At 64.8% G+C, this 55,986-nt stretch carries 56 protein-coding genes, 1 rRNA gene and 3 pseudogenes (1 of these 60 only partly in view); 35 read left to right on the plus strand and 25 right to left on the minus strand.

Translation table 11 applies throughout. The features are described from left to right. Positions 1-6 precede the first annotated feature (6 nt). A 5S ribosomal RNA gene (gene rrf, locus HMA55_RS07415) occupies positions 7-124 on the plus strand. A 922-nt stretch (positions 125-1,046) separates the two neighbouring features. On the opposite strand, the gene HMA55_RS07420 is transcribed toward rrf, so the two are convergent. Further along, positions 1,047-2,027 carry a pseudouridine synthase gene (locus HMA55_RS07420; RefSeq protein ID WP_235961857.1) on the minus strand — a complete coding sequence of 327 codons (981 nt, stop codon included), beginning with the start codon at positions 2,025-2,027 and terminating at the stop codon, positions 1,047-1,049. A 22-nt stretch (positions 2,028-2,049) separates the two neighbouring features. Between HMA55_RS07420 and HMA55_RS07425 the strand changes: the two genes are divergently transcribed. The 6 genes from HMA55_RS07425 to HMA55_RS07450 all read left to right on the plus strand — a co-directional run bounded on the left by HMA55_RS07425 (position 2,050) and on the right by HMA55_RS07450 (position 5,245). Then, positions 2,050-2,196, plus strand: coding sequence for a hypothetical protein (locus tag HMA55_RS07425; RefSeq protein WP_181192429.1), 147 nt, complete (start codon positions 2,050-2,052; stop codon positions 2,194-2,196). Between the two features lie 59 nt (positions 2,197-2,255). Continuing rightward, positions 2,256-3,152 (plus strand): universal stress protein, encoded by an 897-nt coding sequence (locus HMA55_RS07430; RefSeq protein ID WP_181192430.1) that lies wholly within the window; start codon positions 2,256-2,258, stop codon positions 3,150-3,152. Between the two features lie 102 nt (positions 3,153-3,254). Continuing rightward, complete coding sequence (locus HMA55_RS07435; protein ID WP_038613384.1) at positions 3,255-3,524, plus strand: GlsB/YeaQ/YmgE family stress response membrane protein; 270 nt, start codon at positions 3,255-3,257, stop codon at positions 3,522-3,524. Between the two features lie 108 nt (positions 3,525-3,632). After that, on the plus strand, positions 3,633-4,259 hold the full coding sequence (locus tag HMA55_RS07440) for a TetR/AcrR family transcriptional regulator (protein ID WP_181192431.1): 627 nt from the start codon (positions 3,633-3,635) through the stop codon (positions 4,257-4,259). A 23-nt stretch (positions 4,260-4,282) separates the two neighbouring features. Beyond that, positions 4,283-5,089 (plus strand): class E sortase, encoded by an 807-nt coding sequence (locus HMA55_RS07445; protein WP_181192432.1) that lies wholly within the window; start codon positions 4,283-4,285, stop codon positions 5,087-5,089. A 3-nt stretch (positions 5,090-5,092) separates the two neighbouring features. Then, positions 5,093-5,245 carry a hypothetical protein gene (locus tag HMA55_RS07450; RefSeq protein ID WP_181192433.1) on the plus strand — a complete coding sequence of 51 codons (153 nt, stop codon included), beginning with the start codon at positions 5,093-5,095 and terminating at the stop codon, positions 5,243-5,245. On the opposite strand, the gene HMA55_RS11505 is transcribed toward HMA55_RS07450, so the two are convergent. Both HMA55_RS11505 and HMA55_RS07460 read right to left on the minus strand, forming a co-directional pair. Next, the gene (locus tag HMA55_RS11505; protein ID WP_181192434.1) at positions 5,246-6,199 is read right to left on the minus strand and encodes a TIGR00730 family Rossman fold protein; all 954 of its coding nucleotides are present in this window, start codon (positions 6,197-6,199) and stop codon (positions 5,246-5,248) included. Then, positions 6,196-6,741: a DUF2020 domain-containing protein gene (locus HMA55_RS07460; RefSeq protein ID WP_235961858.1), complete on the minus strand. Its 546-nt coding sequence runs from the start codon at positions 6,739-6,741 to the stop codon at positions 6,196-6,198. The genes HMA55_RS11505 and HMA55_RS07460 overlap by 4 nt, the downstream gene beginning before the upstream one ends. Between HMA55_RS07460 and HMA55_RS07465 the strand changes: the two genes are divergently transcribed. Both HMA55_RS07465 and HMA55_RS07470 read left to right on the plus strand, forming a co-directional pair. Next, the gene (locus HMA55_RS07465) at positions 6,740-8,011 is read left to right on the plus strand and encodes a sensor histidine kinase (protein WP_181192435.1); all 1,272 of its coding nucleotides are present in this window, start codon (positions 6,740-6,742) and stop codon (positions 8,009-8,011) included. The two genes, HMA55_RS07460 and HMA55_RS07465, sit on opposite strands and share 2 nt — an antisense overlap. Beyond that, a complete protein-coding gene (locus HMA55_RS07470; RefSeq protein WP_181192436.1) occupies positions 7,989-8,627 on the plus strand; it encodes a LuxR C-terminal-related transcriptional regulator in 639 nt (212 codons plus the stop codon). The genes HMA55_RS07465 and HMA55_RS07470 overlap by 23 nt, the downstream gene beginning before the upstream one ends. Before the next feature lie 45 nt (positions 8,628-8,672). Here the strand turns inward: HMA55_RS07470 and HMA55_RS07475 are convergent, their stop codons facing one another. Then, entirely contained in the window at positions 8,673-9,308 is a 636-nt protein-coding gene (locus HMA55_RS07475; protein ID WP_181192437.1) for a DUF6474 family protein, read from the minus strand. A 102-nt stretch (positions 9,309-9,410) separates the two neighbouring features. Between HMA55_RS07475 and HMA55_RS07480 the strand changes: the two genes are divergently transcribed. After that, positions 9,411-10,871 (plus strand): TM0106 family RecB-like putative nuclease, encoded by a 1,461-nt coding sequence (locus HMA55_RS07480; RefSeq protein WP_181192438.1) that lies wholly within the window; start codon positions 9,411-9,413, stop codon positions 10,869-10,871. Between the two features lie 459 nt (positions 10,872-11,330). On the opposite strand, the gene HMA55_RS07485 is transcribed toward HMA55_RS07480, so the two are convergent. Then, positions 11,331-12,125 (minus strand): pentapeptide repeat-containing protein, encoded by a 795-nt coding sequence (locus tag HMA55_RS07485; RefSeq protein WP_181192439.1) that lies wholly within the window; start codon positions 12,123-12,125, stop codon positions 11,331-11,333. Positions 12,126-12,341: 216 nt separating this feature from the next. Between HMA55_RS07485 and HMA55_RS07490 the strand changes: the two genes are divergently transcribed. Beyond that, positions 12,342-12,896 carry a hypothetical protein gene (locus HMA55_RS07490; protein WP_181192440.1) on the plus strand — a complete coding sequence of 185 codons (555 nt, stop codon included), beginning with the start codon at positions 12,342-12,344 and terminating at the stop codon, positions 12,894-12,896. 21 nt (positions 12,897-12,917) lie between these two features. Continuing rightward, the gene (locus HMA55_RS07495) at positions 12,918-13,181 is read left to right on the plus strand and encodes a hypothetical protein (RefSeq protein WP_181192441.1); all 264 of its coding nucleotides are present in this window, start codon (positions 12,918-12,920) and stop codon (positions 13,179-13,181) included. Positions 13,182-13,683: 502 nt separating this feature from the next. Here the strand turns inward: HMA55_RS07495 and HMA55_RS07500 are convergent. Continuing rightward, positions 13,684-14,856, minus strand: coding sequence for an MFS transporter (locus HMA55_RS07500; protein WP_235961859.1), 1,173 nt, complete (start codon positions 14,854-14,856; stop codon positions 13,684-13,686). 77 nt (positions 14,857-14,933) lie between these two features. After that, positions 14,934-15,536 (minus strand): superoxide dismutase, encoded by a 603-nt coding sequence (locus HMA55_RS07505; RefSeq protein WP_181192442.1) that lies wholly within the window; start codon positions 15,534-15,536, stop codon positions 14,934-14,936. 90 nt (positions 15,537-15,626) lie between these two features. Here HMA55_RS07505 and msrA point away from each other — a divergent pair, with 90 nt between their 5' ends. Then, entirely contained in the window at positions 15,627-16,280 is a 654-nt protein-coding gene (gene msrA, locus HMA55_RS07510) for a peptide-methionine (S)-S-oxide reductase MsrA (protein ID WP_181192443.1), read from the plus strand. Here the strand turns inward: msrA and HMA55_RS07515 are convergent. Further along, a complete protein-coding gene (locus HMA55_RS07515; protein ID WP_257802510.1) occupies positions 16,277-18,193 on the minus strand; it encodes an alpha/beta-hydrolase family protein in 1,917 nt (638 codons plus the stop codon). The genes msrA and HMA55_RS07515 overlap by 4 nt on opposite strands. A gap of 64 nt (positions 18,194-18,257) precedes the next feature. Here HMA55_RS07515 and HMA55_RS07520 point away from each other — a divergent pair, with 64 nt between their 5' ends. From HMA55_RS07520 to HMA55_RS07550, 7 genes are all read left to right on the plus strand, one after another. Next, positions 18,258-19,031 carry a glycerophosphodiester phosphodiesterase gene (locus HMA55_RS07520; RefSeq protein WP_308239990.1) on the plus strand — a complete coding sequence of 258 codons (774 nt, stop codon included), beginning with the start codon at positions 18,258-18,260 and terminating at the stop codon, positions 19,029-19,031. 4 nt (positions 19,032-19,035) lie between these two features. Continuing rightward, positions 19,036-19,725: a glycerophosphodiester phosphodiesterase gene (locus tag HMA55_RS07525; RefSeq protein ID WP_181192445.1), complete on the plus strand. Its 690-nt coding sequence runs from the start codon at positions 19,036-19,038 to the stop codon at positions 19,723-19,725. A gap of 37 nt (positions 19,726-19,762) precedes the next feature. After that, entirely contained in the window at positions 19,763-20,686 is a 924-nt protein-coding gene (locus HMA55_RS07530; protein WP_181192446.1) for a DUF5926 family protein, read from the plus strand. A gap of 112 nt (positions 20,687-20,798) precedes the next feature. Continuing rightward, entirely contained in the window at positions 20,799-21,752 is a 954-nt protein-coding gene (locus HMA55_RS07535) for a carbohydrate ABC transporter permease (RefSeq protein WP_181192447.1), read from the plus strand. A 183-nt stretch (positions 21,753-21,935) separates the two neighbouring features. After that, the gene (locus tag HMA55_RS07540; RefSeq protein WP_235961868.1) at positions 21,936-22,745 is read left to right on the plus strand and encodes a carbohydrate ABC transporter permease; all 810 of its coding nucleotides are present in this window, start codon (positions 21,936-21,938) and stop codon (positions 22,743-22,745) included. Positions 22,746-22,788: 43 nt separating this feature from the next. Then, the gene (locus HMA55_RS07545; RefSeq protein ID WP_181192449.1) at positions 22,789-24,114 is read left to right on the plus strand and encodes an ABC transporter substrate-binding protein; all 1,326 of its coding nucleotides are present in this window, start codon (positions 22,789-22,791) and stop codon (positions 24,112-24,114) included. 33 nt (positions 24,115-24,147) lie between these two features. After that, the gene (locus tag HMA55_RS07550) at positions 24,148-25,278 is read left to right on the plus strand and encodes an ABC transporter ATP-binding protein (protein WP_181192450.1); all 1,131 of its coding nucleotides are present in this window, start codon (positions 24,148-24,150) and stop codon (positions 25,276-25,278) included. Between the two features lie 150 nt (positions 25,279-25,428). Here HMA55_RS07550 and hutI read toward each other — a convergent pair whose 3' ends face one another. From hutI to HMA55_RS07570, 4 genes are all read right to left on the minus strand, one after another. Next, positions 25,429-26,622 carry an imidazolonepropionase gene (gene hutI / locus HMA55_RS07555; protein WP_181192451.1) on the minus strand — a complete coding sequence of 398 codons (1,194 nt, stop codon included), beginning with the start codon at positions 26,620-26,622 and terminating at the stop codon, positions 25,429-25,431. 91 nt (positions 26,623-26,713) lie between these two features. Continuing rightward, on the minus strand, positions 26,714-28,405 hold the full coding sequence (hutU, locus tag HMA55_RS07560) for a urocanate hydratase (RefSeq protein ID WP_181192452.1): 1,692 nt from the start codon (positions 28,403-28,405) through the stop codon (positions 26,714-26,716). A 419-nt stretch (positions 28,406-28,824) separates the two neighbouring features. Then, complete coding sequence (locus HMA55_RS07565) at positions 28,825-29,487, minus strand: flavin reductase family protein (protein WP_181192453.1); 663 nt, start codon at positions 29,485-29,487, stop codon at positions 28,825-28,827. Between the two features lie 263 nt (positions 29,488-29,750). Next, a complete protein-coding gene (locus tag HMA55_RS07570; protein WP_181192454.1) occupies positions 29,751-30,485 on the minus strand; it encodes an IclR family transcriptional regulator in 735 nt (244 codons plus the stop codon). 37 nt (positions 30,486-30,522) lie between these two features. On the opposite strand from HMA55_RS07570, the gene hutG reads away from it, so the two are divergent. Then, a complete protein-coding gene (hutG, locus tag HMA55_RS07575; protein ID WP_181192455.1) occupies positions 30,523-31,473 on the plus strand; it encodes a formimidoylglutamase in 951 nt (316 codons plus the stop codon). Positions 31,474-31,484: 11 nt separating this feature from the next. On the opposite strand, the gene HMA55_RS07580 is transcribed toward hutG, so the two are convergent. Then, complete coding sequence (locus tag HMA55_RS07580; protein ID WP_181192456.1) at positions 31,485-32,912, minus strand: YjiH family protein; 1,428 nt, start codon at positions 32,910-32,912, stop codon at positions 31,485-31,487. Between the two features lie 158 nt (positions 32,913-33,070). Here HMA55_RS07580 and HMA55_RS07585 point away from each other — a divergent pair, with 158 nt between their 5' ends. Next, positions 33,071-34,624 (plus strand): alanine/glycine:cation symporter family protein, encoded by a 1,554-nt coding sequence (locus tag HMA55_RS07585; RefSeq protein ID WP_181192457.1) that lies wholly within the window; start codon positions 33,071-33,073, stop codon positions 34,622-34,624. 91 nt (positions 34,625-34,715) lie between these two features. Here the strand turns inward: HMA55_RS07585 and HMA55_RS07590 are convergent, their stop codons facing one another. The 4 genes from HMA55_RS07590 to HMA55_RS07605 form a co-directional block, all read right to left on the minus strand. Then, positions 34,716-34,853: a hypothetical protein gene (locus HMA55_RS07590; protein WP_181192588.1), complete on the minus strand. Its 138-nt coding sequence runs from the start codon at positions 34,851-34,853 to the stop codon at positions 34,716-34,718. Between the two features lie 66 nt (positions 34,854-34,919). Further along, the gene (locus HMA55_RS07595) at positions 34,920-35,246 is read right to left on the minus strand and encodes a heavy-metal-associated domain-containing protein (protein WP_181192458.1); all 327 of its coding nucleotides are present in this window, start codon (positions 35,244-35,246) and stop codon (positions 34,920-34,922) included. Between the two features lie 111 nt (positions 35,247-35,357). Continuing rightward, positions 35,358-36,485, minus strand: a complete 1,128-nt coding sequence (locus HMA55_RS07600) for a sensor histidine kinase (protein WP_181192459.1) — start codon at positions 36,483-36,485, stop codon at positions 35,358-35,360. Beyond that, a complete protein-coding gene (locus tag HMA55_RS07605; protein ID WP_181192460.1) occupies positions 36,482-37,204 on the minus strand; it encodes a response regulator transcription factor in 723 nt (240 codons plus the stop codon). Before HMA55_RS07605 ends, HMA55_RS07600 begins: the two co-directional genes overlap by 4 nt. A 402-nt stretch (positions 37,205-37,606) precedes the next feature. On the opposite strand from HMA55_RS07605, the gene HMA55_RS07610 reads away from it, so the two are divergent. The 5 genes and pseudogenes from HMA55_RS07610 to HMA55_RS11325 all read left to right on the plus strand — a co-directional run bounded on the left by HMA55_RS07610 (position 37,607) and on the right by HMA55_RS11325 (position 41,426). Next, entirely contained in the window at positions 37,607-38,182 is a 576-nt protein-coding gene (locus HMA55_RS07610) for a CueP family metal-binding protein (protein WP_181192461.1), read from the plus strand. A 71-nt stretch (positions 38,183-38,253) separates the two neighbouring features. Next, the gene (locus HMA55_RS07615; RefSeq protein ID WP_181192462.1) at positions 38,254-39,735 is read left to right on the plus strand and encodes a multicopper oxidase family protein; all 1,482 of its coding nucleotides are present in this window, start codon (positions 38,254-38,256) and stop codon (positions 39,733-39,735) included. A gap of 77 nt (positions 39,736-39,812) precedes the next feature. Beyond that, positions 39,813-40,049 (plus strand): annotated as a pseudogene (locus HMA55_RS07620) (TlpA family protein disulfide reductase); the annotation flags it as partial. 16 nt (positions 40,050-40,065) lie between these two features. Beyond that, a pseudogene (locus tag HMA55_RS11320) lies at positions 40,066-40,365 on the plus strand (apolipoprotein N-acyltransferase); the annotation flags it as partial. 311 nt (positions 40,366-40,676) lie between these two features. Further along, positions 40,677-41,426: an apolipoprotein N-acyltransferase gene (locus HMA55_RS11325; RefSeq protein WP_235961871.1), complete on the plus strand. Its 750-nt coding sequence runs from the start codon at positions 40,677-40,679 to the stop codon at positions 41,424-41,426. 230 nt (positions 41,427-41,656) lie between these two features. On the opposite strand, the pseudogene HMA55_RS07630 reads toward HMA55_RS11325, so the two are convergent. Continuing rightward, positions 41,657-42,256: pseudogene (locus HMA55_RS07630) on the minus strand (M23 family metallopeptidase); the annotation flags it as partial. Between the two features lie 241 nt (positions 42,257-42,497). Beyond that, entirely contained in the window at positions 42,498-42,749 is a 252-nt protein-coding gene (locus HMA55_RS07635) for a type II toxin-antitoxin system prevent-host-death family antitoxin (protein WP_181192464.1), read from the minus strand. A 185-nt stretch (positions 42,750-42,934) separates the two neighbouring features. On the opposite strand from HMA55_RS07635, the gene HMA55_RS07640 reads away from it, so the two are divergent. The 3 genes from HMA55_RS07640 (at position 42,935) to HMA55_RS07650 (ending at position 46,283) form a co-directional block, all read left to right on the plus strand. After that, complete coding sequence (locus HMA55_RS07640) at positions 42,935-43,144, plus strand: heavy-metal-associated domain-containing protein (protein WP_034997583.1); 210 nt, start codon at positions 42,935-42,937, stop codon at positions 43,142-43,144. A 170-nt stretch (positions 43,145-43,314) separates the two neighbouring features. Further along, positions 43,315-45,651 carry a heavy metal translocating P-type ATPase gene (locus HMA55_RS07645; RefSeq protein WP_070471924.1) on the plus strand — a complete coding sequence of 779 codons (2,337 nt, stop codon included), beginning with the start codon at positions 43,315-43,317 and terminating at the stop codon, positions 45,649-45,651. A 290-nt stretch (positions 45,652-45,941) separates the two neighbouring features. Continuing rightward, positions 45,942-46,283, plus strand: a complete 342-nt coding sequence (locus HMA55_RS07650) for a metal-sensitive transcriptional regulator (protein WP_269511641.1) — start codon at positions 45,942-45,944, stop codon at positions 46,281-46,283. Positions 46,284-46,597: 314 nt separating this feature from the next. Here the strand turns inward: HMA55_RS07650 and HMA55_RS07655 are convergent, their stop codons facing one another. Together HMA55_RS07655 and HMA55_RS07660 are read right to left on the minus strand one after the other, a co-directional pair. Continuing rightward, positions 46,598-47,884: an LCP family protein gene (locus HMA55_RS07655; protein ID WP_181192465.1), complete on the minus strand. Its 1,287-nt coding sequence runs from the start codon at positions 47,882-47,884 to the stop codon at positions 46,598-46,600. Between the two features lie 31 nt (positions 47,885-47,915). Next, positions 47,916-48,614: a CPBP family intramembrane glutamic endopeptidase gene (locus HMA55_RS07660; RefSeq protein WP_181192466.1), complete on the minus strand. Its 699-nt coding sequence runs from the start codon at positions 48,612-48,614 to the stop codon at positions 47,916-47,918. A gap of 17 nt (positions 48,615-48,631) precedes the next feature. On the opposite strand from HMA55_RS07660, the gene HMA55_RS07665 reads away from it, so the two are divergent. Both HMA55_RS07665 and pheA read left to right on the plus strand, forming a co-directional pair. Further along, positions 48,632-49,597 carry a DUF2891 family protein gene (locus HMA55_RS07665; RefSeq protein ID WP_181192467.1) on the plus strand — a complete coding sequence of 322 codons (966 nt, stop codon included), beginning with the start codon at positions 48,632-48,634 and terminating at the stop codon, positions 49,595-49,597. After that, positions 49,594-50,415: a prephenate dehydratase gene (gene pheA, locus HMA55_RS07670; RefSeq protein ID WP_181192468.1), complete on the plus strand. Its 822-nt coding sequence runs from the start codon at positions 49,594-49,596 to the stop codon at positions 50,413-50,415. The genes HMA55_RS07665 and pheA overlap by 4 nt, the downstream gene beginning before the upstream one ends. On the opposite strand, the gene HMA55_RS07675 is transcribed toward pheA, so the two are convergent. Genes HMA55_RS07675 through HMA55_RS07685 form a run of 3 tightly spaced genes read right to left on the minus strand, consistent with a single transcriptional unit; the run spans position 50,412 to position 52,556 of the window. Further along, a complete protein-coding gene (locus HMA55_RS07675) occupies positions 50,412-50,759 on the minus strand; it encodes a metallopeptidase family protein (protein WP_181192469.1) in 348 nt (115 codons plus the stop codon). The two genes, pheA and HMA55_RS07675, sit on opposite strands and share 4 nt — an antisense overlap. Before the next feature lie 3 nt (positions 50,760-50,762). Further along, on the minus strand, positions 50,763-51,818 hold the full coding sequence (locus HMA55_RS07680) for a septum formation family protein (RefSeq protein ID WP_181192470.1): 1,056 nt from the start codon (positions 51,816-51,818) through the stop codon (positions 50,763-50,765). Between the two features lie 9 nt (positions 51,819-51,827). Further along, positions 51,828-52,556 (minus strand): GntR family transcriptional regulator, encoded by a 729-nt coding sequence (locus HMA55_RS07685; protein ID WP_181192471.1) that lies wholly within the window; start codon positions 52,554-52,556, stop codon positions 51,828-51,830. A gap of 80 nt (positions 52,557-52,636) precedes the next feature. On the opposite strand from HMA55_RS07685, the gene serS reads away from it, so the two are divergent. From serS to HMA55_RS07700, 3 genes are read left to right on the plus strand one after another with little or no spacing between them, the layout of a single operon-like run. Then, complete coding sequence (serS, locus tag HMA55_RS07690; protein WP_181192472.1) at positions 52,637-53,890, plus strand: serine--tRNA ligase; 1,254 nt, start codon at positions 52,637-52,639, stop codon at positions 53,888-53,890. Further along, complete coding sequence (locus HMA55_RS07695; RefSeq protein ID WP_235961860.1) at positions 53,890-54,723, plus strand: lysophospholipid acyltransferase family protein; 834 nt, start codon at positions 53,890-53,892, stop codon at positions 54,721-54,723. Before serS ends, HMA55_RS07695 begins: the two co-directional genes overlap by 1 nt. Before the next feature lie 5 nt (positions 54,724-54,728). Then, complete coding sequence (locus HMA55_RS07700) at positions 54,729-55,553, plus strand: HAD family hydrolase (RefSeq protein WP_181192473.1); 825 nt, start codon at positions 54,729-54,731, stop codon at positions 55,551-55,553. On the opposite strand, the gene HMA55_RS07705 is transcribed toward HMA55_RS07700, so the two are convergent. Then, on the minus strand, positions 55,550-55,986 hold the final stretch of the coding sequence (locus HMA55_RS07705; protein WP_181192474.1) for a hypothetical protein. 445 nt of this gene lie beyond the right edge of the window; only the last 437 of its 882 coding nucleotides appear in the window; the start codon falls outside the window, past its right edge — the gene reads right to left on this strand; its stop codon occupies positions 55,550-55,552. The two genes, HMA55_RS07700 and HMA55_RS07705, sit on opposite strands and share 4 nt — an antisense overlap.

Below are 55,986 nucleotides of genomic sequence, written 5' to 3' on the forward strand. Positions count from 1 at the left end.
AGGTGTGTCGGTGGTTGATAGCGGCGGGGAAACGCCCGGTCCCATTCCGAACCCGGAAGCTAAGCCCGCCCGCGCCGATGGTACTGCCCCCGGGAGGGAGTGGGAGAGTAGGTTACCGCCGACCCAACAACTTCACACTTATGCACCCGCCCACACCACTTCTGGTGTGGGCGGGTGCTTTTACATTCCATTCAACCGGGTCACCCCGCAAGTAACCGGCGATGGGCTGCGTGTGCGGCGGCGCTGATTGTGTGGTGGTGGTCGAGTACCCCAGGTCGAGCACACGCGTGGTCCGGGCGGTACTCGACCACCACCGCCCGGCCACCGCCACGCGACGCGGCGGGGCCGCACCACCACCCTGCCTGCGCGCGATCTGACACTGGGCCCAGAATCAGGCCGTGTTCCCCCTAGTCGCCATTGGTGACATGTCACATCATGCGCACACCCCCCGGACAACCGCACTGGGCACACACCGGTTCGTGGTGGAGGTTGCGTACCCCACGTCGAACACACCCCCACCCCCGGGCCCTACTCGACAACCACAACCCGCACCACCACACCGCAATCAACAGCGGGGCTCTACCTATCGACAGGAGGCCACATACGCCGCGGTGGCAGTATCCGCACCCACGAAGGAGCCCACAGTGGCGAAAGTCGAGTACCCCAGGTCGAGCACACCCCCGTATAGCTACGGACTCGACCTCCACTACTCGACCAACTGCCAAACTACAACGACAACCACCCCGCCCGCGCACGATCTGACACTGGGCCCAGAATCAGGCCGTGTTCCCCCTGGTCGCCATTGGTGATATGTCAGATCATGCGCACACCACCCGGACAACCGCACGGCACACCCCCGGCATCAGCACCGCGCCGCCCGACCCAAACAGTCACATCTCCGACCCGTCATTGGTCGACGCGGACAAAGACGCAGACAAAGACGCAGACAAACAGGCCACGACAGGAACCCCGCGGTTGCATGGCAGCCCGACAGTCGGGGGATCTCACCCGGCGGGCCTACTAGGAATACGCTCCGAGATTGCGGGCTACAGAGAAGGCCAGTTTCCGCTAAGCCGAAACTCTCGCGGCGCGCCAGTGAGGGGATCGGTGAAGCCCAATAGGGTGCAGCGGAGCAGCATTGGCGTTGAGAAGTCTTCGCCGTGGGCGGGAAGAAGCTTCGGGTAGATACGGTCGCCGAGGATGGGGGCGGCCTCTTGCATCATTTGCACCCGGAGTTGGTGGGTGCGGCCGGTTTCCGGCTGCAGCGCGTAGCGGGCGAGTGGGCTGGATACGCCGTAACGGGCCTGTAACTCGGCCTCGGCGGTTCGGGGAAGGCGGGAGACGCCGGCGACGACGGTGCGGCTGTTGGGCTCGGCGTCTGGAACGACCCGGGCGGCGGGCTCGCCGGGCTGTTTGGTGAGGTGGTGGTGCCAGGGGGTGGCCGGAGGGACGTCGTGAAGCGGGGCGATCACCTCGTATTCTTTGCGCACCTCGCGCCGCGCGAAGAGCTCCTGGTAAGCGCCGCGAAGACCGCGGCGTTTGGTCAGGAGCAACAATCCCGAGGTGGCGCGGTCGAGGCGGTGCGCGGGAGTGAGTTCCTCGTTGCCGGTCGCACGGCGTAGGCGCACGGTGGCGGTTTCGGTGATGTGCGAGGCGCGCGGCATGGTGGCAAGGAACGGGGGCTTGTCCACGACGAGGATGTCATCGTCTTCGAAAACGGTGGTGATGGCGAACGGGACCGGCAGCTCGGGTGCGGGGCGCCGGTAGAAGTAGACGTCGGTGCCCGGTGCGAGCAGTGTTTCGGCGGTCAGCGCAGTGCCGTCGCGCTTAACGACGCCACCTTCGGCGAACCTCTGGAGCACCGCATCCACGGTGTCGTCGGGGTGGCGGTGGCGCTGAGTAGACACGAGGTGCCAGATGAAGTCGACGGCGGGGATACTCTCGCCGTCTGGGACGCGGGCGCGGGTGGCGCCGAGGCCGTTCCGGGGCGGGAGGGGGCCGGTCTTGTGGTTCTTTTTCCGTGCCATGCTGTGTAGTAGATTAGCCGCCATGGATCTCGGAGCGATGGTTGAGCCGCTGACGGCGTTTTTCTCTCAAGGTATCGGCAAAACGATCATGGATGTGCTGTCTTTCATTTACCAGGTGCTGTTCCCGGCGAACGCTCCGGCGGCGACGCCGCAGGAGCTGCCCCGCTAATTTCTGCGGCGGCACTAGACTGTGGGTATAACCAGCCGATCCTAGGAAAGGTGAGAGATATGACCCACGAAGACATTGTTGTTGTCGCCGTCGATGGCAGCCCCGCATCCGATAACGCAGTGCGCTGGGCCGCGAATACAGCCATGAAGCGCGACATCCCGTTGCGCCTTGCAGCGAGCTATTCCATGCCACAATTCTTGTACGCGGAGGGCATGGTGCCGCCGTCTGAGGTGTTCGACGAGATGCAGCGTGAGACGCTGCAGACGGTGGATCGAGCCCGAGAAATCGCGCTTGAAGTAGCGCCGGATCTGCGTATCGGACACGCGGTGGCGGAGGGCTCGCCGATTGACATGCTGTTGGAGATGTCGCGCGATTGCACCATGGTGGTCATGGGGTCACGTGGTCTCAGCGGCCTATCCGGGATGGTGCTGGGATCCGTCTCCGGCGCGGTGGTCTCCCACGCCTACTGTCCGGTGGTGGTTGTGCGGGAGGATAACGCCGTCACGGAGGCCACCAAATACGGCCCGGTGGTTGTCGGCGTGGACGGATCCGAGGTGTCGCGACGTGCTACCGAGGTCGCTTTCGAGGAGGCCGCTGCCCGCGGGGCAGAGCTAGTGGCCGTGCACACCTGGGTAGATACGCAGATCCAGGGCCCGGGCGCGGGCTATGCGGTCTCGGAGGACCACTGGAATGCGGTGCAGGCAGAGAAGGACGAGCTGCTGGGCACGTACCTCGGCGAGCTTTCGGACAAGTACCCGGACGTGGTTGTGAAGAAAACCATCACTCGCGACCGGCCGGTACGGGCGCTGGCAAGCACCGCCGAGGGTGCGCAGTTGCTGGTCACCGGCTCTCACGGCCGGGGTGGTTTCAAAGGCATGCTGCTGGGATCCACTTCCCGTGCTTTGCTGCAGCAGGCTCCGTGCCCCATGATGGTTGTGCGAACCCAAGATTCGTAGTGGAACTGTTACGCAACTGCATTGAATGCGTTGCACGCACAGTTCGTGATAGGGGGATAATGGCTCCCGTACTGATGAAATGATGAGAAGAGGTAAATAACTATGACTCCTACACTGGGTTTCCTTGGCTGGATTATTATCGGTGGCCTTGCTGGCTGGATCGGCTCCAAGATTCAGAACCGTGATGCGCAGATGGGCATCGGCCTGAACATTCTGGTCGGTATCATCGGCGGTCTGCTCGGCGGCTGGCTGCTGTCCGCTTTCGGCGTCGATGTCGCAGGCGGCGGCTTGTTCTTCAGCTTCCTCACCTGCCTGCTTGGCGCGGTGATTCTGCTGTGGATCATCAACATGGTCACCAGCAAGCGTCGCTAGACGCTGCGCACCTTCCCCCGGTAACCCCCGGGGGATTTTTGTTGCCCGGTGGAATATACGAACCGGTTTGTCTATATTGAGAAGCGATCACCGCACTAAGGAGTCCTTTTGGCAGCTACCAGCAAGAAGAAGCCAGCGACGCGTCGCCGCGACCGGCCGAGCCCTCGCCAGCGCCTGTTGGACGCCGCGACGAAACTCTTCACCGAGGAGGGTATCCGCGTCATCGGCATCGACCGGATCCTCCGCGAGGCGGACGTGGCGAAGGCCTCGCTGTACTCGCTGCTTGGTTCCAAGGACAACCTTGTCATCGCTTACCTTGAACAGCTCGATGAGCAGTACCGTGCCCGTTGGGGTGAGCGGGCTGCAAAAGCGCCGGACGCCGACGCGAAGATCCTCGCGTTCTTCGACATGGCTATCGACGAGGAACCGGAGAAGGATTTCCGCGGCTCGCCCTTCCTCAACGCCGCCGGTGAGTACCCGCGCCCCGAGGCGGAGTCGGAGGAACGCATCGTCGCCGCATGCGTGGCGCACCGTACCTGGATGCACGAGACCATCACCGCGCTGCTGACGGAAAAGAACGGCTACGAGTCCTCGGCGCTGACGGACGAGCTGCTCATATTCCTCGACGGTGGCCTGACCGGCGCCAGGATCCTCCACAGCGTTGAGCCGCTGCTCACCGCCCGCGCGTTGGCGAAGTCCAAGTTGGGCGCCCCGCCGCCGGATTACTCCATCTAGTTGGTCGGCGCTACGCTCGTCGCATGACCACAGCCCACATGCGTCCACCGGCGCCGCAGGCCCGTCGAGTCAGTGTCTCGCAGGTGATTGGCGAGCTGCTGCTCACGGCCGGTGTGCTGTTACTGCTCTTCGCTTTTTACGAGTCCTACTGGACCAACATCGCCTCCCACCGAATGCAGGACGAGGCACAAACGCGCCTGGAGGAACAGTGGGTCAACCCCCGCCAGGGCAAGACGACGCAGCTCGGCGACGCGTTTGCCAAGATGTACATTCCGGCCTTTGGGCAGGACTACCAGTTCGCCATCGTCGAGGGGGTGCAGGAGCAGCAACTGCTTACCGGCCCTGGCCACTACCCGGGTACGCAGCTGCCCGGCCAAGACGGAAACTTCGCGGTAGCGGGCCACCGGGTGGGCAAGGGCGCGCCGTTCAACGACCTGGGCGCACTGCAAACCTGCGACGCCGTGGTGGTGGAGACGCAAAACGAGTGGGTCACGTACCGCGTCATGCCGATGGCACAGGACCCGGCCGCGCGCCGCGGGGAGGGCGCAGGTTGCCTGCCAGCCCAGCTCAACGAGCGCGTCGCGGCTGGCGACTACGCGCGAGTGTTGGGCCGGCAGATCACGCTGCCCGGCGACATCGAGGTGGTCAACCCCATCCCCGGCAACCGGTCCACGAAGGTGGAGCCCGGCATGGAGGGGTTGATTACCCTGACCACGTGCCACCCGCAATTTTCTAACGCGGAGCGCATGATCATCCACGCGGTGCGCACGGAGGTTGTGCCGAAGGACCCGTCGGGCACCGTCCCGTCCGCAATGAAAGAGGTGCGTTAATTCATGTACGCCGCGTTATGGCGCAAGCTTCCCGGCCCCGCCCCGGTGAAGTGGCTGCTCACCCTGATTGTCCTCACAGGTGTGTTTTTCCTGCTCATGGAGGTTGTCTTCCCGTGGGTGTCGTCGCTAATGCCGTATAACGACGTCGCGGTCTAGCTACAGCCAGCGTGGCACCGGCGGCGCCCAGGCACGCAGCTTGGCCAGCAGTTCGTGCGGATCGTCGGCCACAACCATGTGGGCGCGGTCGGTCGGGCGCATAAACCCCTCGGCCACCATATGGTCCACCATCGCCACCAAGGGCGCCCAGAACGCGCTGCCTAGCAGGCCGATCGGCTTGTGGTGGAGGCCGAGTTGCTGGCTGGTCCATTCCTCAAACAGCTCGTCGAGGGTTCCGGCGCCGCCGGGGAGCGCCACAATCGCGTCGGCAAGCTCGCTCATGCGCGCCTTACGCTCGGCCATGGTCGCCACCACCTCGAGGCGCTCCAGCCCCTCGTACTGCAACTCGTAGTTGGCCAGGTGCTCGGTGAGTACGCCAATGCTTCTCGACGCCCCTTCGGCCACCTCACCCATCAGACCCAATTTCGACCCGCCGTAGACCAGCGTGATGCCGTTGTCAGCCAGCGCTTGGCCGAGGGAGCGGGCCAGTGCCGCGTTGGCGGGGTTGGTGCCCGGCCGCGCGCCGGCGTAGACGGCCACGGCGGTGATCTCGCGCGAGCGCAGGGCGGGGAAGATCTCGTCGCGAAGCAACGGCGCGAGTTGGCAATCAGGCGCGGCGGGGTCGACCCAGCGCGCCTCAGCGATCTCGGCGGCAGGTGCCGGTGCGATGCTCGTGCCGGGGTGCAAAAATACCGTGGACGTCACCGTGTGGCCGGGCTCGTTGGACGCCGGCGCGCTGAACCGCCCGAGGAAGCTCACGTGCTCCGGGTCAACCGTCACGCCCACTTCTTCGCGGGTTTCGCGCACCGCGGTTTCCACCAACGTCTCGGTGCCCTCCGGCTTGCCGCCGGGCAGCTGAAACCGGGGGCTGGTGTGCTTACGCACGCACAGCACGCGCCCGTTGTCGTCGGTGAACACGATTGCGGCTACAGAGATGATCGCGGGGTCAGTCACAGGGCCAGGTTAGCGATAACTTCCTTGGCCACCGTCTCGGCTTTCACGGACTCGTCCTGGTTGGTAAATACCGCCACCGCTGTCGTGCCTTTGGCCACCGCGAACGCGGCACCGATGCGGCCGGGCACGTCCCCGCCGCCGTGGCGCCCGCCCTCCCACCCGCCGGGAAGCGTGGCCGGTTGGGTCTGCGCCACCGGGGCGACGTAGTCCACCACCGCGCGGGCGTCTTCCACTGAGTCCATGTGGCGCACCAGCACGGTCAGCTGCGGCTCTTCCGGGTAGGACCAGAACTGGCAGGCAGGTGGGTCGAAGCGGGTGTCGGTGCCCACGCCCGTGACGCGCTGGCCGTTGGTCTGGGCCACCCACTCGGTGTTCAGGTAGGGGCACTCGGTCCAGCCGTCGCGCGGGGTCGCCGGCAAGGCCTCCACGGGCAGGGTTGCTTCGGGGGCGGGGGCGGCCGAAGGAGCGTCGATAGGCGAAGGCTGCTGCGAGCAGCCGGCGAGGGCGAGCAGGAGCATGGCGGTGGGTACTCTCAGACGCATGAGCTCCAGATTAGTGCTGTTGGAGCAGCATCCCGGCAAGACTGCGGACTACCGCGCGCTCGACGCCGGCATCACGGTGCTGGCGGTGTGCCTCATGCTCGTTTCCTTCGGCGCGCTGGCGCGGATGCCGCTGAACTCCGCGCTGCTGCACATCGTGATGACGGCTGCGTTCGCCTTCCTGCTGTTCTACGGGATGGTGGAGATGTATCGCTGGGGCGCGTGGGGGCGCGTGGCGTGGATGCTGGGGGCCACGGCGGTGTGGGTGGCGGACATGACCGTCTCGCCGGTGGCCGTGTACTGGGTGTTTGTGCTCTTCTTCGTGGCGTTGCGCGCCTTTGACAACTGGGTCGGCTATGCGTGGGTGGTGGCGTGCCTGGCCATCAGCATCGGGATGCAGATACCGGTGGGGCTCACGCTCGGCGGGGTGATGGGCCCCGCGCTGTCCGCGGTGGTTGTGGTGGCCATCAACTACGCGTTTGCCACCATCACCCGGGTGAGCCGCGAGCGGCAGCAGCTTATCGACGAACTGCTGGCCACCCGTGACCGCCTCGCCGAAACGGAGCGTGCCGCCGGCGTAGCGCAGGAGCGCGAGCGGCTGGCCCATGAGCTGCACGACACGGTGGCGCAGAACCTCTCATCGATCCAGATGCTGCTGCACTCGGCGGAGAAAGACGTCCGCGACAGCGGCATGCCGGAGGATGCTGCGCAACAACCGCTGCGCAAGATGGAAACGGCGCGCCGGGCCGCGTCCAACAACCTCGCGGAGACCCGCGCCATGATCGCGGCGCTGGCCCCGGCACCGTTGACGGAGTCGTCCCTGCGGGACGCGCTCGGGCGCGTGGCGGGGGACTTCGGCGCCGCAGGCGGGCTGGACATCGGGGTGGAGGTGGACGGCGATCCCGTGCCGCTTCCCATGCGGGTGGAGGCCGGTCTGCTGCGCATCGCGCAGGGCGCAGTGTCCAACGTGGTCAACCACGCTGAGGCGTCGGCCGCCAGGATCACCCTGACGTACGCGCCGGACGAGGTGCGCCTGGACGTGGTGGACAATGGGCGCGGCTTCGACGTGGACGCGCAGGCGCTCAAACCCAGCGGGCTGGGCCACCTGGGGCTGGATGCGATGCGCTCGCGGGCAGCCGAGCTCGGCGGACGTCTCGACATCGAGTCCGCGCCCGGCGGGCCGACAGCGCTCACGGTGGCGGTGCCGGTTACTATCAGCCACAAAAGCGACCCACACGAGGAGGCCGACGTTGATCCGGGTACTGCTGGCTGACGACCATGAGATTGTCCGCCTCGGCCTGCGCTCCGTACTGGAGGAGGCCGAGGACATCAAGGTGGTGGCCGAGGTCGCCACGGCCGAGGGAGCGATCGCTGCTGCGCAGGCCGGCGGCATCGACGTCATCCTCATGGACCTGCGCTTCGGCGCTGGGGCCGAGGGCCAGCGTGTGACCACCGGCGCCCAAGCCACCGCCGCGATCCGCGCGAACATGTCCAACCCGCCGAAGGTGCTGGTGGTGACGAATTACGACACCGACGCCGACATCCTCGGCGCCATCGAAGCCGGCGCCGTGGGCTACCTGCTCAAAGACGCCCCGCCGGAAGAACTCGTCGCCGCGGTGCGCTCCACCGCACGCGGGGACGCCACCATGTCCCCGGTCGTGCGCGACCGCCTGGAGTCGCGCGAGCGCACCCCGCGCTCGTCGCTGACCCCGCGCGAGCTGGAGGTACTCCAGCTCGTTGCCGCCGGCTCCTCCAACCGAGAGATCGGCCGCCAGCTCATGCTCTCAGAGGCTACGGTGAAATCGCACCTGGTGCACATCTACGACAAGCTGGGTGTGCGTTCGCGAACCTCCGCCGTGGCGTCGGCGCGCGAGCAGGGCGTGCTGTAAAGCCTCGTTCCTCGGCCTTACAGCAGGAAATCCTTACAGTAAGGGCTACTTCGACAGCTTCGCCTGCACGTCGGCGGCGAGCTTGTTCAGATCTTCCTCGACGGAGTTGTGAGCCAGGCGGCGCTGCTCCGGGTTAGCGTGCTCAGCGTTGCGCACGGCCTGCTCCAGCTCGTCCAAACGCACGCGCGCGTCGCCCCTGAACCCCTCGCCGAGGTTGTCGGACTGCTCGATGTTTTGCCGGACGGCGTCGATACGCGCTTTGAGCTCAGCGCCGCGGCCGGAGTGGCGGGCGAGATCCTGCGACGTCAGCCCTAGGCCCGCGGCGCGGTTGTTCACCTGGCTCTGCTGGAACGAGGTCAGCGCTTTGTACGCCAGCGGCAGCAGCACCGGCACCAGGACGCGCCCGGCGGACACCCACTGCTTGGCCTTTTTCTGGGTGATGCCGGACTCCTCGATGCGCTTCAGGTGGGCCTTGGCCAGGTCCTTTTCGTGCTTCTGCTTGCGCTTGAGCCCCTTCTTCTCTTCCTTGAGCAGGCGCTTTTCCGCTTTATCCAGCAGCTTCGCGGTACGCTGATCCGCCTTGGCCTCCTGCTTGGCCAGCTTGCGCGCGTGCACCTGCGCCGCTTTGACCTCGGCCTTCGTCTTCGCGCGGGACTTGCGGATGGCCTCGAAAACACCCATGGTCTGTTCTCCTCTAATCGTTCGCTCTAACGCCCATTCACTGTACCCGCCAGGGACCTGCCCCTGCCCGGGTATCGTTTGAGCATTGTGAGTTGTGAACCCGTGCGCGCCTCAGACCTCGTGGGCTGCCGCTTCCGCCTGCGGCAGCGCCGCGCGCACCCGGACGTGCCCGAGCTGCCGGAGGCGTTGCTGCGCCAGCCGCAGATCGACGCCGCCCGCGCCGCCGTGTTCGACCTGCTGCCGGTCAAGCGTGCGCTTGGCGACGGCGCCGGCAAAGCCTTCGTCCGCGTCGACATCGACCCCGGTTCAGATCGTGTCGCAGCCACGCAGGATGCTCTACGGCGTCGCGCCCACCTGATCACCAACGCCACCCTGGTTGGCGCGGTGGAAGGCGTGGAAGCCGAGGCCGACGTGGACATCCTCGTGCGCACCGACGCCGGGTACCTGCCCGTGGTGATTTCCAACCATCGCGTCGCCCGCTCGCATCCGAGTGCCGAGCTGGAGATGATCCCCACCGGGCGCCTGGGCCTGGGCCAGCCGCTGACGGTGCACGCGAAGGCGCGCCACCACACCGTGGACGGCTACCGCGTGGCGCTGGCGCACCTGCTGCTCGGCGAGCGCGCGGACGGCCGCGGGGCTGTGATCGGACAGGACCGCACGCGCGCCTACCTGTGCGAGCCAGAGCGCTACGTCGAGCCGCTGCTGCGCGCTCTGCTGGCGCCGCTTCCAGAAGAACCCAAACGGTTGAAACAGTGCGCCACCTGCAGGTTTTGGTCGTTGTGCGAGCCGCGCCTGGTCGAGCTCGATGACATCTCCCTGCTCCTGCCCGGCGGCCGCGGCGACATCTGGCGTGAGCGCGGCATCCACACCGTGCAGCAGCTTATCGACGAAGCTCCGCCCGAACCCGCCGCCCTCGCCCGTGCCTGGCGCGCCGGCATCCCCGTCCTGCGGCGACCCGGTTTTGCGCCCGTGCCCCGCGCCGACGTGGAGGTGGACGTGGACATGGAGGCCTACCTGGACCAAGGGGCGTATTTGTGGGGCACCTTCGACGGCACCGGCTACCGCGCGTTTGTCACCTGGGACGAGGTTGGCGGCGCCGCCGAGGAGGAAAATTTCGCCGCGTTCTGGTCCTGGCTGATGGCGCGCCGGGCCGAAGCGCATGCGGAGGGCAAGACGTTCCGCGCGTACTGCTACGCCGCGGGAGGGGAGAACCACTGGCTGCGCTCGTCGGCAAAGCGGTTCGCCTCCGTGGACGCCGGGGAAGTGGCCGCCTTCATCGCCTCCGACGAGTGGGTGGACGTATTCGCCCACGTGCGCCGCTGCCTGGTGGGCACCGAGGGGCTGGGGCTGAAGGTGCTCGGCCCGGTGGTCGGCTTCGAATGGGAGGACGACGACGTCGACGGCGAGCGCTCCGTGGCGCTGCGCCGTGCGGGCCGCCTCGGCGACCAGGCCGCCCGCGAGATGCTTTTGCGCTACAACGAGGACGACTGCCGCGCCACCCGCGCCGTACGCGACTTCCTGGACAACGGCGCGCCGGGCGTGCCGGAGCTCGGCGAGGTGTAAGCCCGCGAGTGGGGCTCCGTGCCTGCCGGATGGTATAGCGATCATGCTCGCGCTGCTATACCATCCGCCGGTAGCCTCTTCGTTTCCCCAGCTCGTACTGGAAGTGATGTTCAATAGCGTGCGGATGGTATAGCAGGACCTCCCGCGCTGCTATACCATCCGGCGGGGTGGCCGGGCAGGCCGCACGGGGCGTGCTGGAGCTCGGCGATGTGTAGGCGAATCGCTGGCCGGGCGCGGCCGGTTGTTCCCGCGACGTCACGCTGCGAGGGGGTTATTCCTGGGTTCGCGGCCGAGCTCGACCGCCCACGCAAGTAGTCGCCAAGTTTATCGAAGACAACCGGGGGAATTCGGGCTCGAGTCGATTATTCGCGCCCTTGCGGCAACCAACGCGGAAATCGAGCTGAGTATCTACTACATCGATCGTGCCGTGACGAGGTCGGTCCAAGGGCCGGAGCGTCGTTAAAAGACAGCCTCCTTAATTATGATGCCGGGCCACCTTTCGCAGATTTCCGCTTTGCCCACTTCCTGCAGACTGGACCCATCGGGAAACACTGTTCGCTCGTCAATCGTTGCTCCATCAAAGGTGTTCGCGTCGTAACTACACCCGTTTAAATTCGCTGCGACAAGAATCGCGCCTCGAAAATCGCACTCCTCTAATTTTGAATCCTCGAACAGGGACATGCTCAAATCGCACATCGTGAAGTCCGAACCGCGCATATCGGCTTGTTGAACGATCAATGCGTTGACGTGTGCATGGGAAAAAGTGCACCATTTCAGACTCCCACTGAACGTCGTCGAATCGAGGTACGCACCTTTGAAATTCCCCTCGTCCAACACGCAGTTGTTGAATTCGGCGTAATCCAGGCACGCACCCTGCCACATCAACCCCGATAGTCGGGCGCCGCGTACCCTCACGCCCCTCAGGTTGATATCCGAGAAATTCACCCGAACTTCCGCATTTCGCCTCCCCGGCCCGGGAGCCAGCGATGCCCAGCTGTAGTTGGGGGAAAACTCATCCCAACTCGCAGGTGTGGGTATGCCAGCCTGTTCGCCCTGCAACGGGGCTCTCAACCTCGCGGATAGACCCTCAAAAGCGGCGGTGCGGGCGCGCAAAGTCGGATCCTGGCGCTGTTGTTGAGGATCGCCTGAGTGAATGAAAGTGATCAAAACATCAACGATCTCCTGTAACCGACCCGCAACAGAGCCGGGGTCCAGCGCTGCCCATTCATCAGCGATATGAAGCAAATCAAACACTGACGCTAGACGTACGAGTGATGACCTTTCTTAAGAAGAGGTTAAGAGTAAGAAAGCTTTTATGAACATCGGTCGGGAAAGGTCTCAACCGTGATAGATTGCGGGTGTCCGATAAGGTTACGTAACAGATAAGAACTGAGGCGAACCATGAGGCAACCGCGCACTTTCTCGAGAATCATAACTTCCGTCGCTGCTAGTTTCCTGTTGGTGGGATCTATGCAATCTACGTCAGCCTTTGCTGACGAAATTGATCAGGTAGCCCTGGACAGAGCCGGTGCACCGCAAAGTACTGAAGAAACTGACAAGGAAATCGACCGCTATATCATTACTGACGACGATGGGGTGATGCGGTTCGATATGCAAACTGCCCAGCAAGAGGGTGCTTCAGAGACCGCACTGAGGGCGGGAACGTATATCAACGAGTTCACCTCCACAACTAGTACTAGAGGCATCATCGATAGCTTCATGAACAAGTGGCGTTATTGTGGACCAAATAACTCCCAGCCTGGCCCTCCGTACGCAGGGAAACCTGCTGACTCCGCTTGTCGAGACCATGACATTTGCCTCGCCCAGAACACGGACTTGAACGCCAAAAAAGCCTGCGATCAGGCGTTGATCAATGCAACGCAGCACGAGCTTGATGAGAACTCTGGTGCGTATTCGCTAGACGAGAGAGCATATTTACACGCGATGAAACGTGCCATAAGCTGGGCCCGCGATAACTGTCGCGTAGATTCCCCACCTGCAATTTGCAAAGGTAAGCTCCGTTAAGAATTATAAAGAGGAGCCTAGATGAAATTTTCTGACTCAATCTTCAGCTCAGTAACGCTTGTAGTTGCAATCATCGTTGCGGCTTATGTATGCGCGCAGCGAGATGGCGTTAATGACACTTTCCGAATAGTATCGGCTGCTGCTTTGGCCGTTGCAGCGATTCTGATTTTCGTTCGACAGCGCAAAGTGGCAGTACCGATTATGGCGCTGATCGCTCCGTGGACAGACATAATCATAATGAGCGTGGTCTTTCTGATTTGGGGCGGCTCCTTCGCTAACAGTTAAGAAGCCGCACGAGGAATGCTATCTGGAGTCGAGAGACCAGGATGTGCCGGCAATGAATCCCGCCCTATTTGGTTTGGAGATCAAAAGGTTAGACAGATTTCCAGTTGAAGTAAAGCTTGAAGTGAAGTCAGTATCCAAGTCACGTTAGTCCGAAATTCCTCCATACTACCTTCGTGACAATTCCCATCACAATGGCCTTCTTTATACTGAGGCGACATCCAAGAATCGCGTAAAGAGCCCTGCTTCTTCCGAAGCTTGCGCACGGACTGTTCTTGTTGTTCAAGCTGCTTTTCACACCACCTGATAAGCCTGGAAAGCATATCGACCCCTTGACAAGAACGGAAGAACCGCTCATCTAGCTGTCGACTTGTATCTAATTGCATAATCTAGTTATTCATTGCGGTTAGGCGGAAAATCGTCGTTAGATAAATGGGATTTTCGGCGTCGCGGCATCCCTGCTTCTTTTCAAATGTGTAGCTACGGCTGTCCCCACGTTACTCTGCTACCGCGCGCCCCTCCACAGCGCCGCGGAGACCACAACGAGCACACCGAGCAGCGCGGCGAGCACCGCGACGAACCCGGCCCACGGCAAACCCTCGTACGCCCAGCCGGTGGCGGCCCCCAGGATGGATGAGCCCATGTAGTAGCAGAACACGTACATGCTGGACGCTTCGGCGCGGTCGCGCTCGGCAATGAGCCCGACCCAGCCGGAGGCCGTCGAGTGGAGCGCGAAGAAGCTGGCGGTGAACACCAACAGGCCAGCCAGCGCGATCCACAGGCTCGGCCCTGCGACGGCCAATGCGCCCAACAACATCATCGTCGCGGAGGCGAGCACGACCACACCGCGCCCGTAGCGTCGTGAAAGTGCCCCGGCCCGCGCGCTGGACCAGGTGCCGGACAGGTACACCACGTACACCAGGCACGACAGTGCCGCGGGCAGCCCGTAGTCCAGCACTGCGCGGAAGCCGAAGAAGTTGTACATGGACACGAACACGCCCATGGCGATAAACGCGGTGGCATACAGCCCCACCAAACGCAGGTTTCTCAGGTGGCCCAGCATTGCGCGCAGCTCCACGCTGGGGCGTATCGACGCCTTCGGTACGAAGTTGCGCTGCTGCGGCAACGCCCACGCCGCCAGCGCCGCTAACGTGAACGCCACCAGTGCGCTGCCGAACATCGCCCAGCGCCAGGAGGTAACTTCTAAAAGTCCGGCGGGGATCAGGCGCCCGCTGAGGCCACCGATGGAGTTGCCAGCGATGTACAGGCCCATCGCGCCGGGCAGGTCGCCGGGGTCAAGTTCTTCTGACAGCCAGGTCATGGCCACCGCCGGGGTGCCGGCGATGAGCGCGCCTTGCGCCGCGCGAAGGGCGATGAGCTGCCCCGCCGTCTGCGCCAGCGGGAGCGCGAGGCCGAGCGCGGTCGCGCCCAGTGCGGAGACCACGAGCACCCGGCCGCGCCCGTACTTCTCGGACAGGATGGATGCCGGGACTACGCAAAGCGCGAGCGCGCCGGTCGCCGCGGAGACAGTCAGCGCGGCGGTCGACGGACTCACGGCTAGCTCCGAGGTGAGCGTGGGCAGCAGTGCTTGCGTGGCGTACAGGGCGTTGAAGATGGCCAGCCCGAACGCGAGCATGGCCCATGTTGCGCGTCTGTACTCCGGGCTGCCTTTCTGCATGCCCACCATGCTAGGAAAGAAAAACCCCGGCCGGGCACAAATGTGCGGGGCCGGGGAGGGGCGGCAGCTTGACGTCGTTAAGCGGATGCCTTTGCGTAGCGCTCGTTGACATCGTCCCAGTTGACAACGTTCCACCAAGCCTCGACGTAGTCAGCCTTGACGTTCTTGTACTGCAGGTAGAAGGCGTGCTCCCACATGTCCAGCATGAGCACCGGGGTGAAGTCCACGGAGACGTTGCCCTGCTGGTCGGTCAGCTGCTGGATGATCAGGCGGCCAGCGATGTGGTCGTAGCCCAGCACTGCCCAGCCGGAGCCCTGCAGGCCGGTGGCGACACCGGAGAACTGCTTCTTAAAGGCGTCGAAGGAGCCGAAGTCGCGGTCAATGGCCTCAGCGATCTCGCCGGTCGGGGTGCCGCCAGCGTTCGGTGCCATGTTCTTCCAGAAGATGGAGTGGTTGGTGTGGCCACCCAGATTGAACGCGAGGTTCTTGGACAGGGCGCGCAGGCGATCCGGGTTGGCCTCGCCGTTGCGCTCGGCCTCGAGGGCCTCGAGCGCGGCGTTCGCGCCAGCAACGTAGGTTGCGTGGTGCTTGTCGTGGTGCAGGGTCATAATCTCTTCGGAGATGTGCGGCTCCAGCGCGTCGTACGCGTAGGGAAGTTCCGGAAGCTCGTACACAGCCATGGTCGATTCCTTTCGTTTGCGAATCAGTTGCGGGCCCCATGGTAGAGAAAATTTGGGAACAGTGTTGTGGCCAAAGTCGTTGTGTAGGGTATGGGATTTCTTTTCGCACCTGAGCCAAAGCTTGTGGACGCAAGCTCCGCCCTCCCCGGACGCCCCGAGCCAATTCTTGCTAACCCGCGCGAGCACGCCGTGCTGGCCACGCCTATTACGGGGCCGTGGCGCGAGGGGCAGAAGCGCATCCTCGTCGGCATCGGCTGCTTTTGGGGTGTGGAGAAGATGTTCTGGCAGCGTGACGGTGTGGAGTCCACGTCCGTGGGCTACGCCGGCGGGGTCACCCCGAACCCCACCTACCGCGAGGTGTGCAGCGGTCAGACCAACCACGTCGAGGTGGTGGAGGTGGTCTACGACCCGCAGGTGATCAGCCTGAAAGAAATTGTGAAAACCGCGCTGGAGGCGCACGACCCCACCCAGGGCTACCGCCAGGGCAACGACGTGGGCACGCAATACCGCTCCGCCTTCTACACCGACACCGAAGAGGAGGCCGAGCAGATCCGCGGGTGGATCCGCCAGTACGAGGAGGATCTGCAAAGCGCGGGCTACGGCGACATCACCACTGAGGTGGCCTCCGTGGAAGCAGACGGCGTGCGCTACTACCTGGCAGAGGAAGAGCACCAGCAGTACCTGCACAAGGTGCCAAACGGCTACTGCCCGCACCACTCCACCGGCGTGGCCTGCGGGATCTAGTACCCGTGCTTTGAGGGGAACCCGCCCTTCGGCATGCGGGTCTTCGTGGCGTCGTTGTGGATCCAACGCGCCACACGCACAAGCTCGGGGCGGGTGAGCAAGCCCTCGCCGGCGCTATCGCCCTGTCCGTGGACCACCACGTTCCAGTAGGCAACCGTCTCGTCGTGGTAGTTGTGCCCGTGGGGGGAGGGGTACTCCTTGGACGGCAGCTGGTCGATGCCGATCTGCCAAAACGTCACCAGGGGCATCCACCGCATGGTGTCCAGAGCATCGAGGTGTTGCGCCCTCGGCGCGGGTACGCCGCGCGCGCCGGGCTCTTTCAGCCAGTCCGGAGCCCGCCACGCCAGGTTGGGCTCCCACCACACCACGGGGTCGGAGGCGTGCTGGGCGAAGACGAACCGGGGCGCTTCCCAGGCGTTGGCGTAATCATCGCCGCGGAAGTCGTGGCGGACGTGGGCGGGGTGGGCGGTGAAGCGGACGTGGCGGCCGCCGTCGATAAGCGGGAGGCGCTGCGGGGAGCCCTTGGCGCGGTGCTTCGTCAGCTCGCCGTGGTTGCGTGCGAAGCCGGGCGTGCCGGTGAACACGCCGCCTGAGGTGTGCTCGAGGAACTCGTCCACGTTCTCGAACGCGTCGGATACCCCGTACGCGCCCAAGGATTCGCCGCCCACGTACAGCTTGGGACGCTGGTCAGGACCGATCTTTTGCAGCTCGCGCCGGATCGCCTCAATGAGCACCCGGGAGGAGCGCACCGGGTTTGTACGGTCCGCCAGGTAGGAGTACGCCGACGGCAGGTAGGAGTACTGCATGGCCACGATGGCGCAGTCGCCGCGGGTGACAAACTCGAAGCCGGACGTGTGGAAATCGTTGATCCAGCCCGTGCCGGCGGCCGACATCACGGCGATGTGGCTGCGCTCGAAGGCGCCGGTGCGGTGCATCTCCCGCACCGCCACCGCGGCCATGTCTTCGAAATCCGGGTCTTCGTTCCGTTCTGTGTCCAAGCCCACGAAGACGCGGATCGGCTCCATCGCATCGCCGCCGACCAGACGCGCGATGTCTTCCTTGCGCGGCCCGCCGGCTACCACCGCGCGACCCTGCCGGCCCATCGTCTTCCAATCCACCTCAGACTCCGGCGACCCGGAGCGCCCCCGGCGCTGCGGCTGGTCGGCACCGCGCATGAACTCGCGGTCTAGCTCGAGCGCCTGGCGGCTGACCCGCTCAGCGAATCGACGCACCACCATTCGGTCGCCCACCACAATGAGCACGGCGCCGCCGCCCACGATGGCGAGCGGCCAAGACGCCACCGGCGGCAGCTTCTTGCCCAGCAGTTCGTTGATGGCATCGATGAACGTCTGGATGGCGTCGCCGACGATCAGCACCGCGCCGTAGCCGAGGGTGCCCAGCGTGATGCCCAGCGCCTGGGCGCTGATTTTGAACGTGTCGTCGCTTTCCACCAGCTTCTCCTGGCGCACGCGGCGGCGCATGGAGGTAGCGAACACGCTGAGCGTCACGCCCGTCATCGCAACGCGCACAGGGACAGGCAGAGAGGCGTTCGGCGAGTGGGAGGTGGCGGGGCGGAGGGCTTGCGAAGCTACCGTCGCAAAGCCATGTCCGATGCCCTGCAACACGCCGACATTCGCGGCGGTGGCCCACCAGCTGTGCGGCAGCAGCGAGGGTGACACCGCGCCCCACGTGGCCACCTCCGCGCCGACAAGGCCCGCGCCGAAATTCTGCGGCAAGCGGCGCAAACCCCGCATACGCACGCCGGGAGCGATATCGCCCAGCACCTCCAACGCCGCGATCGGTACCGCGAGCAGCCCGTCACTTTTCACCGAGTACCGGTTGCGGGCGCGCTCAAGCGCATCGGGGAGTTTGTTCAAAGCCGCGCGCGCGTCGCGGAAAAGCTGCAATGCCACGGCTGCGATTGTCCCAAATTTGCTCCGGTCGCGGGGAAAGTGGCGCGGGGGTAGCCTCGCAGCCGTGAGCGAGCAGATGTTGCGGCAAAGCGGGCCGAAGATTGTTGCCCACCGCGGTTTCTCCGGGAACCACCCGGAGCTGACGCGCCGGGCCTTCGAAGAGGCCCTGAAACTGCCCATCCACGGCATTGAATGCGATGTGCGTCTTAGCCGCGACGGCCGCGTGGTGGTGTTCCACGACGCATTGGTGTCCCGCACCACCGACGGCAACGGGCGCGTGGACTGCCTGGACTTCGCCGACCTGCGCGAGCTCAACTGCGGCACCGAAGACGAGCCGCAGCAGATCATGTGCTTGGAAGAACTGCTCGAGCTGATGCAGGACTACCCGGACAAGCACATCTACATCGAGACGAAGCACCCCACCATCTACGGCCCTGAGGTGGACGAGCAGACCTTGCGCACCCTGCGCTACGCCGGGCTGCACGAGTCGGAGAACGTGCACGTGATCTCCTTCTCCCACCGCGCGGTGCGCTACTTCACCGAGATGGCGCCCGAGCTGGAAACCTTCTACCTGTTCCGGTTGAAAGAAATGCGGTGGAACCGCAAGAGCCGCATGTTCTCCCGCCCCTACGGCGTAGGCCCTGCGCTGCAGCACCTGCAGCTGCGGCGCGAGCTTTTGGGCTACCGCGGCCTGAAAACTTACACGTGGACCGTGAATACCCCGCGCCAGATGCGCTGGTGCGCCGACAACAACGTCGACGTCATCGCCACCGACGTACCGGACGTGGCGTTGGCGACGCTGGGGCAGGTTCCGGACGTGGCGGTTGCGGGGAGGTAGGCCCATGACCGGCATCATCGCGCACCGCGGCTTCAACGGCCTGTATCCGGAGAACACGCGCCGCGCCTTCGAGGAGGCGCTCAAGCTGGACATCGTCGGCATCGAATGCGACGTGAATCTGACCAAGGACGGCCAGGTGGTGGTCATCCACGACCTCACAGTGGACCGCACGTCCGACGGCAGCGGCGAGGTGGCGCAGATGCTTCTCGACGAGCTCAAGCAGCTCAACGTCGGCACCGAGGACGACCCGCAGGAGATCATGCTGCTGGACGAGCTGTTGGACCTGCTGGATGCGTACCCCGGCAAGCACATCCTCATTGAAACGAAGCACCCGTCGCCGTTCGGTGCCGCGCTGGAGGAGGCGGTGGCCGGGGTGTTACGCTCCCGCGGCATGGAGGCGGATGGGCGCGTCCACCTGATTTCCTTCAACCCGGAGGCGATCGAACGCTTCCAACGGCTGCTACCCGCGATTGAGACGTTCCTGCTGGTGGACGGGCCGTTTACCCCTGTAGGGGCGTGCGGCGCCGGCCCGAGCGTGCGGGAGGCGAAAGCGCGTCCGGAGCTTCTCGACGGGCGATTCCGTACCTACGTGTGGACCGTGAACTTGCCCAGAGATATGGTGTGGCTGCAACGCCACGGGGCGTCCTTGATCGGCACCGACCTGCCCCACATCGCCTTAGAGACGCTGACCTAGGCGTTTTCACGCGCCGGCGTGCTGTAGATTTGCCCGCATGGTGCAACGCAAGCCGAAAAAGAAGAAGAACCGCGAGGAGCTGCCCGAGGGCATGTCCCGCCGCGAGGCCAAGCTGGCCGCCCGCGCCGCGGAGCGCGAGCAGCTGCAGAAGGATCCCCGCCCCTTCGGCGGCCTGGCCGCCGAGGCGGATCTGGTCGCATTGCAGGAGTTCGTGCCGTCTGCCAAGGCCACGTACGACGTTAAGGGCACTCCCGTCAACATCGTGACCGTGCTGCCGGGTGCGGGCGCGGCGCTGGTGCGCGAGGAATCCGAAGGCGGCGAGCGCTTCGTCGCGCTGCAGGTCACCTCCCACTCGCAGAACCCGGGCCGCGACCTGGCGTACGCGCTGAACTGGGTCGTTGACGCCAAGCCAGGTGAGACGCTGCAGTCCACCGTCGCGGACGGTTCGCAGCCGGAGCTCACGTCGCTTCTCGACGGCTCCGCCACCCCCACCATCACCACTTACCAGGACTTCTCCTGGTGGTTCCCCGAAGGCACACCCGTTCCGCCGCAGATCCAGCAGGCGCTGCGGCAGGCCAACGATGCGGTGCTTCCCTCCGAGAAGGTCGGCGAGGGGCTGCCGGGCGCGATCTGGTGGGTCAACCCGGGCGGCGGCAAGGCCCACATCCGCTGGGTGCGCACCGAGGACAACGAGGCGCAGATGCTCTCCGCACTGGCGCGCATCGCCGCACGTGGCGAGCTGAACCTCGGCGAGGGCACCAAGTTCGCCGGCGCGTTCCGCACCCACGGCCTGGTGGTGCCGGTGTTCGACCTCGAACCGTCCGCGAACGCGGGCTCCTATGAGGACGCGCTGGCGGCGCTGAACACGCAGATCGAGGCGGAGTACACCAACGACACTGCGCTGAACGCCGACGAGCGCAAGCAACTGGACAACATCAAGTCCCGCCAGGTGACCATCTAGCGCCGCCGCGGGGGCCCGGTGTCGCAGCGGGCACGATTCGTTCCGCGAACGTTTTCTTTAACACCACTCTAAGTTCACTGTAAGTTCATGGGACGGTTTTACTCTGCCGCCTATGACTGCGATGATCCCGGCCGTCTCCGTGGAGCCAGAAGTCTCCTCGGAGTACGCCGCCTCTCAGGGCAAGCGGCGCCAGAAAGTTGACTGGCGCCAGGTAGGACTTGCTGCGCTGCTGATCGGCCCGAATCTCCTGCTGCTGATCCTGTTCACCTACCGCCCACTGGTGGATAACATCCGGATCTCGTTCTACAACTGGAACATCTCCTCGCCGTCGATGACGTGGGTGGGCCTGCAAAACTACATCGACTGGTTCCAGGCCCCTGAGACCAAAACCGTCGTGTGGAACACGCTGGTCTTCACCTTCTGTGCGGTGGCGGGTTCCATGATCATCGGGCTTGCGCTCGCGGTGTTGCTGGACCAGAAACTCTTTGGACGCGCCGCGGTGCGCTCAATTGTCTTCGCCCCGTACGTCATCGCCGGTGCGGCGATCGGCGTGGCGTTCCAATTCGTGTTCGACCCCCGGTACGGCCTGATCCAGTTCTTCCTGAACGTGCTGCACATTCCGGTGCCGAACTTCTACCAGAACTCCGGCTGGGCACTGTTCATGATCACGGTGACCTACATCTGGAAGAACGTGGGCTACGTCTTTGTCATCTACCTCGCCGCACTACAAGGCCGGCGCCACGACCTAGACGAGGCGGCCGAGATCGACGGCACCCCGGCAGCACGCCACTTCTTCCGTGTAGTGCTGCCCCAGCTGCGGGGGACCACCTTCTTCTTGCTCATCACCGTGCTGCTCAATTCGTTCCAGGTCTTCGACGTCATCAACGCGATGACCAGGGGCGGACCGTTCACCTACGGCACCACCACCATGGTGTTCCAGGTCTACACCGAGACATTCGTCAATGGGCGTGCGGGTTATGGCGCCGCCGTTGCCACAGTGATGTTCCTTGTTGTCCTGGTCATCACAGTGTTCCAGATCAAGTTGCAGGAAAGGCTGGACAAGTAAATGTCGACGAAATTCTCAGCTGATCCCGGCAAAGCGAAGCCGACGTCGCAAAGCCCAGCTGCCATCGTGCGCGACGAGGATGCATTGCCGCCAGTACCGGGCAGCCAGGCGGCGGGGGAGCCGGTGATCACCGAGTCGCAGCGCAAGCGAAAGGGCGCGCCCGCGGAAACAAGCTCCAAGGGGATGAAAGCGCTCGGCTACATCGCGCTCGTGCTCACCGTCCTTTTGATCATGGTGCCGCTGTACTTCATCGTGATCACATCCTTTAAGACGTACCAGGACGTGTACTCGGACCCGATCACGTTCTGGCCGGACCCGCTCGTGCCGGAGAACTACGCGCGCGTGTGGGAGACGTCCGGGTTCCCGCAGTACCTGCGCAACTCCATCGGCATCACACTCATCCTCACCGTGGTGAAGGTGGTACTCGGCGTGCTGTCCGCGTACGCGTTCGCCTTCCTCCGGTTCCCGGGGCGCAACCTGTTGTTCCTCCTGGTAATCGCGGCGTTGATGGTGCCCAACCAGATCACCATCATCTCCAACTACGCCCTGGCCGCCTCCCTCGGCTGGCGCGACACGTGGACGGGCGTGATCGTGCCGTTGGCGGGCGTGGCGTTCGGCTGCTTCCTCATGCGCAACCACTTCCAGTCGCTGCCCACAGAAATCATGGAGGCAGCCGAGATGGACGGCGCCGGCTTCTTTACCAAGCTATTCAAGGTCGTGCTGCCCATGTCCTGGCCCACGCTTTCCGCCTTCCTGCTCATCACCGTGGTCAACGAGTGGAACGAGTACCTCTGGCCGTTCCTGATCACAGACACCCCGGCAGCGGCGACCCTGCCCGTCGGCCTGACCCGCCTGCAAGATGCAGAGGGCGTTACCAACTGGGCACCGGTGATGGCAGGCACCGTGCTCACCACCTTGCCCATGATCATCGTGTTCATCCTGCTGCAGAAACAGATGATCAAGGGCCTCACCGCGGGTGCCGTCAAGGGCTAACCCGCCTCAGATTTCCCACATCAACTCAAGAATGGAGAACCCCATGTCCACCAACTCTGTGACCAAGCGCCTTGGCGCCGCAGCCCTGGCTGCACTCACCGCCGTGTCCCTGACCGCCTGCGCCGGCGGCTCCACCAGCGACAGCGGCGACAAGGGCGGCAACTCGGCCGCCGGCGACGAGAACAAGATCGTGTTCTGGTCCAACCACCCGGGCAACTCCCGCGACCTGGAGCAGGAGCTCATCGATGCGTTTGAGAAGGAAAACCCGGATCTGACCGTCGAGCTGGTTGACGGCGGCGCGAACTACGAGGAGCTCGCGCAGAAGTTCAACGCCGCACTCGCCGGCTCCGACCTGCCGGATGTCATCGTCGCTTCCGACGTGACCTGGTTCAACTTCGCGCTGAACGACGCCACCACCCCGTTGGACGATTTGTGGGAGTCCGAGAACATCAACTCCGACTCCTACGTGGACACCCTGCGCGACGACTACCTCTACGACGGCAAGCACTACGGTGTGCCGTACTCCCGCTCCACCAACCTGATGTACTGGAACACCGACGACCTCGCAGCAGCTGGCCTGCCGACGGACCGCGGCCCGGAGACCTGGCAAGAGTTCGACGAGTGGGCGGGCAAGCTTAAGAATAAGACCGGCCACCCGGCGCTGGTGATCCCGGACGGCTCGAGCTACCTGGACTGGTACTTCCAGGGCATGGCGTGGGCGTTCGGCGGCGGCTACTCCAATCAGTGGGAGCCAACGTTCAGCGACCCGAAGACCATCGAAGCGGCGAAGTTCCTGCAGGACCAGGTGAAGAAGGGCCACATCGAGATCAGTACCGACCCGACCGTCGCATTCGGCAACGGCAACTCCTCCGCGCTGCTGGAATCCACCGGCTCCCTGGGTGGGCTCAAGGAGTCCGCAACCGTGCCGTTCATCACCACCTACCTGCCTGGCCCCGGCCCGTCGGCAGCCACCGGCGGTGCTGGTCTGGCTGTGCCGAACGGCATCTCGGACACCCGTAAGAAGAACGCGGTGAAGTTCATCGACTTCATCACCAACACCGAGAACACCATCAAATTCTCGCAGCAGACGGGCTACATGCCGGTGCGCAAGGACGCGCTGGACAACGCTGAGGAGCGTAAGTTCCTCGACGAGAACCCGAACGCGGAGACCGCGATCAAGCAGCTCAACGAGAACACGAAGCCGCAGGACTACGCACGCGTTTTCGTGCCCGGCGGCGGCAAGCGCATCGGCGGTGCCCTCGACCGCATCACCGTCGGCGGCGAGGACGTGGAGAAGGTCTTCGCTGATCTGGACAAAGAAACCCAGCAGGTCATCGACCGCGACATCACCCCGAAACTGAACAAGTAGCCCACCAGGCTCGAGCACACGAAGGAGCCGCACATGGCAACCGTTGAGTTCCGCCAAGCGTCCCGCATCTACGACCCGTCCCGCCCGCCGGCGGTCAGCCGCATCAACCTGGACATCGCCGACGGCGAATTCCTCGTCCTCGTCGGCCCGTCCGGCTGCGGCAAGTCCACGACGCTGCGCATGCTCGCTGGGTTGGAGCCCGTCGATGAAGGCCAGATCTTCATCGACGGAAAGGACGTAACGGAAACGCGCCCTCGTGACCGCGACGTTGCAATGGTGTTCCAGTCTTACGCGCTGTACCCGAACATGACGGCGCGCCAGAACATGGCGTTCGCGCTGGAGAACGCCAAGGTGGACAAGGCGACCATCAAGCAGCGCGTGGACTTCGCGGCGAAGATGCTCGAGCTCGAGGATCTCATTGACAAAAAACCTTCGGCCATGTCGGGCGGGCAACGCCAGCGCGTAGCCATGGGCCGCGCCATCGTGCGCGAACCCAAGGTGTTTCTCATGGACGAACCGCTGTCCAACCTCGACGCGAAGCTGCGCGTATCAACCCGCGCGCAGATCCTCCAGCTGCAGCGCCGACTGCGCACCACCACGGTCTACGTCACCCACGACCAGACCGAGGCCATGATCATGGGCGACCGTGTCTGCGTGCTGAAGAAGGGTATTCTCCAGCAGGTGGATGCCCCGGCAAACCTCTACAACAACCCGGGCAACACGTTCGTGGCCACGTTCATCGGCTCGCCAGCCATGACGCTGATTGAAAACGTGCCGTTCATCGACGGCCACGTCGTCGGCGGCAAGGGCCACGCGCTGGACTACTACATCCCGCGCGAACTGGCGGCGAAGGTGGAATCCGAACGCGTGATCGTGGGTGTACGCCCCGAAAACTGGGAGATCGTGGGTGTGAACCAGCCCGGCGAGCACTACGGTTTGCCCGTGCAGGTGGACATCGTGGAGCACCTCGGCTCCGAGCTGTACGTCTACGGCCACCGGCAGGAGCGGGCGGACGATGTCATCGCCGTGCGCGGCGACCGGATCACCGTAAAGGTGCCGCGCGGCATCGAGGTCGACCACGGAGACACCGTTTACCTGCGGCCGATGGAAGGCGGGGTCGTCTTCTTCGACCCGAAGACCGAGATCAACTACGACTACCTCTAGCGCCACCGCGGCAGCCGAGGCGAGATCCAGCTACCAGGAGCCCGCTATCCGTTGGTTTTTCAACGGATAGCGGGCTCTTACTAGCTGGTTTTGCGGGTAATCGGGGCGGTAGAGTGCCCCGGCGCAAAAGCAGGGCGCGCAGCGCAGCCCCTAGCCGTATACCTTTTGGCCTGCGACCCAGGTCTGCCAGGTGATCGGCATGCCCGGGCGGTACGCGAGGTTGATGGCGTTTTCCGCGTCGAGGATGTGCAGGTCAGCGGCCGCGCCGGGGACCAGGGTGCCCTTCGCCGGGCGGCCCTGCGGGTCCTTACCGTCGCCGACATTGTGGCGCCGCAAGGCTTTGGCTCCTCCGGTGGTTGCGGCCTCGATGGCCTCGTCGAGGGTGAGGCGCTGCTGCAACACCGCAGTGGTGACGCAGAAGTTCATCGAGGACGTAAAGCTCGTGCCCGGGTTGAGGTTGGAGGCGATGGCGACGGTGGCGCCAGCGTCGATGAGCTTGCGGCCGGGGGCCAGCTCCTCGCGGGTGGACAGGTCGCAGGCGGGCAGCAGCGTGGCCACTGTCTCCGAGTCCGCCAGCAGCGTGATGTCCTCGTCCGACAAGTAGTTCACGTGGTCGACGCTGGCGGCGCCCATTTCCACGGCGAGTTTGACACCCGGGCCCTCGCCGAGCTGGTTGCCGTGCACGCGCACGCCAAGGCCCGCCTTCTTGCCCGCTTCGAGGACGCGGCGGGACTGCTCCTCGTTGAACGCGCCGCGCTCGCAGAACACGTCGATCCACTGAACGTGGTCCTTCACCGCGTCGAGCATCGGGCCGACGACCTGCTCGACGTACTCCTCCGCGTCCGCTCCCGGCGGCACGAGGTGGGCGCCGAGGAAGGTGACCTCGTCTACGTGGCGGGAGGCCACGCGCGCGGCTTCCGCCTCGGATTCGACGTTGAGACCGTAGCCGGTCTTGGTTTCGAAGGTGGTAGTGCCTAGCGCGTGGCCTGCGGCGACGCGTTCGGCGACAAGCTTGTCCAGGCGCTCCTCGCCTGCGGAGCGGGTGGCCTCCATAGTCACGGCGATGCCGCCGGCGGCGTAGGATTCGCCAGCCATGCGCGCCTCGAACTCCTCGGCGCGGTTGCCGTCGAAAACCATATGGGTGTGTGAGTCCACCCAGCCAGGCAGCACGGCTCGCTTCTCGACGTCTACAGTTTCCGCCGCATGCTTCGCCTCCTCGGGCGCCTGGTCGGCGGGGCCGACCCAGGCGATCACGCCGTCTTGGATAAGCATCGCGGCGTCTTTGATGGTGCCGAGCTCGGAGACGGTGCGCAGCTCGGAGATGCCGGTGATGAAGGTGCTCATAAGTGCCTTTCTTCGGGGGATTTGCAGGGCCCAGGGTAATGAAAAGCGCTGACGCGCCCACGAGGGGAAACGTCAGCGCATGAGTAGGGGGCTAGTCGCGCGCCTTGAACTCCATTGGGATGCGCACGCCGCGCTCCTTGGCCACCTCGTTGGCGCGGGTGTAGCCGGCGTCGACGTGGCGGATGACACCCATGCCCGGGTCGTTGGTGAGTACGGCCTTGAGCTTCGCCTCGGCGAGCTCCGTTCCGTCAGCCACGGTGACCTGGCCGGTATGGATGGAGCGGCCCATGCCCACGCCACCTCCGTGGTGGATGGACACCCAGGTAGCGCCGCCGGAAACGGCGGTCATGGCGTTGAGCAGCGGCCAGTCCGCCACAGCGTCGGTGCCGTCGATCATGGACTCGGTCTCGCGGTACGGGGATGCCACAGAGCCGGAGTCCAGGTGGTCGCGGCCGATGACGATCGGGGCCTTAACCTTGCCTTCCTTGACCAGGTTGTTGAAGATTACGCCGGCCTTGGCGCGCTCGCCGTAGCCGAGCCAGCAGATACGCGCCGGCAGGCCCTCGAACTCCACGTACTCCTCAGCCGCGTCGAGCCAACGGTGCAGGTGCTCGTTGTCCGGGAAGGCCTCCTTGATGGCTTGGTCGGTCACCTTGATGTCCTCCGGGTCGCCGGAGAGCGCAACCCAGCGGAACGGGCCGAGACCCTCGCAGAACAGCGGGCGAATGTAGGCCGGGACGAAGCCCGGGAACTCGAAGGCGCGGTTGTAGCCGGCCTTGCGGGCCTCGTCGCGGATGGAGTTGCCGTAGTCGAACACCTCCGCGCCCTCGTCCTGGAACTCGACCATGGCCTGCACCTGGGTAGCCATGGACTCGCGGGCCTTCTTGGTAAAGGTGGTCGGGTCCGAATCCGCCTCATTGTCCCAGTCCTCGAACGGGATCTCGGTGGGCAGGTAGGACAGCGGGTCGTGCGCGGAGGTCTGGTCGGTGACAATGTCCACAGTGAACTCGCCGGCGCGGTGGCGGCGCAGCATCTCCGGGAAGACCTCCGCGGCGTTGCCCACCAGGCCCACGGACAACGCGCGCTTCTCGTCCTTGGCCTCGGTGACCAGCTTGATTGCTTCCTCGAGGTCGGTGGTGACCTCGTCGAGGTAGCGCTTGCCCTGGCGACGCTTCAGGCGGCCCTCGTCAACGTCCACGATCAGGCAGGCGCCGCCGTTGAGAGTGACGGACAGCGGCTGTGCGCCGCCCATGCCGCCGCAGCCACCGGTCAGGGTCAGGGTGCCGGCCAGGGTGCCGTCGAAACGCTTCTTCGCCACAGCTGCGAAGGTCTCGTAGGTGCCCTGCAGGATGCCCTGGGTAGCGATGTAGATCCAGGAGCCGGCCGTCATCTGGCCGTACATCATCAGGCCCTCGTCCTCGAGTTTGCGGAAGTGCTCCCAGTTCGCCCAGTCGCCCACGAGGTTGGAGTTGGCAATGAGCACGCGCGGCGCCCACTCGTTGGTCTTCCACACACCGACCGGCTTACCGGACTGGACCAGCAAGGTCTCGTCGGACTCCAGGTCTTTGAGGGTTTCCACGATCGCGTCGAACGCCTCCCAGCTGCGGGCCGCGCGGCCGGTGCCGCCGTAGACGACGAGGTCGTCCGGGCGCTCTGCAACCTCCGGGTCGAGGTTGTTCTGCAGCATGCGCAGCGGCGCCTCGGTCTGCCAAGACTTCGCGGAAATCTCCGTGCCGCGCGGGGCGCGGACCTCGCGTGCGCCTTCGAACCAGTTCTTCGCCATGTGGGTGTCCTTTCTTGTTGCCCAAACGTGCTAACGGCTAGAGAGTAACGCCAGTCACACGTTCAGCAAAGAGTGTTTTACGGTGGTGTGTCTTGTATGCGAGACAAGGTGGGGTGATGGCCCCACTAATTTCGGATATTTAGGTCTCTTGTTTCCCGCATAAGAAGTCCGGTCGCGATCAGTACGACGGCCATCCCGACGAGGTAGTACTGGAAGACTTGTGGGTGGCCGTGCTCGGCCAACCACGCGTTTAGGTAGGGTGCCGTACCGCCGAAAATCACGGCGGCCAAGGACAAGGTTGTCGCCACACCCTTAGCTCTGAATCGGGTAGGTAGTGCTTCTGTCCAGATCGCGTCGTTTACTCCGAAAAGGAAAGCCAACGATGCGCGTATCTAGCGGGTCGGTGCCGCGAGGTGTTGTCATGCGGACCCCTCCAACCCTGCCTGAGCATCCGCGTCGGATCCGGGGACGCGCATCTCAAACTTCTCAGTGACCACCGTGTAGTCGAAGTACCCCATGCGGGCGATCGGCTTTATCTTTAACACGTCTAGCTTGCCGTCCGCGTCGAGGAAGTCTTCGTTGATGTGAATCGTCATCACGTCCGCCACGACGAGGTCGATGGTGCCAACCGGCGAATCGCCCGGGATGCGCAAGGTGGTCTTGTACTTGCATTCAAACTTGACCGGGCTTTCGGCCACCATGGGGATGGGGTGGTTGTCGGCGTAGATCTTGGTTACCCCCTGGTTTTCCAGGTGAGTCCACTCGCTTTCGTTGTGGTCGAGCGCCATCGCCGAGATGTTGACCGCCTCGCGGAGGTCGTAGGTGGCCATGTTCCACACGAACCAACCCGTTTGTTCGGCATTCAAGACGGTGTCTTTCCGGCGCCCGTCCGGGTATTGGTTTGCGGAGAACATGACCATCGGAGGGTCAAACGTGAGGTTTTGCCACTGGCTGTAGGGGGCGATGTTCTCTCGGCCATCGGGATCCACGCTGGAGAGCCAACCGATAGGGCGCGGGATGGTGCTGGACTTGAACGGGGAGTACGGCAGCGGATTTTTCTCATCCTGGGGATGCCACTTCATGGGTGCGAACCTTTCTTGGGTTGTGACGTAAAACCACTACGCTAACGAATTGTGTGCCTTGTACGGGTCGGCTTCAGGGAAACTTGTCTGGGATACGAGGTTGGCGGGGAATTGCCGCCGCCGGTCGGTCGAGGGCAACAGTAAACCCCGAGAAGCAAACCCCGAGATCTCGCCCGCCCGTCCTCAACTGCCAGGGCGCCAATGCCTACCTAAGTAGTCGTGCTTGTTATGGGCGCGATAGTAGACCAGCAACATGTTTGCGATCACACCATGCCGAAGAATTGGCCCCGAACGCTTTGGGCCGCCTCCGTTAAAGCCGCAACCAGTCGCTGCGTGTCTGCGGTGCCAACCGCGAACGTCACCGCCAGCGCGGCCGCGGGGCGGGCGAGGTGGTCCAACACCGCCACCGCCACGGACTCCTGTCCGCGGGTGACGGCTTCGCGCTCGGTGGCAAACCCTTGGCGTCGATAGGCGGCGAGCTCATCCTTGACCTCGCGGTAGCGGCGGCGCTCCCCGGATGCGTTATACGCCGCACGCAGCTCCGCCTCCGGCAGCTGCGCCAGCATGATGCGCCCAGAAGCAGTCACAAGCGATGGCAGGCGCACGCCTACCTCCGTGACCAGCGACACCGCCCCAGGTGCGCGCACCTCGTGGAGGTACACAATCTCCGAGCCGGCTAGGCGGGTGAGATGCGCCGAGCCGCCGGCGAGTTCAGCTATGTGCGCGAGCGGTTTGGTGGCGAGGCGCACCAGCGGCTGCTGTGTGGTGTACGCCTGGGCCATGCGGTAAGACGCGAGCCCCAGGCCATAGGTGCCGGACGAGCTCAGGTGCACTACGAACCCCGAATCCTCCAGCTCGCGCAGCAAGTGGTAGGTGGTAGAGCGAGGCAGGCCCAGCTCTCTTTGAATGCGGGTGGCGGAAATCGGTGCGTCCGTGGTGGACAGTAGCGCCAGAATGCGCAGAACGTTATGTGCGGCGGGGACCTGGGGCTTGTTCATCGCTCTCAGTATGCCCACGGGGCTACGCTCGGAAGACATGAACACCGTCACTGCACCACTTTTCACCCCCGCATCCGCCTGGTCCGGCCGCAACGACGGCCCCGGCCCCGAGCACGCCCGCTGGCACAGCGTCGTGGACACCTCCGCCGAGCCGACCGAAGGTGCGGTCCACCTCATTGGCTTCGCCTCCGACGAGGGCGTGGAGCGCAACGGCGGCCGTCCGGGCGCGGCGAAGGGCCCTGAGGCGTTGCGCGCCGCACTCGGCTCGCTCGCGGTGCACGAGAGCACTTCGCTTATCGACGCCGGTACCGTCACCACCCAAAACGACGACCTCGAGGGCTCTCAGCGCGAGCTGTCCGACCGGGTGCGCGACCTCGTCGGTGCCCAGGGCGCTGAAGGCATGACCGTCGTGCTCGGCGGCGGGCACGAAACCTCCTTCGCCACCCACCGCGGCGCCTACGAAGCCATCGGCCCGATGCAGGTGATCAACTTCGACGCCCACTTCGACCTGCGCACCGAAACGCGCCCCACCTCCGGCACCCCGTTCAAGCAGATCGCCGGCCTGGTGGGCGAGGACTTCGACTACTCCGTGTTCGGCATTTCCAAGCCCAACAACACCAAGGTGCTCTTCGACACCGCCGACGAGCTCCGCGTGACCACTGTGCTCGACACCGAGCTGGCGGAGATGACCGTGCGCGAGGCCGCCGAGCGCGCCCTCGCCGCCGTACAGGGTGACCTGCCCATCCACCTCTCCATCGACTTGGACGTTCTGCCCGCGGCTGTCGCGCCGGGCGTGTCCGCCCCGGCCGGCTTCGGCGTGGAGTACGCCGCGTTGCGGGCCATGGTGGCCGCGGTGGCGGCCACCGGGCGTGTGGCGCTGCTGGACGTGGTGGAGCTCAATCCCGACTTCGATGTAGATAACCGCACCGCCAAGGCCGCCGCGCGGCTGATTGACGATGCGGTTGTGGGGGCGAAGCTGCGTCGATAAGCAAACGCGCCCTAGAACAGCAGGTGGGCGACCGGCACCGTGATCAACACCGTGAGCACGACGCGAATGAACCAGATCTGCACCATCTTCCAAATGCTCAACGGAATGTCGGTGGCCAGCACCGCGGGCACCATCGCAGAGAAGAAGAAGATCTGGCTCACGCACACCACGGCGATGGTGAACTTCAACACCATGTCGCCCGAACCGGCCACAAGGGTGGCGGGCAGGAACATCTCCGCCAAACCGGTGGCCAGCGCGCCCGAGGTCGCCCACGGATCCGGCAGCTGCAGCGCCCACACCAGTGGGTAAAACACGATGCCCGCCACCTTGAACACGGGGGTGTAGGTAGCCAACACCAGGCCGATCGTGCCCACCGCCATGATGCCCGGGGTGACCTGGACTGCCATGACCAACCCGTCGCGGAAGTTCGTCCACAGCACCCTGCCAAGCGAGTCCGCGCGGTTGAGCTCCAGCTTCGCCTCGCGCCAAGCCGCCTTAAACCGGTTGCCGGTGATCTCCTTCTCGGGGTGCGGGGTGGCGCCCGGGTAGTAGTCCTCCGGGATGCGCGACGTCGGAGGGATGCGCACCGTGATCGCGGTGACGATGAACGTGATGATAAAGGCGATGAAGAAGTACGCCGTCCAGTGCTCCATCATGTCCAGCGTCTTGGCCACGATCACCATGAACGTCGCGGACACCGTGGAAAAGCCCGACGCGACAATCGCCGCCTCACGGCCGTTGTAGCTGCCGTTTTTGTACATGCGGTCCGTGATGAGCAAGCCGAGCGAGTACGAACCGAGGAAGGACGCCACCGCGTCGACAGCGGACTTGCCTGGGGTGTGGAACACGGGGCGCATGATCGGCTGCACCATCACACCGATGAACTCCATCAGGCCGAAGCCCACGAGCAGTCCGAGGAAGATTGCGCCGACCGGGATGAGCAGGCCGACGGAGATGACTAGCTTGTCCAGGATGAACGGGCCGATGTCCGGGTTGAACAGCCATGCCGGCCCGAAGCCGAAGGTGAGCATCGCGCACAAGACGATGGCCAACACTGACAGCGCGGCGAACGCCATGCGCGCGTAATCCTCCTTCCAGCGCCCCGAAACGAATTGGTAGATCGTACCGGCGATAATCGCGAAAAGGGCCAGGAAGCGGGTGTTTTCGCCGAGGGTGGAGGTGATCCAGGTGACGATGTGGTCTAGCAGAATCGTGGACTTGGAGCCGTTGATGGAAAACGGAACGAAGAACGCGAAGATACCGATGGCGCTGTAGACGAAGAACCGCCACACAGCCTTTGGCTGGGGGTCTGCCTCCGGCGTGGTGGGGGTGGCGGTCGGTCCCTCCACCAGCACACTTGAACCCGCTGGCAAGTCCTTCACCGGCCATGCGGGAGTGAACCTGCGCCGGGTATCGGGGCGCTGAGCGGAATTTTCCATATGAGTCCCTCCTCGGTTATCTCAGTCGAGCGCTTCAGGTGTCGACGAATAAGTTTTACACGAAAAGTGACCCGTCGCACATGCCGATGGCCTAGATTTTCTAACTACTGCGAGGTATCCCTGCAAAAACCCAGCGCATCTCACATAAGGAGGGCACCGTGGAAGGTTTTATCGACACCCTCAACGGCGTCATTTGGTCCAATTGGCTCGTGTACCTGTGCCTCGGTGCGGGTGCCTACTTCACCCTCGTCACCCTGTTCCTGCAGATCCGGTGCATCCCGGACATGATTACCCAGCTCAAGTCCGGCGAAAGCTCCGAGCAGGGCATCTCGTCGTTCCAATCGCTCATGATCTCCCTGGCCGGCCGCGTCGGCGTGGGCAACATCGCCGGCGTCGCCACCGCCATCGCGTTCGGCGGCCCCGGTGCGGTGTTCTGGATGTGGCTCGTGGCACTGCTCGGTTCCGCGACGTCGTTTGTGGAGTGCTGCCTCGCGCAGATCTACAAGGAGCCGGACCGTGATACAGGCGAGTACCGCGGCGGGCCCGCCTACTACATTGAAAAAACGTACAAGCACACCGCGGCCCGGCCGTTCATGCTGGTTTACGCCATCATCTTCGCAGTGTGCATGCTGCTGGCCACGTCCTACTTCCTCCCCGGCATCCAGGCCAACGGCGTCGCCGCAGCTGTGGAGAACGCGTGGGGTGTGGACGCCTGGATCTCCGCTGCCGCTATGGCTGTGCTCCTCGGCTTCATCATCATCGGTGGCGTCAAGCGCATCGCGAACTTCGCGTCCATGGTCGTGCCGTTTATGGCCGGGATCTACATCATCGTCGCCATCGTGGTCCTCTTCGTCAACGCCTCGGAGATCCCGCACGTCTTCGGCACCATCTTCCGCTCCGCCTTTGACCAGGAAGCAGCGTTCTCCGGCATGCTCGGCGCCGCCATCATGTGGGGTGTCAAGCGCGGCATCTACTCCAACGAGGCAGGCCAGGGCACCGGCCCGCAGTCCGCGGCAGCCGCCGAGGTCTCCCACCCGGCGAAGCAGGGCTTCGTCCAGGCATTCGCCGTCTACATCGACACCCTGTTCGTCTGCTCCGCCACCGCCTTCATCATCATCTCCACCGACATGTACAAGGTCTTCGAGGGTCAGTCCGAAGACGGTGCGGTGATCTACGAGGGCTCGCTTGCCGACGGCATCCCCGTCGGCCCCGGGTTCGTCCAAGAAGGCCTGAACTCCTTCTCTGCCGGCCTGGGCCCGTCGTTCATTGCACTGGCGATCATGTTCTTCGCCTTCACCACCGTGCTGGCGTACTACTACATGGCAGAGACCAACTTCACCTACCTGAACCGCTGGGTGAAGAACGAAGGCACACGCAAGGCCATCATCTGGATCCTGCGCGCCCTGATCCTCGTGGCCGTGTTCATCGGCGCAACGACCACCCCGGGCACCGCCTGGGCGCTCGGCGACATCGGCGTCGGCGCGACCGCATGGCTTAACATCGTGGCGATCATCTTCCTGCAGGTCCCGGCGCTGAAATGCCTGTGGGACTTCCGCCGCCAGAAGAAGGCCGGCATCGACCCGCACTTCGACCCCGAGGCGCTGGGTATCCGCAACGCCGACTTTTGGGTCGAGCGTAAGAACCGCATGATCGAGGCCGGCACCTGGCCGGGCGTTGAGGGCAAGGTTGTCACCACGACCCGCAACAACTAGCCGTAATCAATCCGGCTACCTAGGGCCTGGCTCCCGTTTAGTGGACACGCTGGCACTAGTCCAGACTGGACCGACGAAAGCAGAGACACTATCAGCGGACGGCGGTGGATGCCGGAGTAGGCGTGGTGTGTTCCTCCTTCGACTCGGTCGGAGCCAGGTGGGCCGGATCCAAATCAATGCGGCGCAACAGCTGGGCGTTCAGGGCCACCACGATGGTCGAGGCAGACATCAAGATCGCGCCCACGGCCGGGGACAGCACGAACCCGGTCGGGGTCGAGATGATGGGTAAAACTGATCAGGATAAGACGGTGTAACCGGCCTCTTCGATGGCCCGGCGAACCATCTCCGGAGGTACGGCACCGGTGACCGTGACGGTGGAAACACCACCAGCAGCGAGATCAATCTGGACGTCGTCGACCTGGGGGAGGGCCTGAAGGGCCTGGGTCACGCTTTTCACGCAGTGCCCGCAGGTCAGACCGGTGACCTGGTAGCTAGGGGAGGATCCTCCTGCTGACGAGTCGCTGGCGGCAGGGATGGAGGCGGTGTCGGCATGTGAGGCAGGTCCGCAACAGCTGCAGCCGTGGGAGGCCATCGGCAAGAGGTGGGGCGGGGGGTTGGTCATGGGAAAGCTCCTATGGGTCGGTGGGATACGGTAACGCTCGCTAGCATATACCCCCCGGGGGTACATTTTCAAGGGGTGGAGGGCACGGCCCTCACGCGGGGCAGGGTGTGGTCACCGAGCAGCCTCCTCACTGTCGGGAGGGGACAGTGGGAGGCGGAGGGCAAACACCGCTCCGCGACCGGGTCCGGGGGAGGTGGCGGTGAGAGTGCCGCCGTGGGCCTCGATCAATGCCTTGGAGATGGTCAGACCGATACCGGCCCCGCCGTTGTCCCGGCTGCGGGCGGCATCCCCCCGGTAGAAGCGTTCGAAGATGTGTCCGAGCTGGCCAGGTGGGATGCCCTCGCCGTCATCGGCGACGTGGATGAGCGCGGTGGACGCCCCCTGTCGGTGGACGCTGATCCGGACCTGCCCGCCGGCCGGGGTGTGCCGTAGCGCGTTCGACAGGAGATTGCTCATCACCTGGCCGAAGCGTTGCCGGTCCACGAGCACCTGGGCGGTGTCCGTAATGGTCTCGACCTGTAAATCGACGCCTTTGTCAGCATAAGCTTCCCCCGCGGCAGCAGCGGCGGTATGGAGCAGATCCCCGAGCCCTTCCTTCGTCAGGTCCAAATCGATCCGGTGTTCCTGGGCCCGGGAGACATCGTCGATGTCTTCCATCAACCGGGTCAGGCGGGTGAGTTGGTCAGCCATGATCGTGTGGGTGGCATTATTCCAGTCCACGGCCCCGTCCTGGAGACCATCGAGGTAGACCGTGAGCACCGATAAGGGGGTGCCCATTTCATGGGCCAGATCAGAGAGCATCTGGCGGCGGACCTGTTCGGTGTGTTCCAGCCGGTCGGCCATGGTGTTGAAGGCATGCGCCAGGGTGGTGACTTCGGGGCCTGCTTCTCCGGCGGGCACGCGGACACGGTAGTTGCCGGCCGTCAGGCTGGTAGCGGCGCGGGTGAGATCCTGCAGGGGGGTGCGCAGGCGACGCGATAACCACAGGCTGGCCAGCAGGGCGCTGATCAAGGCGGTGGGCAGGGCGACGGCCAGGGTGATCAGGTTGGCGTCCCGGTAGGCCTGCTCGGCATGGAACAGCTCCAGCGAGGGGTTCTCCCGGCCGCTCATCAACATATGATCATGGAACAGGGGCGGGCCCACCATCGTGGCCACGGTCGCGGCCACCAGCAGGCTAATCACCACGACCAACACCTGGGCGGCCAGGAAGCGGAAGGTCAGGCCGGGTCCGTGATTCATGGCTGCCCCACCCGGTAGCCCACGCCACGCACGGTGTCGATAAACCCCCGGCCCCGGGTGTCGGTGCCGAGCTTGCGACGCAAGTTGCCGATGTGGACATCGACGATGCGTTCATCACCGACCCAGGTGGTGTCCCAGACCTCGGTGACCAGGTCGTGGCGGGTCAGCACCTGGCCGGGGCGCAGGGCCAGGGCAACCAGCAGCTCGAACTCCGTGCGGGTGAGCTCCACGGTCGTCTCCCCCACCCGCACCTGATGGGCGACGGGGTCAAGGATGAGGTCACCAACGATCAAGGGGGTGGTCACCTGCGGTGGGGTGGTGCTGGTGCGCGGGCGGCGCAGCACCGCATGCACCCGGGTCACCAGTTCCCGGATGCTAAAAGGTTTGGTGATGTAGTCATCCGCCCCCAGGGTCAAACCGCTGATCTTGTCGTCCTCGCTGCCACGCGCGGTGAGCATGAGGATGTAGCAGTCCGAGAAGGTGCGGATCCGTCGGCATACCTCCAGGCCGTCGAGTTCGGGCAGCCCCAGATCCAGCACCACAACATCGGGGGGAAAGCGACGGGCCTCGTCCACGGCCTGGGTGCCGGTGTGTGCCTGGCGGGTATCGAAGCCGGCCCGGATGAGGTAGGAGGCCACCATCTGAGCCAGGGGTCTTTCATCATCGACGACCAGCACCCGCCCCGGGGGCGTGGCGGTGGTCGGTGTGTGGTCAGCCATAGACCCCAGTATCGCTCCGGGCAGGGGGAATACCACCTTCGCTCAGTGCCCGGCGGGAAATCTTCATCAAATCTTCAAACATCACCCTTCGACCGTCGTCACCCCTGTGCCCCACCCCGGGCCGGCGGCATCGCCTCCCCTGGTCGGTTCGGCAGGCGCCACCAGGGATTTCACTGCCTGCACCGCATACCCGGGGTGGGTGGAAGGACATCGCCCACGGCTGTGGGGTGGTGTTCCGGTGGTGACCCAGCCCACCGAATTCACTCCCTTTTCGCCCTGTTATAAGGCTTTGAGCAGGGTTTTTGAATTCTAGTCCGTTAGGCACCCGTGCTAGATAAAGGTATGGCATCGACCTTGAGGCGGTGTCTTCTCATGGCCCTACCACGATCCAAGGAGATTGACGTGAAACGAGCAGCGATCGCAGCCGCCGCCCTTGCCCTCGCCCTCACGGGGTGTTCGGCCGCCGACCCGGAACCCACCGCCGATGGGACGGTGTCCCAGGATGCATTCCTGACTACCCATGGCCTGGCCGACATGGACGCGGTGGAGATCATTGATCACCTCGACCGGCAGAAGGTCACTGAGCGTCCCACGGATCTGATCGCCTCAGTGCGTAACGATGAACTGCTGCTCTCGAGCGATGACCAGGAAGTTGCGCTCGATCTTCCCGACAATCAGACGTATGTCTCGATCGCACCCTATCTCACCTCCACCCACGACTGCTTCTACCACAGCCTCACGACCTGCCAGGGGGAACTCGACAATGAGGATATCCAGGTCACGATCACCGATGAGGCGACCGGTGAGGTGCTGGTGGACGAGGCGACAACCACCTTCGACAACGGGTTTATTGGCTTCTGGCTTCCCGATGATGTCACCGGCCTGATTGAGGTCAGCTACCAGGGGCGTACCGGCAACACGGAGTTTTCCACCACCGACGACGGTGCCACCTGTGTCACAGACCTGCGCCTGACGTGATGGCTCAGCAGGATCCTCACCTGCGCCTGTCTCCCGTGCCACTGAAATCTTGCACCAAGGAAGGTTAAATCATGACGAACGCGTTTTCCCGACGACAGTTTCTGCTCGGCGGGCTCGTCCTCGCCAGCACCGGGGCCGTGGCCGCCTGCACCAGCGACCCTGGACCCGCTGCCCCGGCACCAGGTCCCTCCCTTCGCCCCACTCCCACCCCCACTGCGCTCGGTGAGCCGACGGTGCGCCGGACACTAACCGCGCGGCCCCTCTCCCTGGATATCGGCGGCATCGAAGCCAAGACGTGGGGATACGTCTCTGACACCGGGGATGCGGCCATTGAGGCCACCGCCGGCGACGTCCTCCAGGTCGATATCACCAATGAACTGCCTGAGAGCACCTCCATCCACTGGCATGGCATCGCACTCCACAACGCAGCCGACGGTGTGCCCGGCATGACCCAGGACCCCATTGAACCTGGCGAGTCTTTCTCCTATGTTTTTGAAGTCCCCCACGGTGGCACCTACTTCTACCATTCCCACACCGGCCTGCAGCTTGATCGCAGCCTCCACGCTCCACTGATCATCCGTGACCCGCAAGACGCTGAGGACCAGGACGTCGAGTGGACCATCGTGCTCGACGACTGGGTCGATGGCATTCAGGGCACTCCCGACGATGAGCTCGACAAGCTCACCGGAATGGGTTCGGGCGACCATAACGGGAGGATGGGAATGGGAGGTCACGGCCAGATGATGCACGGCACCCCGGACCGGGTACTGGGCGGGGATGCCGGCGATGTGATGTATCCGCACTACCTCATCAACGGACGTATCCCCCGTGCTCACCGGACCTTCGAGGCTCGCCCGGGCGACAAGGCCCGCCTGCGGTTCATCAACGCGGGCGCTGACACCATCTTCAAGGTGGCCCTCGGTGGTCACCGCATGACCGTCACCCACACCGACGGCTTCCCTGTCCAGCCCCGGGAGACCGAATCGATCTACCTGTCGATGGGCGAGCGTGTCGACGTCGAGGTTATCCTCGGCGACGGCATCTTCCCGCTCACGGCTTTGGCGGTGGGTAAGGACGACCGCGCCTTCGCCGTCATCCGCACCGCCGGCGGCCAGGCCCCCCGCCCCGATGTCGACTTCCCCGAGTTGTCGTCCACCGGACTGCTTCTGTCCTCCCTGAAGCCAGCAGACCGTGCACTCCTGCCCGAGGGCACACCAGACCGAGAAGTCAGCATCGACCTGGGCGGGCAGATGATGCCATATGAATGGAGCATTCTCACCGACGGCCAATCCTCCTCCGCGACCGTGGAGGAGGGCCAGCGCCTGCGGATGGTCATGCGCAACAGGACCATGATGCCCCATCCCATGCACATCCACGGCCACACGTGGGCGCTACCCGGCAGCGACGGGCTACGCAAGGACACTGTCCTTCTCCGCCACGGTGAAACCATGATCGCCGACTTGATCGCCGACAACCCCGGTGAGTGGGCATTTCATTGCCACAACGCTTATCACCAGGAAACCGGGATGATGAGTTCCCTGCGGTACGCCTAACCCCACACCATGGTCGGTCGCTGGGGTGAGCTGGGACGCTGCAGACCACCCACCGCGCAGCACGATGACCTTCCTCGGTGTTGTGGTCCTCCGGGACAACCAGAACACCGTCTTCTTCCCCACCGCCCCGGAAAACCGAGATTATCTACGCAGAGGAGGAACGTGCCCCGCTGCCGGACTTCTCCGGCCCGTCGCTGATGGAGGAGGGTGAGGAGATCAGCCTGTCTGTTTTTGAAGGCGAGGTCGTCGTCCTCAACGCTTGGGGCCAGTGGTGTGCACCGTGTCGGGCGGAAGTCGATAACCTGCAGCTTGTCCACGCAGATCATGGAGATGTACTCGTACATATTTCCCAGCGGCTGCGTATCTGTGGCGCACTACGCTCTTGCTCTGCGCTGGCTCACCGACTTCAACACTGCCGGGTATGCTGCTGTTGTTGCCGTTCAGGCGCTACTGTTAATGCTGGTTGCCGCGGTATCGTCTAACGAGGCGGCTTTTCGCAGCCGCTGGTCGGGCTGGTGGCTGCTCACCCCTGCGGCCCTGGTGTTATTGGAGGCTGTGCAGCACCGGTTCCCGTTCGGCGGTTTCCCGTTGTCCGCTTTCGGATACAGCCAGACCGATGGTCCTTTCATGGCGGCAGCGCCCCTGGGAGGGACTCTCCTGGTGACCGCGTTGGCCACAGTTGCGGGGGCCGTTGTTACCGCTGTCATCTTCGGGCCGAGACGAGCCCGTGCAGCATCCGTGGTCGCAGTGGTCGTGGTACTCGCGGTACCGGCGTTCGCGTCAACGATCGTAGATGATACGGCAGAAGGCAGCCTTGACGTCGTGCTCGTGCAGGGTGGAGGCCCCGTGGGCTTCGCGCGGTCAATACCGATCCGTTTGATACGACCCGCCGGCACCTACAGGCTGCCGACGATATCACCGGGGACCCTGATCTGGTTCTGCTGCCCGAAAACGTCGTCAATATCGACGGCTCAATCGACGGGACGCGCGTTGATGCAGCTTTCGCTGAACTGGCCAGGCAACTCGACACGAACATCGTCGTCGGAATTACCGAATCTGAGGATCAACATTTCAGGAACGCATCCATAGTGTGGGGGCCGGACGGGACCCGGTTAGGACGCTATGAGAAGCATCATCGTGTGCCGTTCGGCGAGTACATCCCTATGCGCAATCTGATTGAACGACTCAGCGAGGACGCACGGTTCATCCCCCGCGACGCCATTGCCGGAGAGGGACCGGCGGTGCTCGATCCCAGCGGGACACCACGATTGGGGATCGTCATTTCTTATGAGGTCTTCTTCGCCGACCGGGTCGCCGATGCCGTTCGCAATGGTGGGCAGCTACTCCTCGCACCGACCAACGCCGTGTCTTTTGTGACCGAGGAAGTACCTGCAATTGAAGTGGCCGCATCCCGGATGCGTGCCCGCGAGTTTGGCCGCACCGTTCTCCAGGCTGCCCCCACCGGATACTCCGCAGTTATCCAGCCCGACGGCATAGTCTCACAACTCAGTGGCCTGGGCACGAACGAACTGCTGACGGCAACCGTTCCCCTTCATACTGGTTTGATGCCGTATGCGCGCATGGGGGATACACCCCTGTTGGTTCTCGCGATGCTGGCTCTTGCATGGCCTGCGGTTACCGGCCTCGTCAGCTGGCGCAGGAGAAGGCAGGTTACGGGAATATCCCACTAAACGTGGATTACGGCACCTGCTCCTCGTTGGCGGGACGCTCGCCGCCCCCATATATGACGAGCACGGACTGCCTCCCCTGTGCCCCGGTCTGGCCTGCCTGGAGAAGCTATCAAGTCCGGGCTGTGTCGGCGATGAGTGAGAAGCGTCTCTGCGGTCTGAGGCGGGTGCCTCACGCCCAGTCACTGTCGCCGGTTCCGGTGTCGGGGCCGGTCCTGGTGAGTGCGGGAAGGTTAGAAGGTGACGCCGTGCTCGGCGAACCAGGGCAACGGGTCGACCGCCCCGCTGCCAGTCGGGTAACGCTCGAGGTGCAGGTGAGAGCCGGTGGAAAACCCCCGGTTGCCCATGCCAGCGATCCTCTGACCAGCGGTGACGCGTTTTCCAACGGTCACGTCGAAAGTCTCCATATGACCGGAGACGGCAATCGAGCCATTATCGTGCTGGATGCGGATCCACTGCCCGAAACCGGAGGCCGGGCCGGAGTCAATGACAGTGCCGCCCATCGCCGCGAGGATCGGGGTACCTACGACGTTGGCGATGTCGATACCCGCGTGGAGGGTTCCGCAGTGCACGCCGGAACCGGAGGTGAAGGTGCCTTCAGCGGGCTTGACCACCGAGGGCGCGCGGGCAGCGCGCTCCTTCTCGGCCCGCTCGGCGTTGTACTGGATGGCCTTGTCCAGCTGCTCGTCGATGTTGGCGACCGGCTTGAATTCGGAGATCGCGAGAATCTGCGGTGCGGCCTGCGTCCCACTCGAGGACAGGGCCGTGTCGTTGGTGGCTAAATCCACCTCGACGGTGGCAGCCTCCGGGGAGACCGGAGCCTCGACCTCGGCCGGGGCTTGGAACCGAGACGCTGATCAGCTCACCGTCATTGACGGCCGTGGACTACCCAGCTACAGCACTCCCCGTCGTCGCCCCGCAACTTTTCCACTCCGCCGAGACGGCGGAACGTGGGCCAGGGCGTCGATGGCGGTGGCAATCACTGCTGCCATTGCCGGGCCAGCGTGCGAAGGGCTGTCGCAGTTGAAAGCTTATCGATGATCAGATACCGCGGCACAGGTATGGACAGGCAGGTCAGTCCAGTTTGGGGTCGGACGTGAACTCCTTGTGGGAGACACCGCCCGCCTCCTGACGGGTAGCCGCTGCGGCACGGATATCCTCGCCATCCTTCAGCGCCTGAACCGCCCGGTCGTAGAAGTCCGGGGAGACCACCACCGCCCGGCGGCGGGGCCCGCGACTGGAGATGGTGACCGGTTCACCTTGGGCGGCATCAAGATAGTGGCTTTGTTCGCTGCGGAACTGACTGAGGGTGACCGTGATGCCCATACCCTTTAACGTACATTTTGTACAAGAAGTGCAGCAACGATCGCGGCCGTTCCGGAAGTCCTGCCCGCCGAACGGGACGCTTAGGGGCAGACACCTCCTTGACTGATACCCCCCATGGGTATAGGTTGAAGGTTGTTGGGCATCTCCACTCCTGCCCTTCAGGACATCAAGGAAAGGATCATCTGATGAGCGCCGTAACAAAGAAGTACATCATCGAAGGCATGACCTGCGGACACTGCAAGTCCTCCGTGGAGGAGGAGATCGGCGAGGTCGCCGGTGTGACCATGGTGGAGGCCACCGTGGATACCGGGCAGGTGACCGTCACGGGTGAAAACTTCACCGACGACGATGTTGTCGCCGCCGTCACGACAGCCGGCTACACCGTCAAGCCCTAATCCCTGGGCCCGGTCCCCGCCTCGCGTAGACACGGCCGGGCCAACCCTGCTGGATATGCCCATCAGGCCCAGCCATGCCGGTTCGATATCCCCGACGGTGCATCTGTGGGCGGGCTTTTTGGGACCTCGGAGATGCACCTCACGACTGTTTACTGAAGGACTGATCACTGATGATTCAAACTCAACCGTCGGTTGACCTACTCCAGGTCGATCTGGGCGTCACCGGCATGACCTGTACGTCGTGCTCAGGGCGGGTGGAACGCAAGCTCAACAAGCTCGATGGCGTGGAGGCCACCGTTAACTTCGCCACCGAATCCGCCTCCGTCAGTTACGACCCCACCAAAGTCGACGCCGATCGGCTGATCGAAACCGTGCGGGGTGCCGGGTACGACGCGTTCACCATGGGGGATCAACACGCCTCCGCCGTGGACAGCGGTCCGGAGGAGGACACCGAGGTGGTCGGTGACCGCCACGAACAGGCCCGCGAGGCCGAGGCCACAGACCTGAAGACGCGTCTGATCGGGTCGACGATCCTCTCCGTTCCGGTGGTCGCGATCTCGATGATCCCGTCCCTGCAGTTCATGAATTGGCAGTGGGCCCTGCTCGTCATGTCCACCCTGATCTACTTCTACGGTGGCGCCCCGTTCCACCGGGCGACCTTAACCAACCTGCGTCACGGCTCGACCACGATGGACACACTCGTGTCTCTGGGCACTACCGCTGCGTATCTGTGGTCGCTGTGGGCCTTGTTTTTCGGCAACGCCGGGCACCCCGGCATGGTGATGGAGATGAGCCTGCTGCCCCGCGATGACGGCATGGACCACATCTACCTCGAGACCATCGCCGTAGTCATCACCTTCCTGTTGCTCGGCCGGTGGTTTGAGGTCCGCGCCAAGGGCCAATCCTCCGCGGCGCTGAAGTCCCTGCTGGACATGGGTGCGAAAGACGCCGCGGTGATCCGCGACGGTGAGGAAGTCCGCGTCCCGGTCTCCCAGCTGACAGTCGGTGACGTCTTCGTCGTCCGCCCGGGTGAGAAGATCGCCACCGACGGTCGTGTCATCGAGGGCACCTCGGCCATCGACGAGTCGATGCTGACCGGCGAGTCCGTTCCCGTCGAGGCCGCCCCCGGCACCCCGGTCACGGGCGCGACGATCAACACCTCCGGTCGACTGCTGGTCGAAGTCACCCGCACAGGTTCGGAGACCACGCTGTCCCAGATGGCCAAGCTGGTCACTGACGCCCAGGCGAAAAAAGCCCCGGTCCAGCGCCTGGTGGATAAGATTTCCTCGGTCTTCGTCCCGACGGTCATTGTCGTCTCCATCATCACCCTGATCGTCCACCTCGCCGCCGGCAGCGGGGCGAATTGGGCCTTTTCCGCCGCAGTCGCGGTGCTGATCATCGCTTGCCCATGCGCCCTGGGACTGGCCACCCCGACCGCCCTGCTGGTGGGCACCTCCCGGGGCGCGCAGCTGGGCTTGTTGATCAGGGGCCCGGAGGTCCTTGAATCCACCCGCCAGGTCGACACCATCGTCATGGACAAGACCGGCACCGTCACCTCCGGGGTCATGTCGGTCACCGGCGTCCACGCCGCCGACGGCTACACCAACAACGAGGTCCTCGCCTTGTCGGCGGCCGTCGAAGCAGGTTCCGAGCACCCCATCGCCAAGGCGATTGTCACCGAGGCCGAGCGCTCCGGGAACATCCAGGAGGCCACCGACTTCGACAGCACCGCCGGCCGGGGCGTCACGGCCACCGTCAAGGGTCACGTCGTCACCGTGGGCCGTCCCGCCGGCCAGCTGCCCCGTGACCTCACCACCGCCTTCGACCACGCACAGTCGCAGGGCGCGACCCCGGTGGCCGTCTACGTCGATGACCAGCCCGCCGGTGTGGTCGTGGTGCGCGATGTCATCAAAGACTCCTCAGCGGAAGCGGTCGCCCAGTTCCGCAGGCTGGGGTTGAGGCCGTACCTGCTCACCGGCGATAACGCGAAGGCCGCGGCCGCCGTCGCCCAAGAGGTGGGCATCGATGCGGCCAACGTGAGTGCCGAGGTCATGCCGCAGGACAAGGTCGCGGTCATCGAGAAGCTACAACATGAGGGCAAGAAGGTCGCCATGGTCGGCGACGGCGTCAATGACGCGGCCGCCCTGGCCCAGGCCGATCTGGGTCTGGCCATGGGGGCGGGCACGGATGTGGCCATCGAGGCCTCCGATATCACCTTAATGAACAACGACCTGCGCTCCGCGGGCGATGCCATCCGTCTGTCACGTCGCACGCTGGGCACCATCAAGGGCAACCTGTTCTGGGCGTTCGCCTATAACGTCGTGCTGATCCCGGTCGCCGCGATCGGTTTCCTCAACCCGGGGTTGGCGGGCATTGCGATGGGCTTCTCCTCGGTGTTCGTGGTCTCCAACTCCCTCACGCTGCGTAGATTCAAGTCCTCCCACGACAACACAAGTTCCTCACCGCAGCCCGCTCGCCCCTCCGTGCGGCAGCCGGTCACCGCCTAATCCACATCCTTTTCTAGCGATAAGGAACCCCGTGTCCCCCTCCTGTGGCTGAGTCCCTCCAATCACACTCAGACCTCCGTCCCCAAGTACCTGCTCCTGACCTCTCCCCGGCCCCACCCGGCAGGCCCCTCCGGGCCGACAATCTGCCGACTACTTATCCGAATAACGCCACAGGGCGTGGGGACCATGAGGTCCTCATGCCTCATTCCATGCCCTCGGGCTTTCCATCCTGATCGACCCGCAACTGACTCAGGACATACCTGCCCCCTTTTTTCAGCAAGGAGACCATTGTGGATACTCGCACCCCTGATCAGGCCGCTTCTTCCTCGGGTGGGGCCGACACCTGTCACACCACCCATGGCTACATCAACGACAAGGATCGCTATCTCGCCCGCCTCAAGCGCATCGAGGGACAGGCCCGGGGCCTGCACAGCATGGTCGACGAGGAACAGTACTGCATCGACATCCTTACCCAGATCTCCGCGGTCAATGCTGCCCTACGCAGCGTTGCCCTGGGACTACTCGATGACCACATGAAACACTGCGTCCGTGACGCCGCCAAGTTAGGAGGAGAGGAGGCCGACGCCAAGTTCCAGGAAGTCACCGACGCTATCGCCCGTTTCGCCCGGTGACAGGCCGGGACCCGGCCACCACACCCCCGTCGAGAACGGCGGCCAGGCCACTCTGACCGCCCCTGTTGCCGGCTGGAGGCTTCGGAGTCCTGCTGCTGGCGGCGACATGATCGGGTTGATGGCCACTGTTGCTGCTGGTCGAAAAGATCGCGCCACTGAACAACCTTGACCACATCCCCACCTGCAACATCAACCGGTGCTGCCCCCAACACTCCAACTTTTTGTCCGCGCTCCCAAATCGGTTGGTAGCCGGATCTAGGTAGCCGGTTTTCCGCCTGTGGACGCTTGTTGCGCCAACCGCCCCGCTCGGCGCCCTACCGCAGGGAAGCGAACAGCGCTTCGGCCGCGGTGTCGTCCCAGAGCACCACGTTGCCCACTTCGGTGTCGGTGAAGCCGCCGATGGGCACGGTCTCTGTCTCTAGGCCGCCGCGCAGCGCGATGAGGATGCGGGCGAGGTTCCACGCGTGGTCGTCGGAGTTGACCGTCAGCAGGGTGGGCGTGACCCACAACAGCCGCGCCATCCGGAACGGGTTCAGATACACCGACGGGGACAGCACTCGCGTGACCAGCGTGGTCATGAACTCGCGCTGGCGCGCCACGCGGTCCAGGTCGCCTTGGGCGGTGGCGCGGGTGCGCACGTAGCCCAGTGCGGTGGGGCCGTCCATCTGCTGGCAGCCGGGCTGGAGGTTGATGTTGGCCAGCGGGTCGTCGATAGGCTCGTCGACGCAAATTTCCACGCCTCCGGCCGCGTCGACCACGCCGGCGAGACCGCCCATGCCGATCTCCGCGTAGCGGTCCACGTGCAGCCCGGTGTTCTGCTCCACGGTTTCCACCAGCAGCTGCGGCCCGCCGATGGAGAACGCGGCGTTGATCTTGTCGTAGCCGTACCCGGGCACGGACACGTAGGAGTCGCGCGGGATGGACACCAGCGTCGGTTTTCCGCGCAGCGGTAGGTGCATGAGCATGATCGTGTCGGTGCGCACGGTGCCCAGGTCGCCGCCGGTGCCGAGGCGTTCGACGTCCTTTTCGCTTAAGCCCGTGCGTGAGTCGGAGCCCACGAGCAGCCAGTTCGTCCCCGAGGTGTTCGAGATTTGCTGGTCGGGCATCGCGGCGGTGCGGTTCAGGCGCGCGTCCGCGACCAGCACCGAGCCGATCAGCAAGGCGATGACCAGAGCGAGTACCGCGCCGCAGCCGGGGAGCTTTACTTTTCGACGCCCCTTCGGCCCCCGCCGCCTCCGCCTCGAGACCTGCAGCGGGACGTCCTCCGGGGCAGGCCGGGAGGACGGGCGGGGTGCAGGGCGCTGCTGCACCGGCCGGCTGCGCGGGTGCTCCGGCGCGCGGCGCGGCTCGTACGCAGTCGGGGGTTCGTAGACGGTGTGGCCCGGCTCAACCCGCGCAGAAACCGGCGACGGAACCCTGCGCGCGCGGGGTTCTACGCGCGTGAACTCGTCGGGGTGGCGGGGAGCGGGATCGCGTCGAGAAGCAGTTGTGCGACGGCGAATGGGCCGACCGTAGCGGTCCACGAGCGGCTTGCCGTCTTTGCCCAGCACGAACTCGCCCGCGTTATCGCGGGGGTCGTTGGAATGGGGCGTTGTCGACATGCGCACAGTGTAACCAGAGTGACGGAAGGGTTTAGATTCCCAGCCACGAAAGGTCCAGCAGCGGGTAGGCGATGAACGCCACCGCGTCGATGAAGAAGTGCGCCAGAATCAGCGGCCACACGCGCCCGGTTTTGTGGAAGTACCAGGCGAACACCACGCCCATCACGATGTTGCCCAGGCCAGCAGAAACGCCTTGGTACAGGTGGTAGGAACCGCGCAGGACAGAAGACGCGGCGATGCACTGCCACGGCTTCCATCCCAACTGCTTCAAGCGCGTGAGCAGGTACATCACCACCACAACCTCTTCACCGAAGCCGTTGGCGAAGGACCACAGCAGTGACGTTGGGATCTGTACCGCAGCCGTCGTGGGCACCACCACCTTAGACAGGCCCAGGTGCACCGCCGCGATGTAGAACGCCAGCCCCGGCAGGCCGATCAACGCCGCGAAGCCCGCACCGCGCGCCGCGTCGCCCCACCGCGGCCAGCGCCACCGTTGATCCAGCAGGTACCAGGCCAGCCCGCCCCAGGCGAAAAGCGATAGCGCGGAGACCGCCTGCAGCGCCAGGTCTAGCCACGGGATGGTGGAGGCGGCGTCGTGGATCGTGGTGGTCTGCTGGTTGAGTGGCTGCTTGAGCATGGAGTCGATCAACCGCAGCGCCGCGCGCAGCCCGGAGGTGCCGAATGTGACGGCAAGGACGAGCACGATCTCCAGCTTCAGGCGCCTGCGCATGCGCTAACTTTAACGTCATGCACGAATCGTGGGCGCGCACCATTGCGTGGGTTGTCGGCCAGGAGTACCCGGCTGCGATGCACCACGTCAGCCTCATGCCGGATGCGGCTCTTCCGCACGAGTTGCACCCGGCGTTTTGGGGTTCCTACGACTGGCACTCGTGCGTGCACATGCTCTGCACGGCGGTCAAGATACATCTGCGCTGCGGTAACGCCCGGCTCGCGGACCTCCTCGACCAGCGGCTCACCCCGGACAACCTCGCCGTCGAGGCCGCGTACTTGCGGGCCCACCCGCTGTACGAGCGGCCCTACGGCTGGGCCTGGGCGATGCAGCTGGTCAACGTGTGTCGCGGCACCCGGTGGGAGCATGCGCTCAAGGCGTTGGAAACCCAGCTGGAGCGCAACATCGAGTCCTGGCTGGGCACCCAGCAGTGGCCGGTGCGCCACGGGGTGCACTCCAACTCCGCGCTGGCGCTGCTGCTCATCGCCGACGCCTCGCGGAACCTGCGCGAACTGGTGGAGGGCACTGCCCGCGACTGGTTCGGGACGGACCGCGCCTACCCGCACACATGGGAGGTCTCGGGCCACGATTTCGTCTCCAACGGGTTGGCCGAGGCCGCCGTCATGCGCCGCGTGCTGCCCGCCGGCGAATTCCGCGCCTGGCTGGACAGCTTCCTCGCGCCTGACGCCTACGCCTTTTACACCACCCCGATCCGGGTCAACGACCCAGGGGACGGCCAGCAGGCCCACCTGATCGGCCTCATGCTCACGCGGGCGTGGCTGCTGCGGGAGATCGGCAAACCGGAGGGAACGCAGCAGCTTATCGACGCAGCTTCGCCCCACCTCACCGGCAACAACTTCATGGCCACCCACTGGCTGATCACGTACGCGCTGCTCGCGCAGGACGCCAGCGGAGAAGACGCCGGAGAAGACACTGGAGAAGGCATCGGGAAAGACACCGGAGCAGGAAAGGACAACGTATGACCCGCATCGCCTATCTCGGCCCCGCAGGAACGTTCACGGAGCAGGCCGCCCGACAGTTCCCCGTCGACGGTGCGGAGTACGTGCCGGTCGATTCGCCCGCGTCGGCCCTGGCCGCCCTCGCGGGTGGCGAGGTGGACTACGCGGTGTGCGCCATCGAGAACTCCGTCGACGGCGCGGTGACCGCCACCGCCGACGCGCTGGCTGCCACGCCCGGTGTGCAGATCATGGGGGAGACCGAGCTCGCGATCGCGTTCGCGGTCATGACACAGCCGGGGGTTGCTCTGTCGCGCGCCACCCGCCTGGCCACCCACCCCGTCGCCTTCCAACAGGTCAAACAGTGGGTCGGCGTGCACGCACCTGATGCTCAGTTTGTGCCGGCGGCATCCAATGCGGCCGCCGCGCAGATGGTGGCGGACGGCCAGGCCGACATCGCCGTCGCCCCGGAGCGCGCGGCGGAGCTGTTCGGCCTGACGGTGCACGCCACGGGAGTGGCCGACTCGGAGACGGCGAGGACGCGATTCGTGCTCGTCGGAAAGCAAGGCGCTCTGCCTGCACCAACCGGTGCGGACCGCACCGCCGTCGTGCTGCGCACGCCGAACGAACCGGGTGCTCTAGTAGGGGTGCTGAAGGAATTCGCGGCGCGCGGGGTGGACATGTCGCGCATCGAGTCCCGGCCCACCCGTGAAGAGCCAAACACCTACCAGTTCTTCGTGGACCTCGTCGGACACGCCCAGGACCCCGACGTCGCTGACGCCCTGCGGGCAGTGGAAGACAAAGCCAGCTCGGTGCTGTTCTTGGGCTCTTGGGCTCGCGCCTAACCCCACCCCAGGGCGTGGAGCTCGTGCTCCTCCAGCCCGAAGTAGTGGCCCACCTCGTGCAGCACGGTCACTTTCACTTCGTGGCGCAACTGCTCCTCGTCGACGCAGATCGCCTCGAGGGCGTTTTTGTAAATAAACACCGCGTCGGGAAGAAAGCCCGAATGGTTGGAATGCTGCTCCGGCAGCGGCACGCCCTCGAACAGGCCTAGCAGCGTGGGGTTGTCCGGGTTGTAGTCCCGGGCGAGGATGACCATGTTGTGCATGTGCTGGGCAAAATTGTCCGGGATGGTGTCCAACGCGTCGTTGATCATCTCCTCGAACGCCTCGTCGCTGACCGGGAGCATGCGCTACTGCACCGGAGCCTGGCCGGGGGCCTGATCTGCACCCGCGGGTGGCACAGGCGCTGGGGGTGCCTGCTGCTCGCGCAGGGGGCGGCGGGCTGGGCGTTCGGGGGGCGGAGCGTCGTCGATAAGCAACTGCCCACGGCCCTGCGTGGCGGAGCCCGTCAACGTTGCAAACTGGCCCTCCGGGCGCGAGAACATGAGCGCGCAGTTGACGCTGCGGGAACCGCCTTCCCACGCGGCGGGTGTCTGCGTGGTCCAGAACGGGCGCAATGCGACTTGGTAGAGGTTCTCCTCGCCCCCGAGGTAATCCTGCGCGGCGGCGGTGCAGACATCCTGGAGGTGCCTGTCCTCGTCCTCGACTGTGGGGGTCCGGTCGGGGAAGACCTCGGCGAGGGAGACCTGGCTGGTGATTTCCAGCTGGTGCGGGTCTGCGCAGGGGACGGCCGTGAGCGTGTTAGCCGCGTCGATGGCCACGCACTGGCCAGCCTCGAACACGCGCGCCTGGTCTTGATCGGCCACACGCCCGGCGGTGAGGATCGGCTCGCCGGCCCGGTTCGTCTCCTGGAGGCCGCAGAGCATGGTGCGGTCCCCGCGCTGCCACGCGTCCGCCGGCGGGAGGATCGGGGCGATGGAGTAGCGCCCGTTCGGGTCGTACTTCCCGCCCAGGTAGCGCAGGGTGCCAACGCCGCAGAGTTCCTCGCGCAGCTGGGCCTGGCGCGTCTGGTTCGGCATCGGGGCCTCCGGGCCGAATTCGGCGGTGGGGTACGTGGCCAGATCCTGGCGCAGCGACACCTCGAAACGGTGCTCCCCGTTGCAATCCGCCTGCTCAAAGGAGGAGATCGTGCCGTCCTCCGCCACCTGCCACGTCAGGCAGGATCCGGCGTCGGCGGTAGTGAAGGACGCGATCTCCTCCGCCGGCGCGGTCGAGCTCGCCGTGGTGGGGGCTGCCGAGTTGGAGTTGTCGGACGTCTCGGCGGCCAGAGTGTAGGTGCCCGCGGCGACAGAGCCCGCCAGCGCGGCGATCAGGAAGGAGCGGAGCGCACTCTGTTTCGAAGCCATGGAGCCCCATTATTCCACTTCGCGCGCAACCCGAGTAGTCAGCCGGTAACGGTCCGTGCGGTACACCGAGGAACAAAACTCCACGTTATGCGTGTCTGACCGGGCATAACGGACGATGTGGAGCAGTGCAGTGTCCTCCTCCACGTCCAGCAGCGGGGCGTTGTCCGGGCCGGCGGTGACGGCAGTGACGGTCTGTTCCGCCTCCGTCACCCCCAGGTCGTAGTGCCTGTCCAGCAGGGTGTACACGGAGTGGTAAACATCGTTTTCCAGCAGGTCAGGCACGAGGGTTGCGTTGTACCAGGCGTCGTCGACGGCGTACGGCTCGCCGTCGCCAAGCCTCAGCCTGCGCAAGCGGATGTGCGTGGTGTTCGGCGCGGTGCCGAAGAACTCGGCGACTTCCTCCGGCGGCGTGGTGCGTTCAGACAGCAGGATGCGTGACGACGCCTCCACGCGTTGCGCCCGCATCTCATCCGAAAAGCTGGCCAGGTGCAGGCGCGACACCAGCGGCGCCGGGGCGACGAACGTGCCCTTGCCACGCACACGACGCAGGCGGCCCGCCGCAACCAAATCCCCGATCGCGCGGCGCACGGTGATGCGCGAGACACCGTATTCTTCCTCCAGCGCCCGCTCGCCGGGAAGCGGGTCGCCGGGGGAGAACTCCGCGGCGATGCGGGACTCCAGAATCGAGCGCAGCTGCTCGTGCTTGGGGACGGGGCCGTCTGTGATCGGGGGGATCATAGGCCCACCATAGCGCACTGGTTATGACCGGATGCTGTTGTGCCGTGCCCGTCTCGGGGGACAAGGTAAAGTGTGCAAGCGTGATTGATCTGAAGCGTGTGCGTGAAAACCCCGAGGCCGTCCGCGAGTCCCAGCGAGCCCGCGGCGAAGATCCTGCGCTTGTAGACGAGCTGTTGGCCGCCGACGAGGCACGCCGCGCCGCCATCCAGGCGGCCGACGAGCTGCGTTCCGAGCAGAAGGCGTTTGGCAAGAAGATTGGCCAGGCCGCTCCCGAGGATCGTCCGGCGCTGCTGGAGGGCTCGAACGAACTCAAGGCCCGCGTGAAAGAAGCCGAGGCGGCCGAAGCCGCGGCGGCGGAGAAGCTGACAGCGCTGCAGTACTCCATCGCCAACGTCATCGAAGGTGCCCCCGCAGGCGGGGAAGAGGACTTCGTGGTGCTCGAGCACGTCGGTGAGGTGCCGGAGTTCGACTTCGAGGTCAAAGACCACCTGGACCTGGGTGAGGCGCTCGGCATCATCGACATGAAGCGCGGCACCAAGGTCGGCGGGGCGCGCTTCTACTACCTCGCAGGCGACGGTGCCTGGATGCAGCTCGGCATGCTCATGCTCGCCGCTCAGAAGGCGCGCGAGGCCGGCTTCAAGGTGATGATCCCGCCGGTGCTGGTGCGCCCCGAGGTCATGCAGGGCACCGGCTTCCTCGATGCGCACGACGAGGAAATCTACTACCTCGAGCGGGACGATATGTACCTGGTGGGCACCTCCGAGGTCGCCCTCGCCGGCCTGCACCAGGACGAGATCATCGACCTGTCCGACGGGCCCCTGCTCTACGCCGGCTGGTCCTCCTGCTTCCGCCGCGAGGCCGGGTCCTACGGCAAAGACACCAAGGGCATCCTGCGCGTCCACCAGTTCGACAAACTCGAGATGTTTGCGTACTGCAAGCCCGAGGACGCCGAGGAGATGCACCAGAAGCTGCTGGGGCTTGAGCGCGACATGCTCGCCGCCGTTGAAGTGCCCTACCGCATCATCGACGTCGCCGCGGGCGACCTCGGCTCCTCCGCCGCCCGCAAGTTCGACACGGAGGCGTGGGTGCCGTCCCAAGGCACGTACCGCGAGCTCACCTCCACGTCCAACTGCACCACCTTCCAGGCCCGCCGCCTGCACACGCGTTACCGCGACGCAGACGGCAAGACCCAGATCGCCGCAACGCTGAACGGCACACTGGCCACAACCCGCTGGCTCGTGGCCATCCTGGAAAACAACCAGCAGGCGGACGGCTCCGTGCGCGTGCCTGAGGCGCTGCGCCCGTGGGTGGGTAAGGAAGTGCTCGCGCCGTAATGGATATGCGCCGATACCGCGGCTTTTTTGTTCCCGGCCTCTACGAGGGCATCGCCGCCAACCGGGACGAAGCGGTCGAGCGGTTCTACCAGGGCCTCGTCGGTTTCACGCGCCGCGTCATGCGTGCAGCGAAGATCGACGTCACGGTCATCGGCGCCGAGAATATCCCGGCCCACGGCGGAGCCCTGCTCGCAGGCAACCACACCGGCTACGCGGATTTCATCCTCTTAGGCACCGGGCCATTCCTGCACGGCGAGCGTCTCGTGCGCTTCATGGCGAAGGCGTCCGTCTTCGACGTGCCAGTCCTCGGCCGACTGCTCAAGGTGATGAAGCACGTGCCCGTGGACCGCGCCCGCGGAGGCGACTCCATCGCGCCGGCGGTGCAGATGCTCAAAGACGGCAACCTGGTCGGCATCTTCCCCGAAGCCACCATCTCCCGCTCCTTCGAGCTCGCGCACTTCAAAACCGGTGCCGCCCGTATCGCGCATCAGGCCGGGGTGCCGCTTATCCCGTGCGTGATCTGGGGGTCCCAGCGCATATGGACGAAGGACCTGCCCAAGCACTTAACCAACGTGCCCGTGATCGTCCGCTACGGTGAGCCCGTCGCGCTCACCGGCGACGCAGACGCCGACACCGCCGAGCTCAAGCGCCAGATGCAGCTGCTTCTCGACGCCTCACGGGCCCAGTACGCCGAGTTTTTCCACGATGGTGCCGGCGAGCCCTGGATGCCGGTGGCCCTTGGGGGAACCGCCCCGACTGTCGAGGAGGCGGACAAGATCTACGCCCGAGAGCGCGCCGCGCGCGAGGCCCAAAAGAAACACAGGAAGCGCTGATCGGCATGCGTTCCGCCCCGCGCCTGATCATCTCGGACATCGACGGCACATTCATCACCTCCGCCGGTCGCGTGACCGGGCGCCTGCGCGCAGCAGTCACCCGCGCGGTTGCATCCGGCACCCACTTCGGCCTGGCCACGGGGCGGCCGCACCGCTGGCTCCTTCCTGTGCTGGAGCAGCTGCCGCTGTCCCCCGTATGCGTCTGCGCCAACGGGGCGGTGGTCTACGACCCAGCTTCGGATCGTGTGCTTCACGCCTTCGAACTTGCCCCGTCTGCGATGGCCGAGGTCGTCGCGGTGGCGGAGCGCGCCCTTTCCGGGGTGCCGCACGGCTACGGCGTGGAGCGGGTTGGCTCCTCCGCGTTCGACCCCGAGGAAGAGTGCTTCATCATCAACCCCGAGTACAACCGGGACGCATGGGACAGCCGCTTCGGCGTGACCGACACCGCCGACCTGATCAGCCAGCCCGCCGCGAAACTGCTGGTCCGCTGCTCCTCCATGACGTCGGCGCAGATGTACGAGCGCATCGCGCCATCCGTGGATCCAGAGCTCGCGCATGTGACGTATTCCATGGACGAGGGGTTGATCGAAATCTCCTGCCCCGGCGTGGACAAGGCCGCCGGGGCGCGGTTCCTCGCCGAGCACTATGGCGTCAGTGCCGAGGAAACCATCGCATTCGGGGACATGCCCAACGACCTCGAGCTGTTGCGCTGGGCCGGCACGGGCGTGGCCATGGGCAACGCGAAGGATGTGCTCCGCGAGGCGGCTGACCAAACCACACTGACCAACGATGAACACGGCGTGGCACGAGTACTCGAGCGCTGGTTCTAACCCGCGCTCCGCTCCAGATCCGCCAGCCACACCCGGTACGGCGTGTCTATCCGGTTAGGCAGCTGGTGCACCCCGGGGTGGTGGTTGATGATTTGCTGCACCCCGGCGATGACAGTGCCCCAGCTCCCGGCGTCCCACCCCACGCGGCGCACCACGGCGCCGCGATTCTGGAGTTGGGTTTCGCGGTGACGTTCACGTCGTAAAGCATCTGCCGCATCCCCCATCGCGCCGCTGTTCTTCTCGCGCCCGTCCGCCTCGAGCACGAGGAACCCGTTGATCAGCGCGTCCGCCCAGGCGACGGTGGGCCACCCGTCCGCGTCGACGATTCGGAAACCGACCTGAAACTCGAGCGTTTCCACCCCTTTAAGCAGGCCCGATGCCACGGCTTGAAGGAGCGTGTCCCGCAACCGGGTCTCCAGCGGGCTGGCCGAAG

It is taken from the genome of Corynebacterium wankanglinii (genome assembly GCF_013601005.1).
GTDB classification, from domain to species: Bacteria; Actinomycetota; Actinomycetes; order Mycobacteriales; family Mycobacteriaceae; genus Corynebacterium; species Corynebacterium wankanglinii.

Coding starts and splice junctions, on each gene's coding strand:
- HMA55_RS07680 (WP_181192470.1), bottom strand. CDS start 51,818: ATGGCTTCGAAACAGAGTGCGCTCCGCTCCTTCCTGATCGCCGCGCTG.
- HMA55_RS07465 (WP_181192435.1), top strand. CDS start 6,740: ATGAGCTCCAGATTAGTGCTGTTGGAGCAGCATCCCGGCAAGACTGCG.
- HMA55_RS07475 (WP_181192437.1), bottom strand. CDS start 9,308: ATGGGTGTTTTCGAGGCCATCCGCAAGTCCCGCGCGAAGACGAAGGCC.
- HMA55_RS07530 (WP_181192446.1), top strand. CDS start 19,763: ATGGTGCAACGCAAGCCGAAAAAGAAGAAGAACCGCGAGGAGCTGCCC.
- hutI (WP_181192451.1), bottom strand. CDS start 26,622: ATGAGCACCTTCATCACCGGCATCTCCGAGCTGCGCACCGTCTCCGAG.
- HMA55_RS07535 (WP_181192447.1), top strand. CDS start 20,799: ATGACTGCGATGATCCCGGCCGTCTCCGTGGAGCCAGAAGTCTCCTCG.
- HMA55_RS07570 (WP_181192454.1), bottom strand. CDS start 30,485: ATGAACAAGCCCCAGGTCCCCGCCGCACATAACGTTCTGCGCATTCTG.
- HMA55_RS07675 (WP_181192469.1), bottom strand. CDS start 50,759: ATGCTCCCGGTCAGCGACGAGGCGTTCGAGGAGATGATCAACGACGCG.
- hutG (WP_181192455.1), top strand. CDS start 30,523: ATGAACACCGTCACTGCACCACTTTTCACCCCCGCATCCGCCTGGTCC.
- HMA55_RS07430 (WP_181192430.1), top strand. CDS start 2,256: ATGACCCACGAAGACATTGTTGTTGTCGCCGTCGATGGCAGCCCCGCA.
- HMA55_RS07635 (WP_181192464.1), bottom strand. CDS start 42,749: ATGGGCATCACGGTCACCCTCAGTCAGTTCCGCAGCGAACAAAGCCAC.
- HMA55_RS07695 (WP_235961860.1), top strand. CDS start 53,890: ATGGATATGCGCCGATACCGCGGCTTTTTTGTTCCCGGCCTCTACGAG.
- hutU (WP_181192452.1), bottom strand. CDS start 28,405: ATGGCGAAGAACTGGTTCGAAGGCGCACGCGAGGTCCGCGCCCCGCGC.
- HMA55_RS07505 (WP_181192442.1), bottom strand. CDS start 15,536: ATGGCTGTGTACGAGCTTCCGGAACTTCCCTACGCGTACGACGCGCTG.
- HMA55_RS07490 (WP_181192440.1), top strand. CDS start 12,342: ATGCAATCTACGTCAGCCTTTGCTGACGAAATTGATCAGGTAGCCCTG.
- HMA55_RS07425 (WP_181192429.1), top strand. CDS start 2,050: ATGGATCTCGGAGCGATGGTTGAGCCGCTGACGGCGTTTTTCTCTCAA.
- HMA55_RS07600 (WP_181192459.1), bottom strand. CDS start 36,485: ATGAATCACGGACCCGGCCTGACCTTCCGCTTCCTGGCCGCCCAGGTG.
- HMA55_RS07640 (WP_034997583.1), top strand. CDS start 42,935: ATGAGCGCCGTAACAAAGAAGTACATCATCGAAGGCATGACCTGCGGA.
- HMA55_RS07660 (WP_181192466.1), bottom strand. CDS start 48,614: ATGCGCAGGCGCCTGAAGCTGGAGATCGTGCTCGTCCTTGCCGTCACA.
- HMA55_RS07540 (WP_235961868.1), top strand. CDS start 21,936: ATGAAAGCGCTCGGCTACATCGCGCTCGTGCTCACCGTCCTTTTGATC.
- HMA55_RS07655 (WP_181192465.1), bottom strand. CDS start 47,884: ATGTCGACAACGCCCCATTCCAACGACCCCCGCGATAACGCGGGCGAG.
- HMA55_RS07435 (WP_038613384.1), top strand. CDS start 3,255: ATGACTCCTACACTGGGTTTCCTTGGCTGGATTATTATCGGTGGCCTT.
- HMA55_RS07550 (WP_181192450.1), top strand. CDS start 24,148: ATGGCAACCGTTGAGTTCCGCCAAGCGTCCCGCATCTACGACCCGTCC.
- HMA55_RS07685 (WP_181192471.1), bottom strand. CDS start 52,556: ATGATCCCCCCGATCACAGACGGCCCCGTCCCCAAGCACGAGCAGCTG.
- HMA55_RS07615 (WP_181192462.1), top strand. CDS start 38,254: ATGACGAACGCGTTTTCCCGACGACAGTTTCTGCTCGGCGGGCTCGTC.
- HMA55_RS07460 (WP_235961858.1), bottom strand. CDS start 6,741: ATGCGTCTGAGAGTACCCACCGCCATGCTCCTGCTCGCCCTCGCCGGC.
- HMA55_RS07580 (WP_181192456.1), bottom strand. CDS start 32,912: ATGGAAAATTCCGCTCAGCGCCCCGATACCCGGCGCAGGTTCACTCCC.
- HMA55_RS07450 (WP_181192433.1), top strand. CDS start 5,093: ATGTACGCCGCGTTATGGCGCAAGCTTCCCGGCCCCGCCCCGGTGAAG.
- HMA55_RS07565 (WP_181192453.1), bottom strand. CDS start 29,487: ATGAAGTGGCATCCCCAGGATGAGAAAAATCCGCTGCCGTACTCCCCG.
- HMA55_RS07605 (WP_181192460.1), bottom strand. CDS start 37,204: ATGGCTGACCACACACCGACCACCGCCACGCCCCCGGGGCGGGTGCTG.
- HMA55_RS07445 (WP_181192432.1), top strand. CDS start 4,283: ATGACCACAGCCCACATGCGTCCACCGGCGCCGCAGGCCCGTCGAGTC.
- HMA55_RS07500 (WP_235961859.1), bottom strand. CDS start 14,856: ATGCAGAAAGGCAGCCCGGAGTACAGACGCGCAACATGGGCCATGCTC.
- HMA55_RS07525 (WP_181192445.1), top strand. CDS start 19,036: ATGACCGGCATCATCGCGCACCGCGGCTTCAACGGCCTGTATCCGGAG.
- msrA (WP_181192443.1), top strand. CDS start 15,627: ATGGGATTTCTTTTCGCACCTGAGCCAAAGCTTGTGGACGCAAGCTCC.
- HMA55_RS07495 (WP_181192441.1), top strand. CDS start 12,918: ATGAAATTTTCTGACTCAATCTTCAGCTCAGTAACGCTTGTAGTTGCA.
- HMA55_RS07665 (WP_181192467.1), top strand. CDS start 48,632: ATGCACGAATCGTGGGCGCGCACCATTGCGTGGGTTGTCGGCCAGGAG.
- pheA (WP_181192468.1), top strand. CDS start 49,594: ATGACCCGCATCGCCTATCTCGGCCCCGCAGGAACGTTCACGGAGCAG.
- HMA55_RS07700 (WP_181192473.1), top strand. CDS start 54,729: ATGCGTTCCGCCCCGCGCCTGATCATCTCGGACATCGACGGCACATTC.
- HMA55_RS07545 (WP_181192449.1), top strand. CDS start 22,789: ATGTCCACCAACTCTGTGACCAAGCGCCTTGGCGCCGCAGCCCTGGCT.
- HMA55_RS07645 (WP_070471924.1), top strand. CDS start 43,315: ATGATTCAAACTCAACCGTCGGTTGACCTACTCCAGGTCGATCTGGGC.
- HMA55_RS07420 (WP_235961857.1), bottom strand. CDS start 2,027: ATGGCACGGAAAAAGAACCACAAGACCGGCCCCCTCCCGCCCCGGAAC.
- HMA55_RS07595 (WP_181192458.1), bottom strand. CDS start 35,246: ATGACCAACCCCCCGCCCCACCTCTTGCCGATGGCCTCCCACGGCTGC.
- HMA55_RS07590 (WP_181192588.1), bottom strand. CDS start 34,853: ATGTCTGCCTCGACCATCGTGGTGGCCCTGAACGCCCAGCTGTTGCGC.